The sequence below is a fragment of the Rickettsia japonica YH genome, from assembly GCF_000283595.1.
Classification (GTDB): domain Bacteria; phylum Pseudomonadota; class Alphaproteobacteria; order Rickettsiales; family Rickettsiaceae; genus Rickettsia; species Rickettsia rickettsii.
Window position 1 is genome coordinate 692,059 of sequence record NC_016050.1, and the last position, 57,671, is coordinate 749,729.

Genomic DNA, 57,671 nt, shown 5'->3' on the forward strand with positions numbered 1-57,671 from the left:
TATAGAAAAATTAACTAATCATGAATTAAATTTCCTGCAATCACATTTGCTTATTATATCAGGACTTTACGGAGTCTTAAAACCGCTAGATACTATTAAGCCGTATAGATTAGAAATGGCAACAAAATTAAATGAAATAAATTTAACAAACTTTTGGCAAGATGAAGTCACTAATTATATTAATAAAATTCTTGCTAAACAGGAAAATAAATATTTACTCAATCTAGCATCACAAGAATATTCATCTGTAATAAACCCAAATAAACTTAAATATCAATTAGTTAACGTTCATTTTAAAGAAAATAGGAACGGTAAATTATCAACAATCGGTATAAATGCTAAAAAAGCTCGCGGGGCGATGGTCAAGGTTATTGCTAACAACCTAATTGACTCACCTGAGCTACTTAAGAATTTCTCATATTTAGGTTATGCATTTAGTACTAAACACTCATCCGATAACGAATTGGTGTTTATTAAGAGTTAAAATAGCAGGGGTGAAATACCAATAGAAATGCTTCAAGTTATTAACTTAAATTAAAAAATTAGTATTTTATTTACAAAATAGTGGGTTTACTTTATAATACATGCCTATTTATTAATAAGTATTTATTATGATAAAAAATCCTAAATCTTCAGCAGTCTCAAAATTTAATCCTATAGCATTGTCACACAATAAAATAATAGAGTCTAAATCAAAAAAGTCTTTAATTGTAGCGGGGGAATGAATAGAACCATTAAAAAATGTAAAAAGTTCTATAGATGCCAGTGCAGAAATAGCAACAACTCTTTTAAACTCTTTAGATAGCAAAACAACAAAAAAATTGGGTATTCCACAAGTAACAAGCCTAAAACTTAATACACTAAAAACTTTATTTGATAATTATGAATATAAAAATATTCAAGAACATAAAGTGCTGAAAGAAGCCTTAAGCAAATATCATGTTGCATTAAAAGCGAATAAAGAAATTAGCATTTTTATAAGCCCCAAAACTTATAGTACTCCTATTGTAAATAAAGAACCCGAAACTATTAATTTTATAAATATTTTTCTTCAACTGCAAGGGATGATCACTGCTATACATTGCAGTATAATGAATAACCATGTGGAAGTAGCAGAAAAATTATTTATAGATATATTGTCAAAAGCAAATATAGATTTAAATTTAATATATTCCCAATACGAATTTCAAATTCATAAAGCTTATACCAATACTTTATTTGAGTTAGTCAATCAGTTTATATCATGGAGTATGGAGATAAAATTATTAAAGATTTAACGCCTCATATAAGGCATTATTACAATATTACATATACGCTCTCTACCATGTTAATTAATAATAATCACTTAGATGAAGCTAAAAAATTGCTTACTACAGCACTTAGCAATATCACTATAGATGATCAAGTAAATGCCAAAAATATAGGTTGGTATCAGTATAACTTAGGGGTTATTTATTATAAAACTGGTCAGTTAGAACTTGCTATAAAATATTATAATAGTGCAATAGATAGGTTACCTGAAGAGGAATAAATCATATATAATTTATGGACTATCTATGGTTATCACTCTGATTCAAAAAATATAGAAAATTTACTAAATAAGATGCCTGAAGGTAGACTTAAAGCTTTACTAAAATTAGGTCGAGACTTAAATAATATCACCAATGAAAAATTAGAGACAATGAATTCTAAAAATTTATTACCTTACCACGTTCAAAGTTTTGCGCTTTATAAATATACTGCTAAATATAATGCTCTTTCAGATGAGAGAAAAATTGCACAAAAAATACGTTTAGCAAAGGATTTAAATACAATAATTTAAAAAACTGATGTCAATAATACTGATGAGTTACTTGTACTTTTGGTTGCCATTTATACAAAACAATTGGATATAGCACATAATATATTAAATAACATTCCTAACAACGATATTGCTATTTATAAAAGTTTAAATTTATCTACTTTAGCAGCTTTTCCTGATCCAAATTCTATAATTTATAATGCAAATACACTAAAAAAAGAAGAAATAACAGAAGTCCTTAATGCTGCCAGCATCTCGCTAATGGCAGAAGATGCAAAAGAATTTGTTTCTAAAAATGCTCAAAACGTTTTACAAAATGTAGAGAAAGTTTTAGAAGACGCCCCTCAAAATGAAGAAACTTTAGAAATGGGAATAAATGCTGCTTTACTTAATAATGACATAAATAAAGCTAAGGAATATGCAAACCAATTAAGTAAGGAAAAACCAAGAAGAAATTTTTAAAAATGATTTTGGAGAGGTTAATGACGCAGAGGATTTAGATCAATTATTTAAGCAATATGATGCAAAAAAATTCATCAGTATTATTAGCTTAAAAAAACAACAGCTTCATATATTAAGTCATAAAATTACTCATTATATCACTTCATGGAATATTCTAGAGAAAGGGTATATTAAAAATACTGAAGCTACTTATATAGGTAAATATAAAGGTCAAGATTGTTATAGTATTATTGATGAAAAAATAAAGAAAGCTGTTGATTCTTTACTGCCACGGTTTGAGAAAGCTATGGAGAAAGGAATAATACATCATCAATATGGAATAAATGGAGTTAAATTTTTGAAGGAGAATGCTGTTGAAATAAAAATTAACACCGGTAAACGTATATTAACGGATAAAATTTATGAAAACACAAGACACGAGTTATTAATAAATTTTGATTATGAGACCAACCCTAAAGAAGCTGAAGTATTTATTAACGGTCACCATTTGGAGATTTGCCCTACCGAAGGTTTATAAATTTTATCCTATCTAATTGATATTCTCTAACCTTCTTTGAACATTGAAAAGCCTCTACTTTATGCTGCGTTCGCCGTTTGATACCTTTGTAGAAATACCGAAAAATGGAGAATGGTGAGTGATAGTGGGCTCGAACCACCGACCTTTACGATGTCAACGTAATGCTCTAACCAACTGAGCTAATCACCCTTATAATTTTTTTAATCTTTATGTAGTTTTGGCTTTATCGAATTATGGACCTTATAATATTTACAATTAAGATAAGTGTCAATTGATTAGTTCAAGTTATATGTTAATATATTGATAAAAAATAGTTATATTGCATACATTTATTAAAAAAACAGAAAAAATTCCTAAAACAGCTATTTCAATAGCTAAAACTTAAGATTAAAGGAAGGTTTAATAAAAAATTTTGATGAATTTAACAAAGAGTTATAAACCCCGAAGTAAAAAAAGCTTATGAAGAATGAAAAATGGAATTTGAGATAGCAAGCACTTTAATAAAGGCTCGTCTTGCATCTAATATGACTCAGGCGGATGTGGCTAAAAAAATGTCTACTTCTCAAGCTCAAATAGCAAGAATGGAAAGTGGACATCATATTCCTAATTTCTTAAGCCTTCAAAAATACGCTAAAGCTGTAAATCAAAAAATTAATTTGTTGATTACCCCATCATAGGGTGTACTACTAAATCTATATGTAGTTTTTAACCCTTGTTTTTTTAAAAAATTTATTAATGTACTAGATTTCAAGCTTTATTTCCATTATTTATAATATTTTATTATTTAGTCTATAATTTTATGGTGGATTTAAAAACTAAAGCCTTTGATATTTCTCAAAATTTCACTATTTCTCTTGACGGTCCTGCTGCTTCAGGTAAAGGGACTATAGGTTTAATACTGGCCAAGCAATTTTCTCTTAAATATTTTCAGTCAAGTATTGTTTATAGGCAGCTTGCGTTTGACTGTATTAGTCAAAAAATAGATGTCACTGATATAGATGCGGTAATTGCTTTATCTAAAGAATTAAAACTCAACAATAATTTTGACTTAGAGAATGAGAATATAGGAAATATAGCATCGCAAATTGCCGTAATAAGTGAAATTAGAAATAATCTAAACAAATACCTGATTAATCTAGTAAAAACAACACCTAGAATGATTATGGAGGGTAGGGATATAGGCACCGTTGTTGCACCTGACGCCGATTTAAAGATTTTTATAACCGCAAATCCTCAAATTAGGGCTGAAAGACGATATAAGCAGTTGCAAGCAAAAGGAAAAACATGTATACTCGATGAGATTTTACGGCAAATAATTTTGCGGGATAAAAGAGATAAAGAGCGAAAAGCTGCACCGTTATTACCGGCTTCAGATGCTTTAATTATCGATACTTCAAAGCTTTCGGCTATGGAAGTCGTAGAAGAAGTAACAAATTATATAAAGAATAAAATAACTTGAAAAAGTGCTAGGTTATTTTATTCGATTTTATGGCATTATTGCATGGCTAGTATGTCATTCCCGCGTAGGCGGGAATTCAGTAACTAAAAGGTAAAAACACACTGAATTTTAATATTAAAAGTTCAAATAGTTTCACTTTGTCTGGATTCCCTCCTACGCGGGAATGACATAGCACGCTTTTTTTAGCCATGCAAGAGCATCCAATTTTATTAACCTTTCAAAAAAATTTTATTAGCCTAGGCACTTTAGCTAATATTACGAGAAGAATATGTCAATAAAACTAAAACAACGATTTGTTCCACAACTTGCAGCAATGAATCATGAATTTGCAGAAGATTTCTCTAAAATGCTTGAAACCGTTGATACAAGTCATATAAAAGAAAAAACGGTAGTTAAAGGTCAAGTAATCGAAATAAAAAACGATATAATTATTGTTGACGTTGGATTAAAAAATGAAGGTAGAATACCTAAGTCTGAATTTTTAGCTTTACCTGAAGTTGGGGACGTAGTTGAAGTTTTCATCGAGAAAATTGAAGGACGTAACGGCAGAACAATATTGAGCCGTGAAAAAGCAGTTAAAGAAGAATTATGGGGACAACTAGAAATCATGTGTTCCAAGGGCGAATTTGTCGACGGTACGATTTTCGGTCGTGTAAAAGGAGGCTTTACCGTGGATTTATCCGGTGTAGTGGCATTCTTACCAGGAAGCCAAGTTGACGTTAGACCTATTAAAGATCCTACTTCTATAATGAATATCAAGCAACCGTTTAAAATTTTAAGTATGGATAAAAAGCTTGGTAATATAGTAGTTTCAAGAAGAGCTATTTTAGAAGAATCACGTTCTGAAGCTAGAGATGAGATGCTATCTAAAATTAAAGAAGGCATGGTATTAGAAGGAACCGTAAAAAATATTACTGATTACGGTGCGTTTATCGATCTTGGAAGTGTTGACGGTTTATTACATTTAACCGATATTTCTTGGGGAAGAGTTAACCATCCTTCAGAAGTGTTAGAATTTAACCAAAAGGTTAAAGTAATGGTTATTAAGTTTGATGAAAAAACCAAAAGAATATCACTCGGTATAAAACAACTTGATTCTAACCCATGGGAAGCAATTAAAGAAGAATTCCCCGTCGGTAAACAAATGACCGGTAAAGTTACAAATTTTGCTGATTACGGCGTATTTATAGAATTAAAAGACGGGCTTGAGGGACTTGTTCATTCAAGCGAAATTAGTTGGTTAAAATCTAATCAAAATCCTAGAAAAACGCTAACTATAGGGCAAGAAGTAGAATTCGTAGTTTTAGAGGTTGATACTGAAAAGCATCGTGTTTCTTTAAGTATTAAACAATGCCAAGAAAATCCTTTGATAAAGTTCGCTGAAAATAATCCTGTCGGTACTATAATTAAAGCACCGATTAGAAATATTACGGATTTCGGTATTTTTGTTGCACTCGGTAATAATATGGACGGCATGATTCATGAAGGTGATATTAGCTGGGAAGATAAAGGAACGGATCTATTAAAATCATACAAAAAAGGTGACAAAATAGAATGCAAAGTTCTAGCCATTAATATTGAAAAAGAACAAGTTAGTTTAGGTATAAAACAATTGTCGCCGAATCCATATCAAGAAATCAGTGATGAATATAAAAAAGGCACAATAGTTAAAGCCCTTATAACAGAAGTTAAAGATGAGGGACTTGAAGTATTATTAAACAATAAAGTAACAGGTTTTATTAAAAGAACTGAACTATCGGATGAAAAAGACGAGCAGAAGCCTGAAATGTTTCAAATAGACAAAGAAATAGAAGCAAAAGTTGTTTCTCTCGAGAAATCAACCGGTAGAATTTTATTATCGGTAAAAGCTCATAAAATAGCAGAACGTCAAAAAGCTCTCAAAGAATATGGTTCTAGTGATAATACTACCAATATGGGAGATATACTTGCTAATGCTTTAGAAGATAAGAAGTAATAATCTATTAAGTCATTGTGAGGAGAAACTGTAAGTTTCAACGAAGCAATCTCAGGAGTTCTATGCTACTTCATGAGGTTGCCACGTCGGTTATTAAAATAACCTCCTCGTCATGACAAAAACTATTTAATTCATCAATTTCAGGAGAAAATATTAATGTCGTATGTACCGATAGTAATTGAACCAACATCACGCGGTGAACGTGCTTATGATATATATTCAAGATTGCTAAAAGAACGTATAATCTTTGTATGTAGTACTGTTGAAGATCATATGGCAAACTTAATTGTTGCACAATTATTGTTTCTTGAAGCAGAAAATCCTAAAAAAGATATATATATGTATATCAATTCCCCCGGAGGAGTTGTAACCGCAGGTCTTGCGATTTATGACACAATGCAATATATAAAACCTAAAGTGGCTACATTATGCATAGGTCAAGCTTGTTCTATGGGTTCACTTTTACTGTGCGGGGGCGAGAAGGGGATGCGTTATAGTTTACCTCACAGTCGTATTATGATCCATCAACCATCAGGAGGTTATAAAGGCCAAGCTACCGATATAGAAATCCACGCTCAAGAAACCCTAAAAATCAAAAGGTTACTTAACGAATTGTATAGTAAACATACTGAACAAGAGTTAAAACATATCGAAAAAAGTATGGAACGTGATAATTTCATGTCACCGGAAGAAGCAAAAAAATTTGGATTAGTAGATAATATAATGTCTTCTAGAGATGCTATGGCATTGTTAGCAAAATAAAGATTAAATTTTATAGATTTAGTTTTATTATTATAGTATAAGAGAATTAATTTGTTATAGTCAAGTCAGTGGGATTTGCACACCAGAAGCGAGGAGTTAAGCCTAACTAATAGGAGAACAACGAATGATGATGCAGGCGAATCCAAATCAATTGACTATATTGGGGTCATAGCTCAGTTGGTAGAGTGTTTGAATGGCATTCAAAAGGTCGGGGGTTCGACTCCCCCTGGCTCCACCATGTCTTATTGCTATTTCAATTTATAAATATTTCACACAGTAAACATATCATAAACTAAGGACTTTTTGCTTTTCAAAAAAAGTTAGATAATATTCAAATCTTATTATAATTCCTTTTTAGATTAGTTTTAACTTACTTAGTGAATTAATAAGAGGCTATAAAATGCATAAAGTAATTACACAATTATCAGAAATTAAATTAATTGGTATTACAACAAGTCGGAGAATATAAAGCTCAAAGCGGGGCATTTTAAAGGTAATACAAGTTATTTAATGATAAGAAATATATTAACATAAGCTTTACCCCACTTTCTACTTCTCATTTTTTGCTTTTTTTAAAATGGCTAGAAATGCCACATATAAAACTATGGTGGAATAAGGATATAGAATGGAGTTTAGAATTGATCGAACAAAAATACTCAAGCTATGTTAGAGGGTATAAGCTAGAAAATAATGAGCCTAAAAATATACACGCTTACATTATAGAAGCAGACTGTACTCCTATAGGATACATCCAAATTTACAATGCTTATGATTTTGAGCGTTCAGACCCATTAATAAACTTACCTTCAAAACTTGCAGCACTTGATTATTTCTTTAATGCTTAGGTTCTGTGGACATTTAATAGAATAATCATAATTATGACTCTTTTTTGCTGCAAATTATAAGTTTTTTTGAAAGAAATATGAATAACTATTCCTTCAAAAAGCTTATTACTTTTCGCTAAAAAATACTTCAAAATAAAAAATCAATTAGAAATCTTCACAGAACCTAGATATATTAATATAGATTAAGTGTAAAAAGAATTAGTGAGAAAATGCTAAAAGATCAGAATTTAGATATAGAAAGAAAGCAAGACCATATTGAAATTAATCTTACGAAAAACGTTGAATCTACACTTAAAAGCGGGTTTGAATCTATTCAATTTATTCACAATGCATTACCGGAAATTAACTATGATAGCGTCAATACAACTACTACTTTCCTCGGAAAATCTTTACAAGCACCTATCATAATTTCTAGTATGACCGGAGGCACGACTAGAGCTAGAGATATTAACTATAGACTTGCACAGGTCGCTCAAAAAGCCGGTATTGCTATGGGGCTTGGCTCTATGCGGGTTTTGTTAACGGAACCGGATACAATCAAGACATTTGCAGTAAGGCATATAGCTCCCGATATCCCTTTACTAGCCAATATCGGTGCAGTACAGCTTAATTACGGAGTAACACCTAAAGAATGTCAGTATTTAGTGGATGCTATTAAAGCCGATGCCTTAATTTTACACTTAAACGTTTTACAGGAACTGACTCAGCCGGAAGGTAATAGAAACTGGGAAAAGCTGTTACCTAAGATAAGAGAAGTGGTTAATTACCTCTCTATTCCGGTAATTGTTAAGGAAGTAGGATACGGTTTATCTAAAAAAGTTGCTGAGAGTCTTATTGACGCAGGGGTTAAGGTTCTTGATATTGCAGGGAGCGGTGGGACATCTTGGAGTCAAGTAGAGGCTTATCGTGCTACAAATTCGTTACAAAACCGTATAGCTAGTAGCTTTATTAACTGGGGAATCCCGACTTTAGATTCTCTAAAAATGGTGCGGGAAGTTTCAAAAGATATTCCGATTATTACCAGTGGCGGGTTAAAATCCGGCATTGACGGTGCAAAAGCAATTCGTATAGGAGCTAATATTTTTGGACTTGCCGGTCAATTTTTAAAAGCGGCAGATACTTCTGAAAGCTTGCTTTTCGAAGAGATACAATTGATAATCGAGCAGCTTAAAATTACCATGCTATGCACCGGATCACGCACTTTAAAAGATTTAGCACAAGCAGAGATTAGGTTTTAGTAAAATTTATATTCATAATATATTGGCACCAAATTCAAAAATAACTCTTTCGGCCTTATAATCACTAATTTGAACAAGTTTAACTTCTTCAAGATAATTACCTTTGGTAAATTCGTTAATGACTTTCCGCCAAAATATTAATGCCGGTTTATTTTCAGGAATAACCGCAACTTCCCATAATCTTTTATGCATTTGCCAAATTTGCTTAGCTACTTGCCTACCAACTCCTTTATTTTGAAATCTTGCTATAATAAAAAATTCCCCCATATTCCAATCGATTTTATAATGCGTTCCAACCTTATTAAGCAATATAAAACCTGCTATTTCGTCATTTACTTTAATTCAATAGGCTTGCCTATCCGTTTCTATAAAATATTTTTTGTAATCATCAGCTTCATATAAACCATCTCGTGGCAATGTCCAATCATATTCATCTGATTCAAACCCACAATAACGCGATATATCATATATATAAAACCGTACCATATTTTGGATTAGAGGGTAATCAGCAACGGTTGCAGTGGTTAAACGTATATTCTGTACAGATTCATTCTTCATAACTCTTTTCTTAAATATAATTTAGCCATTTCTCCGGAATTATGATAACCTAGCACTTCATAAAATATATGCGTACTGTCTTTAGCACGTCGATAACCAGAAGTAAGATCAACGATTACGGGGCTATATTTGGGGCTATATTTTTTTTGCTATTTCTTCTAAATATTCCATAAGCTTTTTACCTATTATAAAAGTAAAAATAGAAATTAAAAGACTATCAATATGAGGTAATTAGTAGACGATAAGCTTTATAAAAAGCTTTTAGACTTTATAAATGTAATAACAAATGCATATGAAAATTTTAAATACTCGACAGTGGAAACCTTGATTACTATTTGGCTTTCCGGTTCGATAAACTATAAAAATTGGCTAACTGTCCAGACTAGAGCGTGGTAAGTTAGTATTACAGAAAAAAGATATTTTTGTTTAGGTAAAGTTGATGGTAATATTTTAACAGGCCGTTTTACGTTCCAAGATAATCATATAAGAATTTTTAGAGCAGGATACTGGCACAAAGGTAAGAGAATTTATGAGCAAGAGAATAAAATACACTGATGGGGAAATATGGGAAGTAAAAATAGTAAAAGATTTCTTGCCGCACCCTAGAGAACTTTTATTAAAAGATGATTCAGTAAAAGTAACCATTTCTTTAAGTAAAGAGAGCGTAGAATTTTTTAAATCAGAAGCAGCAACTGCACATGTTCCTTTACTAGATAAATATACTAAGTATTATAAGAAAATAAACGAGCATAACATACTCTTCTGCTTTTAAGAATTGCTCTTTGTTATCTGCATGAATTCACATACTCACTTATCAAGTATAAACTGTACACACTCACCATTTGATAACAAATTCAATACTTGAAATCATGCGAGTATACCATAAACTGAGCTGGCGGAGAGAGGGGGATTCGAACCCCCGACACGTTGCCGTGAACACGCTTTCCAGGCGTGCGCCTTAAACCGCTCGGCCATCTCTCCCAAATTTTTAGCATTGCCTGTATGGCTTCCTATGTCATTCTCACAAGGTATTGATGTTGTTGCATAGAGTAAAAAGCCTACTCGATATCATCCCAGCGGAAGCGAGGATCCAAAAAAATAAACCTATAAAAAACAAGTTTTTTATAGGTTTTACTGGATTCCCGCTTCCTCGCGGGAATGACATAAAACGATCTATGCCACAAAGCCTTTAGTCGCTTGCAATGACGACTCGGGTATCCATACGACAAAGCTAAGACTTATTCTGAGAAAAAATATTATTAGCTTCTTCTAGCTCATTTTTAGTATTAACACCAACAATTAAATCATGATCAGTAGATAATAAATATGAAACCTTTTCACCGTGATTTTTACATATTTTTACTATTTCAGTTAAATAAACTTCCTTATGACCGTTAGTATTAGTAGCAAATAAAGGTAAGTATTTATTTAAAATTTCGCTACTGAAAGCCATAATACCTGAATTACAAAGCTTTATGTTTTTCTCTTCTGCGCTTGCATTTTTATGTTCGATTATCTCTAAAAATTCACCATTTTTATCAGTAACTATTCTCCCATATTGAACTGGATTGGCTCTCTCAAAGCTTAAAGTCACTAATGCAGAATTAGTAAGGCTTAAATAAGCTATTAATTCATACATAAGTTTTGAAGTAATAAGAGGATGATCAGCGTATAAAACTAATATTGTTTTATTTTTATTAATTAAATCTATTGCTGCATAAGTAGCATGAGCTGTGCCTTTAGGTTCTTCTTGCAGTACAAAGCGACACATATTTGCATAGGACGTTAAATATTTTTTAAGTTCTTCTGAATAAACTATAATTACATCATTTGTAACATTAAGCGAATTCTTTAATACCGTTTCAAGCATTGGAACTCCACCGACTTTATGCATTACTTTCGGTAAATCGGACTCCATTCTAGTACCTTTACCGGCTGCTAAAATAATTATTTGATAATTTGCATCGTTATAAGTCATGGTTCTCCTTGTATTATTTCGTAAACATCATCAGATAACTCATAATTCCCAAAAACTCTTTGCACATCATCGCTTTCTTCTAAAACTTCCACAAGCTTTAGTAATTTTTCAGCTTTTTCCTTATCATCTATAATTATTGTATTTAATGGGATCCAGCCTATATACGAATCTTCAGGTATGCCATATTTGCCAGTTAAAAATTCTAGAACTTTAGAGAAATTTTCAATATCAGTATAGATTGTATGGGTGGTATCATCGGATATAATATCATACCCCCCGGCTTCTATAACTGCCTCTAAAACCTCTTCATTAGATGCTATATTTATTGGATACTGAATAACTCCGCAATGGTTGAATAAATAATTGACACTACCGGTTTCGCCTAAACTCCCACCATATTTAGTAAAACTAGAGCGTACTTCTGCAGCAGTGCGGTTTTTATTATCGGTTAAAGCTTCAACTATTATAGCAATGCCATTCGATGCATAACCTTCATATCTAATTTCCGTATAATTTTCGGTATTAGAAGAATCATTAGCACTATTAATAGCTTTATCTATTCTTTCTTTAGGGAGATTTTGACTACGTGCAGCGGTTAAAGCATTTCTAAGACGTGGATTATTTTCAGGGTTATTAGAAGAACCGGTTTTAGCTGCAGTAACTATTTCACGAATTAATTTAGTGAAAACTTTTGCTCTTTTTTTATCTTGAGCCCCTTTACGATGCTGAATATTTTTGAACTTTGAATGACCGGCCATATTTATTTCTTTTCTTTCAAAAGTAGTATTATATACTCTGAAGTAAAATGAAAAGTAATATACGAAGATCAACTTGAAAAAGAGCAAGGAGTCTGCAAACCGAGGAGCGGAGCATATAATAAACATTCAGCATCCGAGGACTTACAAAGACGACGTAGCTAATTTTTCAAGTTCATCGAGTATATTTGTTTTCTCCAAAAACGATTAATTAACCTTGTTTTGCTTTAAATCTTTTATTCTTTTTATTTATTACAAAAATTTTGCCTCTTCTTTTAACGACCTGACAATCTTTATCACGTTTTTTTAATGATTTTAATGAGCTAACAACTTTCATAAAATATACTTTTACATTTAATTTGGGTTGATAATAAACATTTTTATTTAATCAGTCAATTAGGTTCTGTACTCTTGTAATAGAATAATCATAATTATGGCTATTTTTAGCTGCAAATTATAAGATTTTTTTGAAATATGAATAACTATTTCTGCAAAAACCTTATTAATTTTTGCTAAAAAATATCTCAAAATTATAATCATTAATCAAAAGTGTACAGTACCTAACAATTTAAAGCATTTTTAAAAAAATACCATGCTTCGTGGTTTTTAAATATAAATTTAACCAATAATTACAAAGGGATCAAATTATGAATAAATATTCATTATATAACTTGACTCAAGAAACTATAAATGAAATCAAGCAAAATGGAAGAGAATGGAGTTTAAACAAACCATATTATGATGAATTTCTTGTTGAATTACCGAAATTAGTTCAAAAATTTGATCTATCTGAAATAATTACAAAAGTAGATTATCCAGGTAAACATGTATCCATATTTAATGCAATAGGGGAGCTAGCATCATATGCTCAACTTGCTAAATGGGCTGAGAATGCTATTAAAGATGAGCAGCAAGGTGAAAATGAAAAAGCTGATAATCAATGGAAAGCTATAAAAGCAGTATTAGAGCATGCTAAAACATTAGGTATAGATTATTGTAGTTTAATAAGAGGCTGGGAAAATAATACAGGGGCAGCACAAGGCGATCAGATACTGAAACTTCTTTTAAACAAAGTGAAACAAAATATTGACTTAAGTATAGATGAGCTGAAGATAGCTAAAATCATAATAGACGAAGCAGATCAAGGAGAATACGGCTTATACACTATTCCAAATAATTATAAAAATAATGAAAATGCAAAACATGCAGCTAACAAACATAAAAAATGGTATGAAAGCATAATTAAAGATGAGGATTTTTCAATGTTACAAGCTTTAAGCTATAGTTTGGATACAAGCTCTATATTGCAAGAAAAAGATCTAATGGATCTATCTGAGGATGATTCTACTATATCTCCCGAAATGTCAAAGGAACAAAATAATCTTAACGATCAACAACTTGCAGCTTTGGTTCATCAAGCAACTGCTCACGCTAACAGAGAGGAAATACCACATATACAACCTTCTACTAGTTCTAATAGGGGAGAGAGCGGTACAGAAGATACTATTTTAGGTATGCAAGCTAAGGATTTAGTAACATTAATTAATGCCGGAGTGCAAGCTTTAGATGGGACTACTAATCCTCAAGATGCTCAAGGTAGCACTGCTGAAGACGTTGTAACACAAGTAAGTAATCTTTTGCAAGCGACAGGAGGCGATATTAATAATTTGTTGGATATGGTACCCGATATATTAGGTAATCCTCAAAACACTAATGATGCTGCTTGGGATTTAGATTAAATCCTTACCTCTTAAATGCTATAACTTCCCTTGCTTCATAAAATAAGTTATGGTAGGCTAGTTTATCTTATTGTAACTCAAGTTATTTTAGCGTTGCCGGTATGGTTTGGGAATTATGCCAAAATTGTTATTGCGAGCGACTACAAGGAGCGTGGCAATCCAGCAAAACAATAAAAAAATTCTGTAAATCAGAATTTTTTACTGGACTGCTTCATCAATTACTCAGTAATTTTCCTCTCAATGAAGTTAAAACCATACTACTCCTATTATTATCCTTTATCCTCTTCTCTAAGCCGGCTATTGCCGATCCTGAAATAGCTGAATCCTTTAAATGTTCAAAACTTTTTCCTTACTTTGAAAAAAAATTTAATATCCCATCTAATACGTTACATTCAATAGCTTTAAAAGAATCGGGAAAAAAACATACAACCCGTAAAATTAGATTAGTATGGCCTTGGACGGTAAATGTTGAAGGAAAAGGCTATTATTTTAACACAAAAAGAGCAGCCGTAAGTTTTGTTAGAATAGAGCTTATAAAAGGGCGAGAGAGTATTGATGTCGGATGCATGCAGATTAACTTAAGGCATCATTTAGGGGCTTTTAATTCCCTTGAACAGGCATTTGATCCAAATAATAACATTCGTTACGGTGCAGAATTTTTGCGTTCAAAATATGATCAGCTAGGGAGCTGGCACAAGGCGATAGCTCATTATCATTCGGCTACACATTCTTTAGGGTTTAAATATAAACAAGATGTAGTTAAAATAGCAAGTAATATGGCTCTTTATAAAGCATCCTTACATAGTTATCTAAATAATAATGAAGGGGCTTTAGAAGATACAATTCCAGTAAATAATAACAAAGTTCAAAAAAAATCACTTTTTAGTGGCAATAAAAGATACAGAAGTAGTATTATGATACCGGTTCCTGCTAAAATTAATTAATTCTATGAATATTAAATTAATTACATGTTTTTTAATATTAGTAAGTGCGGTAAAAGTAAATGCCGATTTTAACAATATTCAAGATAATTTTGAATATCAGGAAGAACAATTAGTAATAGAATTACCTTGGAGCGATTGTACCGAAATTCATAAATTATTAGAGGAAAAATTATCTTTTTCAGAACAACAAATAAAAAAAGAAAATAAAATTTATGAGAAATGTAAACAATTTTATTTAAAACATAATAACCCTACTAATTTTTCTATGCAATTTCTTGAGAAAAAATCTAAGACTAATGGAGTAGAAACTTTAATATCAGGTTTTTTAAAATTTTGTGAAGATAATTTTCAAACTAGTAAAAGTAAATCTAATTCCCTAAATTATTATATTAAAAAACAACAAGACCAATGGTTTAATTATATAAGAAATGAGAATTACAAAATATATTATAGAAAAAAATACGAAGATAATATCTTTAGAAATAATTAATTAAGGCAACTATATATCTTGTATAACCTAAATTGTTTCGATATAATAATTTTATATAAAATTGTGTTAGTATAGTTAAGTGTTAGATTTTAAAAGTGTTGTTGATTTATTCGAACAATTACCTACTAGAACAAAAGTGCATAATTATTTTACTGACATACGTTGGGCTAACGGAGCTTATTGTCCGTATTGCGGCAACCAAAAGATTTTTCATTATGCGGATGGAACGAATCACAAATGTTCGGCATGTAAAATAGTAAGATTTCTTTAAAGAAATGGTTTACAGCAGTTTTGCAAGTTACTACGCAAAAAAAAAGTTTATCATCGTTACAGCTTTCAAGAGATATTAATGTTACCCAAACAACTGCATGGTTTTATGCTTCATAGGATTAGAGAAGTGACTAAACTAGAAAGTTTTAGTATTCCTTAAAAAGCACTGTAGAAATAGATAAGACGTATATTGGTGGTAAAGAAAAGAACCAACATCAAAATAAAAAAACTAAAGGTACACAAGGTTGCAGCACAAAGACAAAAACCGTTGTAATCGGCATGATAGAGAGAAACGGTAACGCTAAGGCTCAAGTTATAACAAAGATTAATTCAAAGACCATAGAAAAAATTGCAATAAATAATATTCTAATAGGGTCAACTATTTTATCTGATGAATGGGAAGCTTACAAGGTATTAGAAAAGTTATATAATCATGAATATATAAATCACGACTTAGGTAAATATATAAGAGAGCCTGTGTCCACAAACATGATAGAAAGCTTTTGGGCGGTGTTTAAGCGTGGTATAATCGAGACTCTTATCTATTAGCAAAAAACACATAGAGAGATATTTAAACGAGTTTGTATTTAGGTGCAACCATAAAAACTATAATGTAAGCAATATGTTTAATGCTATACTTTTAAATACAGGTAATTATTTATCTTATAAAGCCTTGGTAGGTCGGTATGAAACTCAAAGTAGTTAAAAACGGAGAATTATCTTTTAACGAGGTTTTAGCAGTGATAGGTCAAGCTCCGTTAAAAATTAATTCTCCAGAGATTGAAGAAGACAAAATCCTTAAACCATTTATAAAATGGGCAGGGGAACAAGAAGCCTTAGCAAAGAGTTGTGCTTACGCTTACCTGCTAGTTACAATAATCATTATGAGCCTTTTATAGGAGGAGGAGCACTTTTTTTGCACTCGTTCCAGACAAAGCTATTATATCAGATATAAACTTAGATTTCATACAAGGCAGTTAAGGATGAAGCTCGAGCATTAATTGAGCTTGTTAGCTAAGCATAAAGCTAATCACTCTCAAGATTATTACTATGCTGTTAGAAAGAACGCAAATAGCGATAACCCTATTGAGATAGCAACACGTTTCATATACCTTAACAAGGCTTGTTATAATGGTCTTTATAGAGTAAGTAGCAAAGGAGAGTGCAATGTCCCGATGGGAGCTTATATAAATCCTAATATTCTTGATAAGGATAACATACTTGCGTGTAGTAAAGCTTTACAAAATGCTGAAATAATATATCAGGATTTCAGCAATATTTCACCTAAGCCTAAAGATTTCGTTTATATAGACCCGCCATATCAACCTATTAATAATACTTCATTTACAAAATATACAAAGCTTGGCTTTACAGAGGCAGATCAGGTTAAGTTTTATGAAAAATGCAGAGCATTAAATAAGAAAGGTGTATATTTTATTTCAAATTCAGATAGCGATTTTATAAAGAACTTATACAAGTTTTTTAGTATAGATATAGTAAATGCACCAAGAAGCATAAATTGTAAATCCGACAGTAGGCAAGGTGCTAATGAAGTTTTAATAAGAAATTATTAGTACAATGGTAAAACAAATTGCAATTTTACAAGCTAATAAAACTGGAAACGAACTTGAGATTTTTATACATGATCGACTAAAAAGAGAAGGATATTGTTTTGTACCTAATAAAAGATTTAGTGCAGCTAGGATCCTTAAGCAGCCTATTTATACTAGACAGTTTGAAGTTGGCAAAAATATTTATGATACTAAATGGAAATGCAATTTTATATTATATCATCCAGAACGTCACTCTAATTGCCTAGTTATAGAATCTAAGTGGCAACAATCAGGAGAATCGGTTGATGAAAAATATACTTATCTTGTGCTAAAAAAAACAAGGAATTTATGATACTATAATAATAATTGATGGTGATGGATATAAAAAAGAAACCTTGAAATGGCTCAAGGATCAAGTTGGCAGTAATTTAATAGAAGTGTTTAGTATGTCTGAATTTACATCTTGGATAAATCACAAGAAAATATAGGTTATACAAGTATATAATTCCCTTAATTTATTTCAGTACTTGATGCATATATTATTTAATTTATATTAACTGTAATAATATACAGGGTTATTTATGTTAAAGAAATTTATATTAGTATTGTTGTGTGTTATAAATCTCTAGGAGAATCTAATAAGACCGAGAACAATGTTTCAGCGATAGAAAGAAAAAAAGTTTCTAGTAATGATAAACAACTAAAACCTGTCTACTTAGAGCATTTTGATCTAACTTCGGATTTAAATCCTACAGAAAAAAGCTTGTTGAGTTTAGAACCTTTATCACCTAATAATAACAATACGCAACCTATAATTGTAGATATTTAGGAGAATTTTGAAGGGCTAGATAGAGTTAAAGGGGATGATATTCGCACTGCAAGACAGAGAGAACTTGTTCAAAATAGTTTGCTAGGAGATTTTTTAGGGGGTTTTATTTCTCGACCACCACCAACAATTTTAGGAGAGAAAATTCAAGATAGGAGAGGATTATATATTCAACAGACTAAAGCTAAAAAATCACCGAAATAATGCAGTAGAGGGGATAAGTAACAGCTTATTTATCAAGCATGCAGCTAATGATATAATAAGTCGATTAGGAATGATTGATAAGGATTTTTCGGATATTCTAGAAATATCGGCTAAATGCGGTTATCTTACGAGCTTACTAAAAAATGCTTATCGAAGTGCCGATATTACCGTAACAGATATGTCGCCTTTATTACTTGATTCTTTTGAGCATAATCATAAATTATTAATCGATGATGAAGATTTAGAATTACCAAAAGACTCTTTTGATTTAATTATTTATTCATTAGGGTTACACTGGATAAATGATGTACAACGCTTTTTATCTAATATAAGAATATTTTTAAAGTCTGACGGTATTTTTATCGGTCATTTTGTCGGAGGAAATAGCTTAAAGAATTTACGTAAATCCTTAATAGATGCCGAAATAGCAAGTGATTTTAAACACTCTCCTCATATTGCTCCTTTTATTCATTTTGATCATGTTCCGATTTTATTTTCGCAAGCAAGATTTGCCGAAGTAATTGTTGACTATGAAAATATAGAGCTAAAATTTGATAATCCTTTAGCTTTAATGAGAGAAATAAAAAATATAGGTGAGGCAAATTCACTAAATGCTAGTCATAATTATGCTATTTCTAAAAAGATGTTTTCTTTACTACAAAATTATACAAACGGCTTTGAAGATAATATTAATTTAATTAGTTTTATTGCTTCACCAAATAAGAATAGTATAAGATTAAAGTTGTTATAAAGGTGATAATGGTGTATTTTTAGCAGTATTACATCATTGCGAGAAAATTATGTAAGTAATGGACAAAGCAATCTCAGGATATTTGACAAGATTGCCACGCAGCCTATGGCTGCTTGCAATGACGATCCAACAATTTATTAAGGTCAAACAAATATGCAAGAATTTGATTTAGTGGTAATAGGTAGCGGTCCAGCCGGTTATACAGGCAGTATTAGGGCTGCTCAGCTTGGTATGAAAGTAGCGTGTATTGAGAAAAGCGATACTCTTGGCGGCACTTGTTTAAATATAGGATGCATACCATCGAAAGCTTTACTTAATTCTTCCGAAAAATATGAAGCAGCTCTAAAACATTTTGAGAATATAGGTATTACTGCAGATGTAAAACTAGACTTACAAAAAATGCTAGCTAATAAAGATAAAGTAGTTCTTGATCTTACAAAAGGTATAGAAAGTCTATTTGCCAAAAACAAAGTTACTAGGATAAAAGGTGAAGCTAAAATTAGCTCTAGTAATATCGTTGAAGTAAATAAAGAGCAAATTAAAGCCAAAAATATCCTAATTACTACAGGTTCCAGCGTCATAGAAATACCGAATATCAAAATAGACGAAGAATTTATTGTTTCATCTACCGGTGCTTTGAAACTTTCTAAAGTACCTGAGAACTTAATAGTAGTCGGCGGAGGGTATATAGGCTTAGAACTTGGTTCAGTTTGGCGTCGTTTGGGAGCTAAAGTAACGATTATTGAGTATACACCGAGCATTGTACCTATGCTTGATAAAGAAATTGCTACACAATTTATGAAACTACAGCAAAAACAAGGTATAGAGTTTAAACTGAATACTAAAGTGCTATCTGCTGAAGTAAAGTCAGGAAAAGTAAATCTGACAATAGAGGAGGGCGGTAAGAGTTCAGTAGTAACAAGCGATGTTGTGTTGATGGCGGTAGGCAGAAAAGCCTATACGCAAAATCTAGGACTTGAGTCTGTCGGTATTATTACGGATAAGCAAGGTAGCATTGAGATTAATGACCGGTTCCAAACAGCAATTTCAAATATTTACGCAGTCGGTGATGTGGTAAAAGGAGCTATGCTTGCTCATAAAGCCGAGGAAGAGGCTGTAGCTGCCGTGGAAATTATGGCAGGGCAGGCAGGACATGTTAACTATCACTTAATTCCAAGCGTAATATATACTTATCCTGAAGTAGCAAGCGTCGGTGAAACGGAAGAACAGCTAAAAGAAAAAGGCATTAATTATAAAGTCGGTAAGTTTCCGTTTTTAGCAAATAGTAGAGCAAGAGCAATCGGTAGTACGGAAGGGATGGTTAAGATCCTTGCCGATAGTAAAACCGATAGGGTTTTAGGAGCGCATATTATAGGAGCTGATGCAGGTACATTAATTGCCTCGCTTACGGCTTATATGGAATTCGGAGCAGCTGCAGAAGATATAGCAAGAACCTGCCACGCTCACCCAACTTTAAGCGAGGCTATAAAAGAGGCAGCACTTAGTGTAGATAAGAGGACTATTAATATGTGATATATTTCGACGTCATTGTGAGGAAAAACTGTAAGTTTTGACGAAGCAATATCAGGCGTCCTGCTTTATGAGATTGCCACACTCCTTGCAGTCGCGGCGTTGTTGCATGGCTTGAAAAACCAGTTCGGTGTCATACCGTGGCTTGACCACGGTATCCAGTAAAACCACTCAAAATACTAATAATATTAGTATTTTTAACTAGATCCCACGAACAAGTCGTGGGATGACAGAGATGAAGCAAGACCACAAGGCCTTCAGTCGCTCGCAATGACGAATTTAAGGATATTTATGACCAAACAAGAGCTGCGTCTTTATTTCAAAGAATTTTTAATAAAAAACCAAGATAAGATTAATTCCGATTTAGTCAAAAACTCTCTAATCAATAAAATTAGCCGGTTATTACAGGAGTTAAAAGTAAAGACAGTAGGACTTTATTTTCCTCTAAAATATGAAATTAACTTACTTGAAATAACAAACTTACATCCTGAAATAAGATTCTTCCTACCGAAAATCATAAAAAATGAGATAAAATATTGTTCTTATCATTATAACGATCAATTGGCTTTAGGGGCTTTTAAAACCTACGAACCTATAAATAATGATTTTTTTATTCCTGAGGTAGTTATTATCCCAGGGCTTGCGTTTAGTAAGGAGGGTTATAGACTTGGATACGGCAAAGGACATTTTGACCGATATCTTAATAATAACCGAAATATATTAACCACCGGAGTTTGTTTAAAAGAACAATTAATAGATAATTTTCTGATTGAATCTCATGATCGTAAGCTTAAATTTATGATGTCGGTATAATAACCTTAATTTTTTTAACTTTGGGTAAAATGGTTGATATAATAAAAAAAATTGTCGTATTGATCGGTGTACCTTTTGCTTTTTTTGCACAAGCAGTTGGAGATTGGCTAGAAACAGGACAAATATCCGGCGATACTTAGACTGGAGATATTTGCTTTCAATTAGCATTAGTAGGAGTAGGGACACTTATCATAGCCCAGGCATTTAGTAACTTGCCTGATGATGTATACAACGAATATGTCAAAGTAGTACAAGATAGTGAGATACAAGTTACATTAGTTGGCTAATTTTTCTATTCATAATAGGCTACAAATTATTCGATTTATAGCTTTTTTCTTATAAGTTATTACACAAACTTATTATTTCATCTTTATATTTTTGTTTGTGTAAATATTTGCTTTTTAAATTTAGATTTTTAAAATCCTTGTGATTCAATGGCGGGTATTTACTAAGCTTTATTAAATCTTCATGTAAAATAAAATGCTTACGAGGAATATTTATAGTTTGTGCATTCTCTTCACGATAAGCTGCAAACATTTGAATTTTGTGATTAAAACTCTTATCATCACTTATATATTTTATTTTTTTCCAAGCATCTTTCGGCTCAACCTTATAATTTCTAACATCTAATAAAGTACTAAGAGTAGTTTGATATTTATTAGTTAAATTATTTCTAATAATTATATTATTTAACTCTTTATATATCTTATACAAATACTCCACGTCTAACATTGCATAATTTAACATATCACTAGTAATAGGGCGTTTTAGCCAGTTAGATTTTTGGTGGGTTTTATCGATAGTAATACCGATTAGCTTATAGCAAAGGTCATCATAGCTTAGCTGTTTACCAAATCCGCAAATATTTGCTGCAATTTGTATATCAAAAACATTAGCAGGTAGTGTTTTAAATAAATTATAGAAAATCTCTAAATCTTCACGAGGAGCATGAAATATTTTAGTAATATTATTATCTGCAAGCAGCTTATTAAAAATATTCAGATCTAAATTGCTTAATGCATCAATTATTCCGCAATATTCTTCTGCTTTAACTTGAATTATACTAAGCTGAGCATAATAAGTATAGCGACGCTCAAATTCCGTATCTATGCTTAAGCATGCCTTATTTGCTAACCGGTTACAAAATTCTTCTAATGTTTTTTGATTATCGATAATTTGCATAGAAGCTATTTATAAAGCTCCGATAATTTTAAGAAAAGATTAGTATGAGATAACGACAGAACCACTTCAAGACCGATTAAAATAATAATAATCCACTCAAGTTTGGTGGAATGTTTATAATTAAGATCGTTTGAAAGAATGTTTAAAAGCTCATGAATCATATTAAGACGATGATTCATTATATTTTGCCGTATTTCTATGTCTTGAAACTCTGCTGTCATGAGATATAGAGGCTCATAACTCGGACGACGCCAAAAGAATTCTGGAGTATCGAATATATCGCTATGCAAACTGATTGAATAACGCTCGTTAAATAATATACCTATTTGCTGTAATATCTCCTTTTTAGAAAGCGATACGCTACCGGTTCTAGCTAGTTCCTGTTGTATAGGGGTTGTCTGAACAATCAAGTTACTAACAGATTGCTCAAGAACGCTAAGTTTAACCGATTGTGCAAGCGCATGGGAAATAGAAAGTTTAACAAAAACTGATTTATCTGCCAAGATTATTTTATTTTTTTCTTCATCAATAAATGTTTTCTTGACCTCCGTATTATATTCAAAATAAATATAATCGGATACCGGCTCTTTAAGCTTATTTACTGGTACTAAATCAGTATCGCTTAAAACTATTTTTTCTTGAATTTCATCGCCGCCCCAAATAGTTACACAACCAAACGGAAAGAAAAATATCTCTATAAAATCAGAATCTTTATTTATCTCTTTCCGAATATATAAAACATCGTCAAAATGTTGAGGTTCAAGACCAATCTTTTTTAAATTAGTAACTAGATCACTCATCTTATATTCGGAAGAAGTACAGTAAGATGAACATCTCATGATTATTAAGTTTAATTTATATAAATTTAGAGTATAGTAGTTAGGAACCTATAAAGTCAATAATATTATAATTATGTATGAAATATTAAGTAATAGAGAAGTTATCAAAATAATAGGTTTTGATTCCGTAAAGTTCCTACAAAATCTCATTACTAACGATATTTGTAAGAGTATAGTCAATTCAGTTGAATTCGGATACAAGGAGCGAGGAGCGAAGCCTATAATAATAGGCGAGACGACGAGTAACGCAGTAGGCGAGTCCAAATCAATTGACTATAATTATTGCTATACTTATTTGCTTAATAATCAAGGAAGATATTTATTTGATTTTTTCGTGTATGTTCATAACCCTGAGGAAATTTATCTTGATATTGATAAAAGTAATAAAGCTGCTTTGATAGAGTATTTAAACTTCTATAAATTTCGCTCAAAAATACAAGTAATAGATTGTAGTGACGAATATAAAGTTATCTACTCACTTCAAAAATTAGATATAGACTCGCTAATTACGGTTCGTGATCCTCGTTATGCTAAGCTTGGTTTCCGCTCAATAAATAAGCTCGATGTCATACCGCTGTGCGGTATCCAGACAACAATTAAAAAAGACTGGACCCCGTGGTCAAGCCATGGGGTGACAGAGGGGGAACCGCCCCCCTCAACAACATCTCCCCGCGAAAGCGGAAATCCAATATACCTAGAAGATAAATATAATTTTGCAATAATAGATGGTGTAGAAGATTTAATCACAGATAAATCTATTCCAAATATGTATGGTGCTGAGGAGTTAAATGCAATTAGTTTTGATAAAGGTTGTTATATCGGGCAGGAAGTGATTTCAAGGGCTAAATATCAAGGAGTTATAAGAAGAAAGATATATAAAATTACAGCAGATGAAGATTTATCTTCATTAGTTAAAAATGCAGAAATACTCGCAGATAACAATAAAATCGGCGTAATATGCTCAAGTTATCACAATAAAGCAATCGCCTTAATCAGAGAAGAAAAATATCTTGCCGATAAAGGAGCTGATGTTACCGTTAAAGGGATTAAAATAAACTTATCTCTCGCACCTTGGTATTAAATAATAGTTAATTTTTTAATAATTACTTGATATTTATTAAGTTTTTATGTATCATAGTAATAATAAATAGATACAAACCATATTTCATGGTATTTTTTATAAAAAATAATATAAATTGGAGACTTTTATTTATACACCTTTTCAATTATTAACTTCAGGAAACATACAATTAATACCGGCTATATTAAACAGAACTAATGTTAACAACAAACTTAATATTTTTGAAGCTCTTTGTATTTTAATACCTCAACAATAAGATCAGAATGTTAAAAATGTTTTAGAAAATACTGCTGTACAGATATTAAACAAAATGATCCTCATCCCTGACACTAATTGGGATAAGAAAGATACAAACGGTAATACTATACTTGAATGGGGTATTTGTAGTAATAGCTCCAATGTTATTGATGTATTTCATCATAACCCTGCACTTATGGCAAAATTTGTTTCAACTGAGAAAGCACAAATTCATAATTTTTTCCGTGTTGCTATGGAGTCGCATATTTCTCACGATTTCCGTAAGACACAAATTGAAAAATTTACACAATTAGGTTTAGATATTAATGATCTTGGTCAAGATAATCATATTGCTTTATATTCTACAATAAATATCAGCTTATTACTAATAATCCGAGTAATCAAAATATAAGTTTATTTCAAACTCAAATGAATAAATATTATAAAATAATTGAGAATCTAGTTAAATTTGGTGTTAATCCTTCGCTTAAGGCAAATAATATATTAAATTTATTAGCTACCGGTACTTTACAAATACAAAATACAATATCTAAAATGTCTGATAACGGTAATAAATATTTAGCTCAAGCAGGTTTTAAAACTTTAATAATGAATGCAAAGGAATTAGTAGAAAAAACATTAGAAAATTGTAACCTTAGAAATTCTACCGGCGGTAATAATATGATTGCTACGCTTGGTAATATAATATGGTCTATTAAACAAGATATTTCAAAAGAATCCAGTCAAGAAAAAACATTGTTAATCAACAATTTTAAAGAACTGAAATCTTTAGCTGAGCCTATAATAGAAAAAATAGTAAAAAAGCAAGGATTTAATCCTAACATTATGGATCAATTGAATTCTAATACAATAGCATGGTTCGGTACATTTGGAGCTGCATTCTTAGAAAAATGCATAAAAAATACGCATACAAAACCTGATGTAAATTTCTATGATAAGAGTGGTAAAACACCGCTTGATTGGTATAGCGATTATAATGCTACTAAAATCGTAGAAACTTTAATAAAAAATGACGGTAATGTAAATCTTCAGTGTACTCAAGATGCAGCTACTCCTGGCCATAGATTATTTTTAAATAATTCAAAAGTATAATGCTAGCAACCCAAAACTGCCAACTCTAAAAGCATTATTAAATAAAGAAAACAAGCCGCCGTTTGATCCAAGTATCAAGATGGTAGGTAATAAAAACTGTAGCAGATGTATTAGAAGAGAAAAAAACAGCTATAGTTGATGACAATGATTGTCATAATGCACGATGAGTACACAACTTGGTATAATAACGATTATACTGTAGCATAATTAGGTCAGGCAGTAGAAGTTTAATCTTTATGAATAAAAAATGAGTCTTGTATTTCATTCCTAGCTAAAAGCGGCCTTATTGCATGGCTCGTTTATATTCATGCCCGCAGAAGCAGGAATTTCAGCATAAAGCGAACTTTAAAAAAATCTTTTAAAAAGTTTTGAAGTACTGGATTCCCGCCTACGCGGGAATAACATCGAGTCTTATGACACCAATGTGTATTCGTAGGAATGACATACTTTTTTAACTCCACAAAAATATTGTTTGTTTCTTTTTTTATCTTTATTATTATTTGCATAGAAAATCCCTATAACTTAACTCTATGCCAAATATAGATCTCCTTATTTTTACTAGCTTTTTAGCGATTAATTTGCTAGTTGGACTTCTAAATATCAAAAATATTTGCGAATATGCGATAGAAACAAGGAATTTTTCTACAGGTACAATAGTCGCAACTCTTATTGCTACTTGGATCGGTACTAGTACTTTTGTAATCGATAATTCAAGAATATATACGGACGGATTATTGTACTTATTACCTAGTATATTCGGTAGCGTTGTTAGTTGGTTATTAATTAGTGACTTTATAGCTCCTCGTTTTGAGAATTTTTTGGGTAGTTTATCGGCAGCGGAAATAATAGGGGAGGCGTACGGTAACAAAGTTCGTATTCTTACGTCGATAGTTAGTATATTAATGTCTATAGGTATGATTGCCATGCAATTCCACGTAGCAAGTTTAATATTACAGCTATTCTTTAACATTTCAAATTTTTACATAGATTTATGTATTGCCACTGTAAAATAATAAGCTCTTCTGCTTTTGGCGGTGTAAAATCGGTTACTTTTACCGAAGCCGTACAGTTTTTTACTTATAGTACAATTATTCCGGTAATAGGAATTGTCGTATGGAATGTTTTTAGTGATCCGCATATAGTTATAGACTCAAATGTACACACTCGTCTTACTGATTTACAAGGATTGTTTCACTATCCTAGTCCTAAATTTTGGATTTCTTTAAATATTTTTATATATTTTGTGATTCCGTCATTTGGTCCTTCAATTTTTCAAAGAATATTGATGGCAAAAGACACAAGTCAAATATCACAAACATTTTTTATTTCGGCAGTTATTTGTCTTTTTTTATCCGTTTTATTCATTTGGATTGCAATATTATTATTGTCTCAAGATCCGGTAGTTAACACCCAATGAATTGTTTTTACGGATCATTAAAAGTTATATAGGATTTAAGGGGTTAATAGTCGGCGTTATTGTGGCAATGATAATCGCAAGTACGAACTCTTATATTAACGTGCAGTGGTAACTTTTACTAATGACATCATTAAAAAAGCTTCATTAAATTATAATTATATAACCGCAATTACTATAGAATTAATAGGTTTTATTATATCACTCTACACTAAAGATTTAATAAATCTATTTTTATTATTGACTAGCATCTATTTACCGCTAAGCACTTTGCCGTTAATTTTGTTAATATACGGTTTTAAATCAAGTGCCAAAAGTTTTTTTATCGGTATGATTACTGCAATATTGACTATTATATTGTGGCAAATATTTTCTTTAAGAACAGTTCTAGGTATTTATCCGATACTACCCGCAACTATTGTAAATTTACTCTTTTTCCTTGAAAGCCATTATATTTTAAAGCAACCCGTAGGGTTTAGTTCTTTAAAAGAGCCGCTAGCCGTTAAAATAATAAGGCAAGAGAGAGAAAGAAAAGGTTTGACTTTATTTCGTGATCTTAAGAATTTTAACATCTTTAAATATTGGGAAAGTACCCTACCAAATCAAGAAATTACTTATAGTTATGTCGGTATATTTATTTTAATATCGATGTTCTCATCTTTATATACCACATCAGGTAGCAGAATAATGAACCATTTGGAGATATATAATATTATTTACCATACCACACTTATAACTGCTGCAATATTAATTACTTATCCCTTATGGTCTTTAAAGTTTCAAAAGAATTATATTATATCTTTATCTTGGTTTGTGGCTACTTTCGTTATATTAATATTTTTCGGTAGTTTACTTGTTATATCAAGTAGTTTTGATCAACTGCAATTAATGTGTTCGATAATTAACTTATTTATAATTGCAACGATATTCAGGTGGCAAGCTACTTTACTTATGACCGTTACAGGCGTGTTTGCTAGTATAGAGTTTTATAAATATTTTATGGATGAGAAGTTATTAATTAGCATAAATAGTTTTCAATTCAAAGTAGTATATTCCTAACCTTATTTAGTAGCCTTTTAATAGTATGCTTAAAACCAAGGCAGGAGCAAGAAAAATTAGTTAACCTAAAAAATACTCCTTTAGGTAATAGAGTTAATTATAGAGAGCAGGAATTAGAGAAGTTACTTGATTTGAAACATTAGTTCTTACGTAATATAAACCATGAAATCAATACACCGCTAACCGGTATTATTAGCCTTGGTGAAACCTTATGGGCTGATTATGATACATTTAATGAAGATCAGCGTCGCAATGCAGTAGAGATTATAGCTAAAAGCTCTATTAAATTAAATAGCTTGATAAATAATATTCTAGATTTTTCAAAATTGTCCAGTCTTAATGATGAACTAAATAAAAAAGATATAAACTTAAGTGAATTGCTACATGAAAGGATAAAAATATGTAAGAAATTATATCTAAACGGCAAAATCTTAAATTTTGTATCTGATATTGAAAAGAATATAATAATTATATTCTTTTCAATTTTAACTGTGATCCTCATTATATTAACACACATTCGATAATCTAATAATAAATGCTATCAGCTGTTGTAGTGAGGGAATAATAAAAATTGATCTACACATGCAAGAAAATAATATCTTGTTTTAGTATAAAAGACGATGGAATAGGAGTACTGAAAGAGGAATTGCAGAGTATATTCGGTGTATTTGTCGTAAGCTCTAAAACACGTATGGCAGGAGGTAGAGGAGTAGGACTTGCATTATGTAAGAAAGTAATAGAACTGCACGCCGGAAAAATTTGGGCAGAAAACGATAAACAGGGAAAGACTACTTTTATTTTTACGATGCCTTTGTAATTGAAAATGTCATTCCGTTAATCACAGGAATCCAGTACTGTTTGCTGTCATACCGTGGCCCTGCCACGGTATCCAAAAAACAACTTATAACACACATTTTTTAACATTTTTACCGGATACCGTGGCAGGGCCACGGTATGACATTATTATGAAAAAAATTATTTTTAATAAACAACGAGATTTTATATCAATTATAGCACCGGCGTCAAGCTGTCCAGATGCACAAGATAAATTAAAGGAAGCTATTAAAATACTAGCGTTGCATGGTTTTAAAACTTTAGTAGATGATAAGATTTTTTCAGGTGATGAATTGCCTTTTTTCGCTGCTTCTAAAGAGGAAAGGTTGAGAATGTTTAAAGAAGCTATGGAAAATGAACAGGTTAAAATAATTTGGGCTTTTCGCGGCGGATATGGATGCAGTGAATTTGTAGAAGATTGTTTTAATATAGAACAAAAAGGGGATAAAGTCCTGATAGGCTATAGCGATATTACCGTTTTGCATTTATTACTAAATAACCATTATAATATCCCAACTATTCACGGTTCAGTGTTAACTTCGTTACTACCGCCTACTAATCAGGATATTATGCCTATAATAAATGTTCTTAAAGGAGAAAAGAGTGAAATACAACTTATACCTATAAAGAAAATTAGTGAGGAAAATATAACAGGTACAATAACAGGCGGAAATTTAACGGTTTTAACTAAATTGATTAGTACTGGTTTGCAAATTCATTCTCATTCCTATGCTTCTTTATGTCATTCCCGCAGAAGCGGAAATCCAGAAAAAATAATACTGGATCCCCGTTTTCACGGGGATGACAATAAAATTCTATTGCTTGAAGACGTTAATGAAAAAGCCTATGCCGTGCATCGTAATCTAGTTCAATTAAAAAATACCGGTATATTTGAATGCATAAAGGCAATAATCTTTGGTGATTTTACTAAAGGGGATGAGTTTGTAGAACAAGCTATAAAAAGTTTTTGTTTAAATCATATTCAAAATATTGGAACTTATAAAGCAGCAGGAATAGGGCATGGAGAAGTAAATCATCCGGTTATTATGAATCATGAAGTAATTATAAACAGTAATGTTTTAAGTTTTACTAGCCCTTTTGAAATAGCAGAAAACAAATGACAAATTCTATCAGAATAGGTACAAGAAAAAGTCCACTTGCTTTAATACACACTAATTTAGTTATTCAGCAAATCACACAATTTTTTCCTGATATCAATTGTGAAATAGTGCCGATTATTACTAGCGGGGATTTAATCCAAAATAAACCATTATACGATATAGGCGGTAAAGCTTTATTTTTAAAGGAAATAGAGCAAGCCTTGCTTGATAAAAAAATTGACTTAGCTGTTCATTCTTTAAAAGATGTACCGGGTAGAATACCTGAACCGCTAGTAATAGCTGCTGTTTTAGAGCGTGAAGACCCCAGAGATGTTTTTGTTTGTCTAAAATATAAATCTATAGAAGAGCTGCCGCAAAATGCCGTAATAGGTAGCTCGGCAGTACGAAGAAAAGCATTTATCCAAAAAATAAGACCAGATTTAAAGGTAACGGTTTTTAGAGGGAATGTTGATTCAAGAATAAAAAAGCTAATGACCGGCGAAGTTGACGCAACAATTTTAGCATATACAGGTCTTAAAAGGTTAGAGGTGTTTAATCCGGAGTATTGCCATTTGATAGAGTATTCACAGATGTTACCGTGTATAGGGCAGGGAATCATTGCAGTTGAGATTAGAAAAGACGATAATGCTATGCTTGAGATATGCAACCAAATTAATCATCTTCCCACTTTTGAACTCATAAAACCTGAAAGAGCATTTTTAGAGTATCTAGATGCTAATTGCCGCACCCCGATTGCTGCTTATTCACAATATCTAGATGCAGATCCTAGACATCTTTCCAAACTCGCTTATAGGGAGGCATTTGCAGGAAACACAGAAGCACTTGCCACCGCAACGCACAAAAGCAATAGCACAGATGCGAGTACCGGATTGACTTACAAATTACCCCTAGAAGTAGAGTTTGGGAAGATGTCCAATATACAAACCAATTTTATGCTCGGTAACCTTGACGGCAGTAAAATAACTTTCCATACCGAAACTACCAATATCAAAACTTCAACAGAAGCAGGCATAAAAGCCGCTAAAATGATGTTGGAAGCTATCTGTAAATAAATTTTAATCGATAATTTAATTCTTTTTTGCTGCAAATTATAAGATTTTTTTGAAATATGAATAACATCCTATCAAAAATCTTATCAATTTTTGCTAAAAAAGCTCTTTACTTGCTAATTACAATTTATTTACAGATAACCTCTTAAATCAACTAGATAAATAGATATTTAGGGAATATACTCCTAAAATATCTAAATTTGCAAGATATTATCATAACAATACAAAGATTTTTAGACTTAGAATTACCAAAAGGACAGTCCTGTTTTTTGTGGGGAGCACGTAAAACTGGTAAGTCAACATATCTGAAACAACGTTTTCCGGATATATATATATTTATTTATTACAAGCTGATATCTATAAAGTTTACTTTCAAAATCCTGAACGTTTAAGAGAAGAGCTTAAGTCAAAAGACGGCAATCTCAACTATTATTATTGATGAGGTGCAAAAAATTCCCTTACTGTTAGATGAGGTTCATTATTTAATAGAATCTAATAAATCTTTACAATTTATCCTTTGCGGCTCCAGTGCTAGGTGCTTAAAATCAACAGGTAGCAATTTACTTGGCGGAAGAGCTTGGAGATATATGTTTTTGCCGCTCTATGCTATTCTGAGATAAAAAAGAGCTTGATTGGCATAAAATTTTTAATCATGAACTAATACCTGATCATTATATTGCATAAAAAAAGATTCATAAATATCTTGCGTCCTATTTATATGACTATATTTTACCTGAAGTACAGTTTGAAGCAAATTTAAGAAAACGCAAAGCATTTGCAAGGTTTCTAGAGATTATAGGCATTTCAAACGGTGAGATGATAAATTATAGTAATATAGCAAGAGATTGCGGTGTTGATGCAAAAACCGTTAGAACATATCTTGAAATATTAAAAGATATATGTATTTAGGATATCATCTTTATCCGTATAGATCACTTAGCAAAAGGCAAATTATTACGGAAATGCCTAAATTTTACCTTTTCGATACCGCACTTAGCAATTACCTAAGGAAATATGAATATCAGGAAATGACAGGGTTTGATGCTGGTAAATCTTTTGAGCATTTAGAATTTAGTAAAGATAGTGATTTTAAATTACATGTTATATCTTTTGAAAAAACAAAACGTATAATTAATTTAGAAAATAAAAAAATTACCATTTGGCCTATTCAAGAATTTTTAGATACTCTTTGGAATAATGAAATATGGCGATAAAATAATTAATAAATTTTTTCTTAAATTTTAATTTAAAACTAAACAGCATGGTTTATTACCCATATAAATATATGGACATTTAGTATAGAGCTAAGTATTATTAAATTAATCGATTAAATGCTAAAAATGCATTCTTCTTTTGAATGGGATGAAGAAAAAAATAAAATTAATATTGGTAGCATAACGTAAGCTTTTATGAAGCTCAAAAAGCTTTTCTAGATATCAAAAGGATAATCCTTCAAGATGTAGACCATAGTGTTACAGAAAAAAGATATTTTTGTTTAGGTAAAGTTGATGGTAATATTTAACAGTCCGTTTTATGTTCCGAGATAATCATATAAGAATTTTTGGAGCAGGATACTGGCGTAAAGACAAGAGAATTTATGAGCAAGAGAATAAAATACACTGATGGGGAAGTAGGGGCAGTAAAAATAGTAAAAGATTTCTTAGCACATCCTAGAGAACTTTTTAGAAGCAGCAACTGCACATGTCCCTTATCAAAAAATGATTAGGATTTTACTAGATAAATATACTAAGCACTATAAAGCAAATAAAAGGGTATAATACTATAAACTGAGCTGGCGGATAGGGTGGGATTCGAACCCACGGTACGGTTGCCCGTACGCCAGTTTTCAAGACTAGTGCCTTAAACCACTCGGCCACCTATCCAAGAAGATTCATACCAAATAATCTTACATATTTCAAGGGAAATCTTGCAATATATGAATTTAAATTACAAATCCGAATTGTTCTTTCACTTCATTAACCGTTTCAGAAGCTCTAATTCTTGCTTTTTCTGCTCCTTTGTGCAGTATTTTTAATAAATATTCTTTATCATTCATTAATTCTAAATATTTATCACGTATCGGTTGTAGATTTGTAATAATAATTTCTGCCAAATCTTCTTTAAATTTTGCGAAACCTTGGTTCTGATAATTACCGATTATTTTTTCCAAGCTTTCTTCGGATAAACTGCTATAAATATCTAATAAATTACTAATTTCCGGTCTTGTTTCTTGATCATAGCTAACAAAACTTAAATGATCGGTTTTGGCTTTTTTTATTTTTTGATGAATAAGATCGTTATCGTCTTTTAAATTGATACGGGAAAAATCCGAAATATCAGATTTACTCATTTTCTTTAATCCATCCCGTAAGCTCATGATTCTTGTGCCTGTTTCACTAATTAAAACCTCAGGAACTTTTAGAATTTCTTTGTTAAATTTTCTATTTATTACCCCTGCAATATCTCTTGTTAGCTCTAAATGCTGCTTCTGATCCTCACCTACAGGCACTATATCGGCTTTATATATTAAGATATCCGCTGCCATAAGTACCGGATAGGAAAATAACCCAAGACAAGCCTTTTCTTGATCGCTACCTGCTTTATCTTTAAATTGCGTCATGCGCTTTAACCATCCAAGCGGTGTAACGCAATTTAGTAGCCAAGCAAGTTCAGTATGCTCTTTCACCATACTTTGGGCAAAAATCGTTACTTTGTCGGGGTTAAGCCCTGCTGCTAAATAAACAGCAAGCACCTCCATAATTGAATTGTTAAGTTCTGATGGCTTAATATCAACCGTGATAGCATGCAAATCTGCTAAGAAGAAAAAACAATTATATTCTTCCTGCATTTTAACCCAGTTTTTAATTGCACCAAGATAGTTACCGAGATGTAAAGAACCGGTTGCTTGCACACCGGAAAGAACAGTTTTTTTCATTTAATACCTTTTTATTTTACTCATTGTAAAATTATGTTATAAATACCATTTTAATTAATATAATTATCTTAATAATTATGCTGTGGCGTTTAAGAATTTTATCATTTTACGGATTATTATCGTTATTTACATTTATTTTTTTTCTTATGTGTTACATACCAGTAACATTTTTCAATGTCAACTATCAAATAAGATACAGAATTGCCATTATCTTTTCTTATGCTTTTGTGTGGCTTGCAAAAATTTGTTGCGGTTTAAAATATGAAGTAGAGGGGCTTGAGAAATTACCGAAGACTACTTCAATAGTCGTGTCTAATCACCAATCCTTTTGGGATCAAATGTTTATGCAACTGATTATTCCTAAACATTCTTGGGTATTAAAGCGTGAATTATTTAATATACCTCTGCTTGGTTGGGGACTTCGGATGGTTAAACCTATTGCGGTTGACCGTGGTACTAATAGCTCGGTTGCTCAGATTTTAAGAGAAGGTCAGGAAAAAATAAAAGAAGGATTATGGTTAATAATATTTCCGGAATCAACTAAAGTTCCGCCTGATAGAACGGTAAAATTTAAACCAAGTGCCGTAAAGCTTGCTTCAATTACTAAAGTTCCAATTGTGATGATAGCTCATAATGCCGGTTTATTTTGGCCTAGAGGTTTTTGGTTTAAGCAACCTGGCACTATAAAGATAAAGATTATAGGTGTAATAGAAAAAGAAGAAATAGAGCAAACAGACGTACGTATACTTAATGACAAGGTTGAGCAATTGATTAACAGTGAAAAGCAAAAATTATTAAATTAATATTAGGTTTTAAAAATAATTAGTATTATCATAAAATTACAACTTAGTTCTTATGGAGGTATTTATGGTAAGGACAGCACCGTTAAAATTAATTGCGGTTATCGATAGTAAGCAAATGATGCTTTACGACGCTCAAGGAGTTAAAATTACTACTAATACACCTTTAAAATTATCTTTGGATTTAGAAGAGCATCACCACCATAGAGAAAAAAGACAAAGCCTTTACCAAAATAAATCTACACCGGCTTCGCTATTTGAGCCGCATACTTCGCTAAAAGATATAGCACATAAAGAAGCAGCAAGGAGCGTTATTAAACATTTAGAGAAAGTAACTACTGCTGATCAAGCTAAATATAAGGAATTGATTATTGTAGCAGAACCGCAAATGCTTGGATGTGTTAGACAAGAACTTAAAAACGCTCTAAAAAAGATGATTACTAAAGAAATTGCTAAGGATTTAGTGCAACATAGCGTATATGCAGTGGAACGAGCAGTATTTTCTTAGATAATCTTTATATGTCATTCCCGCGAAAGCGGGAATCCAGTAAAACCTATAAAAAACTTGTTTTTTTAGGTTTATTTTGTCAATAATCTGTAATTTTTATACTAGGATTAAGGTGATTCTTTCTAGACTCCAACTTTCGCGGGCATGACATAGAAGTCGTACAACAAGGTTTTTAGTTGTTTGCAATGATGATACAAATTAGGTGCCTAACTTATTAAATATTTCTTTTGTATTATTTGAGATAGTTAAACCAATTTGCTTATCTATATCCTCAAAAGTTTTTATAGTCTTTTCATTAGGAATCTTAATATGTGGTTTGAAAGGCAAACCGCCGCTATTTATACATTGAGTTAGGAAAATATCCTCATGGCTTCTGACATAGTCATCCCCATTTGCTTAAATATTTCTGCTGCTTCAATTTTTATATCTGCTGAAACACGTAATCTAATATCTACTGTATTCATAATATAGCTCCATTCAGTTATTATTATCCGCTATAGTCAAAAATGATTTGAATTCACTTACATAGTCTCTCGTCGCTCTCCTATTATCTATAGGCTGCGCTTCTCACTCCTTGTAATTTACATCCAACTGATTTGACTACATTTTAGTATATATGGTGGCATGCGTCAATACACTCATATTTTAATTAAGAATAGTTGCACTAATAAGAAAAAGTGGTAAAATATCATATCGAACAAATTAAATATTATGAATAATTATGCCGCAAATTTATTTTAACGGTCCGGAAGGACGAATTGAAGGAAGATATGCAAAAGCTACCTCGCCTAACGCCCCTATTGCATTAGTTCTTCATCCTCATCCTTTATATGAGGGTAATATGAATAATAAAGTAGTTTATAATGCCTATAAGATTTTAGCAGATAACGGTTATACCGTCTTACGTATTAATTTTAGAGGAGTAGGGGGGTCACAAGGTAAATTTGATAACGGAGTCGGTGAAGTGGTTGATGCGGGGGCAGCTCTCGACTGGTTACAGCAGAATAACCCAAATGCTCAGTCTAATCTGATATTAGGATTTTCTTTCGGAGCATGGATAGCTATGCAACTTGTAATGCGACGTCCGGAAATAAATCATTTTATTGCTATTTCGCCGCCGGTTAATACAATTCATAAATATGACTTCTCATTCCTCTCACCTTGTCCTATTCCAGGGTTTATATTACAAGGAGATAATGATAGTATAGTATCGGCAGATGATGTAAAAGACCTAGCAAATAGATTATCTAAGCAACAATCCCATATTAAAGTTGATTATAAAATTATCAATGGAGCTGACCATTTCTTTCGTTATAAAACTGAAGAATTTGCTAAAGCACTAAATGCTTATTTAATAACAATTCAATCTAATTATCATCACCATAATAATAATGTAAATGAAGAAATTAGTAAGCACCCAAAGAAATTATTTTTATATTAGTTTTTGTTGTGTGGTTCGGCTTATCCATCATTGCGAGCAGGCGTTGTTGCGTAGGTACCTAAGTCGTCATTGCGAGGAAATTGCGTAGCAATTGACGAAGCAATCCAGTAAAAAATTCTGTAAATCAGAATTTTTTTTATTATTTTTCCGGATTGCCACGCAGTCTACGGCTGATCGCAATTGACGATTTGCTATCCACGTGGGAATGACATAAAAGAATCCATATCACAACGTCTACAATTCTAAATAAGCTTCTATTGCCAAAATTAATATTTCATCTTTTTTAGCATCTAACTTTTGAGTTAATTCTTCGTAAATTTGCCTATCTGGTAGAGAAGTAAATTTTTTAAATAGCTGCACTAATTTTAAAGAGGGGATAATACGAAAAGCATCTTTTAATATTTTGATCTTTTTATTAACATTAAGCTTATTATTTAAATGAAAGTAAAATTCTAGTAATTCTTCGTTATAAAAATTTAAATCTACAGCCGTTGCCAAATAATCTATAGCATTAGCCGTATTATTACTTTCTACTTCTTGCTTCGCTGCTAATAAATAATACTCAGCAATTTCCGGCATAGACTCATGTTTATGAAATTTTGCGAGCTTATTCGTTATAAAAATAAATTTCGTCCATAGAGAAAGTCTAGCATAACAACGCATTAAAGTAATTAAATTTTCAATATCAAGTTCATTGAAATTATAAGCCTTTGTTGCGTAATTTTCTGCTTTCTCATAAAAAGATTTATAATAATAAAGTTTTGCTAGATTTTTGCTACCGTAAAAAACAAATTCTTTAGATGTAATAAGTTTTTGAAAATAGGAAATTTTTCTATCTACATCCTCTTCAGTTACGGCTAAGATTAAATTATGGAATTCTTGTGAATCTTTTAGATCTTCAGAAGATAAATTTTTGCGAGCAATAGAAGCAGATTTAGCTTTATTATTCATAATATATTCGGCAAAAGCTAAAATTAAAGCATATCTATCATGATTAATTTTTCGTTTACTAAAAATATTATGTATTTTAGATGGTAAATCGATAATTAATATTAGAAATCTAATGATAATAAAACAAGAAATTAGTAATAAAAGCCCTAAAATAAGACTAAAGAACAAGGTAGTCTCTATATTATAATCATATAAACTAATAAAAACTTTTGAATCAAAGCTCTCTATAAAAGTAAACCCGAAATAAAGCAGTAAAAAAGTAGCACATATTAATAATAACCTAAACATCTTTATTTACAAACTCCTGCATAAATTTTTCTGAATAAAGACAATCGATTAGATAGTTTAAGTTCTCTAAAATTAGAGGTTTATCTTGTTCTTTTATCATCATAGCAGAAGGTTTTTTTTCAATTTTGATAAACTTCTCCAGCCACTTATGGTTGGTAGGAAAAATTACTTCCGTACTACTTGATTTAGAAAAAAGATAATTATTATATGCTTCTAAGTTATTTAAAATATTCCTTATATCTTGAGGCAGCAGGCGGGATTTTACTATTCTTAGTTCTTTACTATAATCCTTATCTTGCATGAAATTATATACTAATAGATTTACATTTAATAAGTAATTAATATAGTCAAGTGATACCCATACGCCTACCTCGTCGCTCGTCGCTCTCCTATTAGTTATAGGCTTCGCTCCTTGTTCCTTGTATCCAAATGAGGCTGAATTGACTACAGTTTCTAATTTTGGTTCTACTAAATTAGTCGGTGCTTCAGGAAACTTTAAAGAACTTACGTAATTTAAAAGCGACTTGGTAGATAATAGAGGAGCTGCTTCCTTTTCTTCCAGGGTAGTATTTTCTTTATTTTCTACTGCTTGAGCAGGAATTTGGCTTAAATCCTTATTTTCACTTTTAAACAGTTTTAAAATATCGGATCTATTATGATAAAGAGTAAAAGAAGATAAGACAAATATTACTATTGCTATAAAAAAGATATTTTTGCTTTTAAATAAACTATCGAATTTGTGCATTTTCAGATAATAACTTGATTATATCGTTAAGGTTTTGATCATCACAATAAACCACATTTTTTATAAAAGGTCTAACTATATTTGCGACTTTCAAACTTATGGCTACAACTAAACTATCTTGTAAGTACTCTAGTAAATTATTTTGCAGTAATAATTTTACTAAAGTCCTAGCACTATTTTGAGAATAAAGTAATATAAAATCAATATTATTTTTAAATTCTTTTATAATAGATACGGGCAGCTCATTCAAATATTCTACATTATAAATGATATGTCTAACTATTTTGCTAGGTAAATCTTTAGTAATTTCATTTGAAGATAAATATATAGTCTGCTCATATAAATCAGGAGGAAAATGCTTAATCAAATCTTCCACGTTTTTAGCAGTATACATTACTTTCTTGCCTAATAATCGTTTTGACTGACTACCTACTACCCAAATATCTTGTTTTAAGTTATGACCGGTTAAGATACTTGCCGCATATTTACTAGTTATTATTATATTTGAGTAATTATCTAAAATATCTATATTAAAATCTAGAGTTTTATATTTAATTAAAGGACAATGAATATCACGTAAATCTAAATTATATTTACTTATTTCCTTTATAGTTTCATTATTTTCTTCAATATGTCTAGTTAATAAAACCGATTTCATACAATATTTGTACTCCAATATAAAAAGCAACTGCCCAAATAATAATAGCAGCTATTTTATTAATTATAGTTAAAATCGTACTACTTTTATTTAGCTTTCTAATATTATAACCTGCAACTGCTAAAGAAAAAAACCATATCCAAGATATAAGTATGCAAGTTAAGGTAAATATAATTTTTGCAATACCGCTATACTTTAAAGCACTGATACCTATTACTATAATCGTATCCATAATTGCATGCGGATTTAATATTGACACCGATATAGCAAATAAAATTTGTTTTTGAGCTGAAAAAGCCCCGGAATTCATTGTAAGATCAATAGGCGGCTGATTCCAAGTATTATAGCCCATATAAATTAAGAAAATAAATCCAACAATAAATATAGATAATTTTAACCAAGAAATTTCAAGAATTAACAAAGATATCCCAAGAACTGCCATACATATAAGTATAGTATCACATATTGAGGCTGCAATTATGCTAGGTAAAGCCTTGCTAAACTTTGGCTGTTTTGCTCCTTGATTGAATATAAAAATATTCTGTACTCCGAGCGGCACTATTAAACCGAGAGCTAAAACGATGCCATGTAAAAAAGCACTTAATATATCATTATTCATTTAAATAGCCATTTTATATACTAGATTGTTACTGCTTCTATTTTATTAATTATTTTTAATATTATAGCATTTTTATTTAATTTTCTCATATTATAACCAATTATTGCCAATAATTATTGCCAATTATAAAAACCATATACAAATAAACATGTAAATAATTTTAATGTCATTTCCTTGATATTTGTAAAAACCAATATTTAATATACTCATTATATATGGGTTTAATATAAATAATATTGATATCACAATATAGAAACTAAACTTTGTTTCCACATAGAAATAGGCTAAGATTCTATTGTTAAATTAAAATATGATTGATTCCAAGTATTATATTCCATACAGATTAGAAAAATAAATCCAATTATGAAAAAAGGTATTGCTATATACCAAATCATAAAAATAAAGAAGAAATCATGATTGAAAACGATTATATGTATAAGTATATTATAACATATCGAAGCATCAATTACACTAGGTAGAGCTTTTTTGAAGCTACGATATTGTGCACTTTGATTTAATATAAAAATACTTGGTATAATGGAAGAAATAGCAAAATACGGTATTAAAAATATTATACTTAATATATATCATTCATTATTGTAATTTAGTTTTGATTTTTAATAATATTAATAAAGACGGAATAGTTATAATAATAGTAAATAAAAAGAAATTTTGCCAACCGAAATTTACTACCATATAGCCTGAAATTATAGGAAAAATTGAGCGCGAAATCCCCATCATCGATGAAAGAAAAGAATATTGAGTAGCTCGAAATTTACCTTGACAGAGTGCAGAAATAAAAGCGATATAAGCAGTCATTGTCATACCGCCGGTAATACTTGCTATTCCTATCGTAATAAATAATAATAAAGAATTTTTACCGTTTATTTCAAGAAAAATAAATAAAATATGTCCTAAAGCATGAATAATACCAAATAAAAATATACTATTTAATATATTTTTATGTTTCATAATAACACCGCCGACAAGTCCACCGATTATAGCTCCTACAACTCCACAAAACTTTCCAACGCTTGCTATTTCAAAAGCATCATACTCAAGATGAAGCAAAAACGGATTAATCATAACATTAATTAAGTTATCCGGTAACCTATATAATACTAGGAAAATTAATATAAGAATAATGAAATAAACAGAACCTATAGGTTTTAACGCATTATATATAAAATTTATTATGTTTTTTTTATTTTGATTATTTTTTATATCATTCTTGATTATCTGTACATGTATGTTCTCATTTAAATAACAATACTTAATTCCTACCATCAATAAAATTAAATAAATAAATACTAAACCGGCAAAGATTTTATATATTTCATTAAATGTTAAATAAAGAGATAAATAAATAGCTCCAGAACCGGCTAAAAGCATACCGACCCGATAACCGAATATATATATTCCTGAAGTAAACCCAAGAGATTCTTTAGGTACTATTTCCGTTCTTAAAGCACTTAATATAGTATCTTGTGCAGCACTAAAAAAAGAAATAATTAAAGCCGTGAAAGCAAATAATAATAGATTAGTACTAGGATCTAGAAAGCTGAAAATATATATAAGAAATATCAATGCACTACTAGTTAAGCAAATCCAAGATAATCTATGACCGAATATGTTGTTTAAATATTTAATTTGCACTGCATCAAAAATCGGTGCTAACAAGAAATTAATAGAGTAGGGAAGCGTTATGAATGATAATAAACCGATGGTTTGCAGTGCTATATCTTCTTTAGCAAGCCAATAATTTAAAGTATTACCGGTAATCATTAGATTAAAACCGCTAATAAACCCAAACAACCAAATAATACATAAACGAGAGTTATTTAACATGAATTTATTTATATACTTCGAGTAAATGAAGAATTGATAGACGAAGATCAACTTCAAAAAGAGCAAGGAGTCTATAAGGCGAGGAGCGGAGCATATACTTTTTTGAAGTTGATCGAGTATATATGCCTTTAGCTCTAAGTTCCTATAGGCTTAATATACAAAAATGTGAGTATTCTGTTTATTTGCGGCATGTAATGTAATCATGTTATTTTAATTTCTCAATATCTTTCTTATCTAATTTTGTTATTTTCATAATAGCTTCTAAAGAAAGTCCTTCTTTTTTCATTTCTTTAGCCATAGTAATTTTCTCTTTTTTTCTACCTTCTTCCAATACCTTCTTGTTTCCAGCTATGAGCTAAGCTATTCATAAGGTTTCCTCCTAATGCAGGGTTTAAATGCGATTTAAGCATTTTTTCTATTTCTATTTTATCATTTTCCCTAATCTTATTCAAGGTGTAGAGGACAAAATTAGCTCTATATAATCTATACCGATATTAACTTTAATAAATTCTGGTAAAAGATCAGCTACTTCTTGCCATCTCTTTAATAAATCTCGTTCGTGGATATGTTTAAAAAAAACTGCAAGATTCCAGACCAAGCTTTTTCTTTTAATTTTTCATCAGAAATATTTTGAACATTAATTAACTGATAATCATTAATCCATGTATTTTTTACAAGTTCACTGTTTTCAAATAACTCCCATAGATTAGTAGGTGCATTATAGTTTTGTACACCATTGTAGAACACACAAGGGTACACAAAAGGAAATTTTTTATTTCCTGTCGCCTTCCTTATGATATTCAGCAATTTTTAACATATATTTAAACACACGAAAAGCCATATACGGATCAGGAGTGCTGTGGTTTTCCAAAAGTAAAAATAAATATCCATTTTCATTATTAAATTTAGCGGAAAATAAAATATCTACTATAGATTTCTTTAGGCTACGCCCTACAAAACTATCTTTTTTCCATTCTAAGAGCTTCAAAAGAAAGTAAAATTTTGATATGTGGCAGTAGGTAGGTTTCAAAGAACTCTTGAGTAACTATAGGGTTTTCAAATGCAACTCTTATAACCTTATCATGTTTTGGCTTGCTATTTTTCTTTTTAGACATAAATATTATGAGTATATAAATAACTAATAAATTTTTTATCGCTATTTGTAATAATTATTGCTCTTTTGTTATTAATGGTTAAAATCCATTTTAATACTATCTTTTTTTATTTTTCTAGCAGTAATAATTACTGCAACTTTTTTCGTAAGTAATTACAGAATTTATAAATCACAGGTTGTATTATAGATATTGGGAATTATAGTTATAAAAAGTTCTATAATACCATATGTGAAGATCAATTAAATTTTGATCTAGCACTTGAGCAATTAGAAGATAGCGAATCTTTAAACTCAAAAGATAAAGCAAGGTTAGAAAAAATTTGCTCTTTTCAAAGTAGAAGACGGAATGGTGCGTTTGGAGGTAGCACAGGGTTATGATTGCTTACTAAGTCTTTATCTAGACAAAAATGCTACTTTAGTTCAGCAATATAAAGCGATTAAAAACGATAGTTACGGTTTAGATACTTTATATACTAAAAAAGCTGCGATTAATTTAGCTACACTCATTATTTTAGGTCACGAAGGAAAAGTAAAAGAAATATTATAAATAAAAAATGATGATGATTTCCTAAAATATTATAGCGGTTATACAGCGGATGAGATTCCTTTTTTAAACAGTTTACTCTCTTAATATACCGGGAACTTACTGCTAGATGTTTATATAGGCTTAGCTTAATTCATGTATTAGGCAGGTCATCTTTTAATGAACAAACTATACAAACCGATTACAGGCTTGCCATAGAAGAAATACAAAATATAATTAAACTAACCGGTATAAAGCAAAATAACATACTCGATATAGCATTGACTATTTAATGATAAGTTTGCTATTCATGCCGGCACAGTAATATCCTCTAGTCTACTAAATAGTGACTTAGATAGTTTCTATAGATTTCATATTGTTATGAATTCTAATGACCCCATTAGTCAAGAATCAATGGAAAAATTAGCTTCCATGAAATATATCAGAGATTATTCTATAGATTTTACTACTTTTCCTGAAAATATATTAAATCAAGTTTTAGCCGATAAGAAAATAAAATTTACGGATAATTGGCCTAGTTCAATAATTTATAGGTTATATTTTGATCAAATCTTTCCTCATCTAGATTCTATATTATATCTTGATGCAGATATTGTAGTACTGCGTGATTTAAATTCTCTTAAAAAATAGATATGAGTGATTATATATTGCTGCGGGTAGCATAGATACAGGTATTACATATTGTAGTCATAAAGTGACAAAAGAATGTAAGAGAAATATAACTCATTCTTATAAAAATAGCGGGGTAGTATTTTTAAACTTAAAAAATATGCAAGAAAAGCAAGATAAAAATATGCTTTTAGAAACTTTACAAAATTCAAAATGTGATTTTTCTTTTCCTAACCAAGATTTATTAAATGTTGCATTTCAGCATTATATTTATCCCTTATCGATGAGATGGAACTGTTGTACATATTTTGAGACTCAAAGCCCTTATTTTTCTTATTTCATTTTACACTATGCAGGACCTAAGCCATGGACTACCGATAAGCAGGAATTATGGAAGACAAATCAGGACAAATGAGATAAGATCACAAAACATTACTGGTGATATAAAGAAATAACACCTTGGAGTAGTATAAATTAATTATTTTAATTGACTTTAGCACTTAAGAGATTTAAAAATTAACTTTAATATGTAAGGTTACAATAAAAATGTTACCGCCTAAAATTTTCTTTGAAAAAGTTAAAGAAATAATTTGGCCTATAGAAAGGAAAGAATTAAAGCTATTTATACCTATGGCTTTAATGATGTTATGTATCCTTTTTAATTTTGGGGCTTTAAGATCTATCAAAGATAGTTTAGTAGTACCCTCTATGGGGGCTGAAATTATTAGCTTCTTAAAATTATGGTTAGTATTACCCTCGTGCGTAATTTTTACCGTACTTTATATTAAACTTAGTAATAACTTAAATTTTGAATATATTTTCTACATTATAGTCGGCAGTTTTTTACTATTTTTCTTATTATTTGCCTATATTATTTATCCAAATCAAGATATTTATCATCCTAATGATGAAATGATAAATAAATTAATTGCTTCATACCCTAATTTTAAATGGTTTATTAAAATAGGTAGTCAATGGAGTTATGCACTGATGTATATTTCCGCGGAATTATGGAGTGCAGTAGTCATAAACTTAATGTTTTGGCAGTTTGCCAATCACATTTTTGATACTTCTAAAGCTAAAAGATTCTATCCCGTTCTTGGAATGGTTGGTAATATCGGTCTTATAATAGCAGGCAGCGTACTTGTCTTTTTCTCAAGCGGGCAGGACGTCATTGATTCAGAATTATTACCAGATTCTTTTAATTCATCTGCCGGAAATGCTATAATGCTTCAGCCAATCATGTCAATTATTGTTACTGCAGGAATAATTGCTATGCTTCTATTTAGAATAATAAATAGATTTATTTTAACAGATTCCATAAATGTTTTAGATGCAAAAAAAGTTACAGCTAAAATGAAAACAAAACTTTCGATAATTGAAAGTATCAAATTAGTAATTCACTCAAAATATATAGGTCGTATTGCCTTATTAATAATCTGTTATGGATTATTAATAAATATAGTTGAAGGACCTTGGAAAGCAAAAATAAAAGAATTACATCCAAACACTATAGACTATGTTAACTTTATGGGCAGGTTTAATATTTGGATGGGGATATCATGCGTTACTTTCATGATAATAGGCAGTAATATTCTTAGAAGACTCGGTTGGCTCATTTCTGCATTATTAACTCCTATTATGTTGTCTATTACCGGCTTGATGTTTTTTATCTTTATAATTTTTATTGAAGAAATAGGAGAATGTTTCGGTGATTTTAATCTTCTATATGCAGCGATTATTGTTGGAGCAATTCAGAACATACTGAGTAAATCGTCCAAATATTCATTATTCGATTCAACAAAAGAAATGGCGTATATTCCTTTATCTTTAGAACTTAGAACTAAGGGAAAAGCTGCCGTAGAGGTAATAGGTACTAAATTCGGTAAATCGCTTGGAGCATTTATACAGTCTTTGATATTTATTATTATTCCGACTGCTACCTTTGATTCTATTATAATATATTTATTAGTAACTTTTATAGTTATGATGAGTTTATGGATTTGGAACGTTATAAAATTGAATAAGGAATATATAGAGCTGTGTAAGTAAACGTCATTGCAAGCGGGCATTGTTGCGTAGATACCACCCAGTCATTGCGAGCAGTTGTAGACTGCGTGGCAATCTCATGCAATAATAACAAACTCCTGAGATTGCTTCGTCAAAATTTTCAATTTTTCCTTGCAATGACGAAAAAACTTATCCATACAACAACAGAAAACACACTATAATACCGATTTAAAGATGAAAAAAATTCTTAAAATAATATTATTTATAACTATCTTTATTATACTCGCATATAGTGGGCTGTGGTTTACTATTATGTTCTCTTTATCACACTCTATAAATCAAAAATATGCCGGTACCAACCTTAATATAGAAGAGGCTGATAATAATCCTAATCAGCAATATCTTATTAAGTTTTCTAAAGTTCAGCCATATGGTTTTCCTTTCAAATTAGGTATTTCAGTAATTAATTGGCAAGAAGAGAGTATTAATAGAGTAACTGAATTTACCACACCGATAAATATCGGTTATGATTTACTTAAGCAGAAATTATTTATACATTTTTCCGGAGAAGCATTCGGAAAATTTAAGCCGGTTCAAAGAGGCTTTGGAGTAAGATTTTATAATGAGAACTGTATATTATCAACAAAAATACCGTTAAATTTAAAATTATTTGAAATAGTACGATTTAAAAAAGATTTATTTGAAGTTATAAATTTAATAGAAAATATTAAATTTACTTCCGGTAAAACAGAAATTTTTGACTTAGTCGATAATCAAAAATTATATGAAGAAGATCATACTATACTTACTATGTTATTTGACAAAAGTAAGTATTATACAAGTAAACAGGATTTCCTTGATAACATACCGCAAAAATTAGCAATTTATTATGAAACCGAAATAGTACAAAGTAACCTTGAAGATAGAATAATACCTGCCGGCTTATTATTATATCGACCCGCTTGGAATAATAATTTCAAATTTTCCGGTAATTTCTTGATTAGTACTAGTAGTGTGCATTTTAAAGATATTGCTAAAGATTTAACAATTGAAGTTACTAATGCAAAAATCAATAGTAATAACTTTGAAAATAATATTAATTTATTATATAAAGGTAAGTTAAACAATTTCGGCAATAATAATATTGATCTTTTGGTAGATTCGCAATTTAAGCTAAAACCTGGTTTTATAATAGGTGCATTAGAATTTATAAAGAAATATTACGATAAGCAAACCTATTTATTTAAACTTTCTGATAATAAGCTATATAAAGATTTTAATAATGAACTAAGCTATATTTTAAATAATGATAAACAATATAATTTTAGTATTTTTGAAGATAGGGAATATAATTTTAATTTAAATATTAATTTAGTGACTGAATTAAACAAATTAACTAGAGCACAGATAAATGCTTTAAGTCTCTATTCAAACGCATCGGGATTTAATATAACAAATGAAACTATAGTAAATGCTCTTAAAGATTCTTACAGTAAAGGTACGATAGTAATTAATGATTACTCTAGAATAATAGATGTTTTAAGTGCATATATATACGGAGTAGGGGATTTTAAAGATTTTTCGGAAGAGAGTAAGGAAGTATACGGGAATGCTTTGAAATCATTTTTAAAAACTATTTCCGATCACCCGAATTCATCTAATTTAATTGATGCTAGCATTGAGTATGTGTTTGATTTATCCGATTTAAACAAAGCTAAAATAGGTAATATAGATGATATAAATAAACTTATACCTTTATATTATTTATCTTTATATCAAGCAGCAGTAAAAAAAGTGCAACCCGGTGAAAATGTAAAAGAAAAAATTATGGAGTTAATTCCTAATGTTAATAAAAAAATATTAGAGGAATGTATACTCGATGAACTTCGTTAATCATCATTACGAGCGACTGAAAGGCGCGTGGCAATCTCAGGATTTTGGCATGAGATTGCTGCATCAAAATTTTCAATTTTTTCTTGCAATGACAGAACAATAATTTAATCATTGGCTGTTTAAAAAGTGATGAAGAGTTAATAGAAAAGGTCGGTAAATATTTACTAGAAGCAGGAGGTAAAAGAATTCGTCCGCTTTTAACTTAATGACAGAACAATTTATAAAAATACCAGCCATGAATATTATAGTAAAAATACAGCAAGATTTAAAAGATGAAGTAACTAAGTTAAACAATTTAATCATTAGCTATTTAAAAAGTGATGAAGAGTTAATAGAAAAGGTCGGTAAATATTTACTAGAAGCAGGAGGTAAAAGAATTCGTCCGCTTTTAACTATAATAACTGCTAAAATGTTTGATTATAAAGGCGATAATCATATAAAGCTCGCAAGTGCCGTTGAATTCATTCACACCGCCACATTGCTTCATGATGATGTGGTAGACGACAGCACTTTAAGAAGATTCAAACCTACGGCTAACGTTATTTGGGGCAGTAAAACAAGTATTTTAGTGGGTGATTTCCTCTTTAGTCAGTCTTTTAAGTTAATGGTAGCTTCCGGCTCTATTAAAGCTATGAATGTTCTAGCTAAAGCTTCGGCAATTATTTCCGAAGGGGAGGTAGTACAGCTAGTGAAGTTAAATGAACGACGTATTATAACTATAGACGAATATCAGCAAATAGTTAAATCTAAAACCGCCGAACTATTTGGAGCTGCTTGTGCAGTTGGAGCTATTATAGCAGAGCAGGTAGACCATATTTCTAAAGATATGCAGGACTTTGGGAAATTACTCGGTACGATATTTCAGGTTATAGATGACTTGCTTGATTATTTGGGTAATGATAAACAGGTAGGCAAAAATATTGGCGATGATTTCTTAGAAGGAAAAGTTACGTTACCGCTGATTTTTTTATATAATAAGTTAGAGCAAGATAAGCAGCTTTGGCTCGAAAATATAATTAAATGTGATAAGCGTACTAACGATGACTTTGTAAAAATACATGACTTAATGGTAAAGCATGAAATTTACAATGAAACAGTTAATGATTTGAGTAACTTAGAAAATGAAGTAAGTAAGTTATTAAATAAAATTCCGGTTCAGAATATTTATAAAGACTATTTGTTTTCGATTATTAAATTTATTTTGGATCGCTCTTATTAAATTAAATTGCATTCGTAGCTCAGCTGGATAGAGCGTTGCCCTCCGAAGGCAAAGGTCGTTGGTTCAAATCCAATCGAATGCACCATCACTAATAGATAAATTATCATTTTTATTTTCCATAATATAGATTATAGAACAATTATTGAAAATTGACAAATGGCTGGGACGGGAGGATTCGAACCTCCGGATGACGATACCAAAAACCGTTGCCTTACCACTTGGCGACGTCCCAATGTAGAAAAATGTAGAAATTAGAAATGTATAGACTTTATACCAATAAATAGCGGAAACGTCAATATTGTAAAAATAAATTTATTTCATTATTAAGCCAATTCCTCGCTTGCGTGGATAATAAATCATAAATTTTAGCTCTAATTTTGTTATAATATTCCTTGATATAGTTTATTTCATCAATATTAAGTAGTTTCATATCAGTCAATTTACTAGCATAAGGCACTAGGCTTAAGGTCTCAAACTCAAGCCATCCATTATTTTCTTTTACATACATCAAATTCTCAATCCTAATACCATATTTGCCAGGAATATAAAAACCCGGTTCATTAGATAAGATCATACCTGCTTTAAGTATTATTTTATTACGAAGATTTATGCTTTGCGGTCCTTCGTGAACACTTAAGAAGCTCCCTACCCCATGCCCTGTACCGTGTGGATAATCTAGCATTTCTTGCCATAAATATTGCCGAGCGAGTATATCCAGATTAGCTCCTGCGATGATATTTTTTGGGAATTTGGCTTTAGCTAAAGCAATATGTCCTTTAAGTACTTGCGTATAACGCTTTTTCTGCTCATCTGTCGGTGTACCTATTACTATTGTTCTAGTTATATCGGTAGTAGCACCTTGATACTGACCGCCGGAATCTATCAGTAATATCCCCTGCCCTTCAATTTTTTTAGCAGTTTTTTGGTCAGCTCTATAATGAATAATAGCACTATTTTCCTGAAATCCGCAAATAGCAGGAAAACTATCCGAAACATATCCCTCTTGTTTAGCTCGTTGCTCTGTAAGCTTTAAACCGAGGGAATACTCGGTCAATTCGTTATTTCCTATGTCATTCCCGCGAAGGCGGGAATCCATATTATGTTTTTCTGGATCCCCGTTTTCACGGGGATGACATTGAGCAAAATCAGCAAAAAATTCACATAAAGCTACTGCATCTTTAATATGCAAATCGATTGCATGCTTAATTTCTACATCATTCTTACAAGCTTTAAGCATTAAGCATGGATCGGTAATTTGTTGTACTTTTTTATCAGCTACTAAGTCCATTATATGAACAGATGCTATAGTATCATCAATAAAAATATTAGACATCTTCCCACACTTTGCTTCTAGAGGTAATTTAGACATCGATCCGATACTCGCATCCTCACTTACGCTTTTGTACACTGCGGTGCTGCGTTTCGTATCTCCTTTAAGTTCCTCTCTATAAGCTGGTTTGGAAAGATGTTTATTCTCGCTATCTCTTAAAATATTTTCAAATTCTTCTTCCGGTAAAATCGTTATTTCAGGACGAGCATTAATAATTTCGGCATCAATTCTTGTAGGATTTATAAACAAATATAATTGTGTAGAAGTGAGTATAACTTTTGCAAACATTAAAGGCGTATAAGCAACGTCACTGGCCCGCAAATTTAGTAACCAACATATGGAGGAGCTATCGAGAATGACTAAGGCAGATTGCTCGGTGTCATTCCCACTTTCCTCTATGTCATTCCCGCAAAAGCGGGAATCCAAAAAAATTTCACGACATTTACTTATTTTATCAGTATGACTAACGCCCGCAAACTTAATATCATGCAAATAAACTTTAGAGTTTGGCTCTAGCGGCTGATTTGGCCAAATCTTATCAACTAAATTTCCATTAATCTTCTGAAAATTGAACTTTAAATTTGATATAGTGGGATAAGTAAATAATTCAGAATCATATCCTATTTTTGCATCTTTACCAAACTTAGATATATCTTTTAAGTCAAAAAGCTTAAAAAGCTCTAAATCCAGCTCTTTATTTGCTTGCTCTAAATAACGTCCATCGGTAAAGAATAATGCTGTATCTTTATATATAATAGCTATACCGTTTGAACCAGTAAAACCTGTTATATATTCAAGTCTCTTTGCGTAGCTTGGAACATATTCACTCATATATTTATCGTTAGACGGAATTATATAACCGTCTATATCATATTCTGTGAATAAATTTCTAAGCAGATTAATGCGGATTTTTGCCATGTTTATATCTCTTATGTCGTGCTCTTGCCCGCTTGGAGACTGAGCCGTCATTGCAATGAAATTACTTAAGTAATTGACGAAGCAATCCAGTTAAAAAATTCTGATTTACAGAATTTTTTTTATTATTTTTTCTGGATGGCCACGCTCCTTGCAGTCGCTCGCAATGACAGCTCAGAATCCAGCTAGGCAACGCTCATAGATGGGAATGACATTTATACCATCCATAATACAAAGGAATACCAAAGATAGTAAAAGAACTAGCTATAATCAAAGTTTTAACAGGTGTTTCATAGATAACCCATGCACAAAAGATAATCGATATTATAGCTATAAGTAAATAATAATAAGAAAAATTTTCTTTTGAGCTAAAAATCACCTTTAAAAAAGCTAAGCTACAAATTAAATAGACGAATAAGAATGTGATTGCCGAGAAATCTATTATTTGTGTAATCTGTTTGGCAAAATTATCATTTGCCGTAAAGACTAATAACGGCACAATGCCAAGGCAGCTTACAATAATTCCGTGAGTTGGAGCGTTATTGCTATTTTTCTTAGCAAAAAATTTCGGTAATAAACCGTCTTCTGCAAGCCCAAGAGCTATCTGTCCGCTAGTCAGCACCCAAGCATTGAGCGTACCTATACATATAATCGAGGCTATAACCGTAATTACGCTTGACCATTTACCTCCGAATAATAATGAAGCGGCATCGGCATAAGGAGCTTTAGCACTAATAAGTTCAGAAGCAGGGATTAATCCCATTATACCTATGCTATTAATAATATATAACACTGCTACGCAAAAAGTTCCAACTATTATGGCTCGTGGAATGGTTTTTGCCGGATCTTTTACTGCACCTGCCGTGGTAGTTGCACATTCTATGCCGATAAATCCCCAAAAAGTAAGAAGTGCAACTCTTCCCATAATGCTCGGAATGCTTAAATTCTCTACTTCCTCGGCAATAGTTATATTATCTATATTAAAATGTGATAAAGCACATAAACCTACTACAAGCAATGGAACAAATTTTAAGAGAGTTAAATAAAACTCTGCTTTTCCTGCTACTTCAGGACCTTTTAAATTTAAAACCATAATAGCACCTAATAATATGATTTGTAATATTAAGTCTAAAATCGCTTGTGATTTAAAAAAAGGCGTTAGATAACCTATTGCCGAAATGACTACTATACTTGTACTGACAAAGGATATAACCCAGTAAGTCCAACCGGTGAAAAAAGCTATTTTATCCCCGAAATTTGCCCGTACATAAACGTGCGGACCTCCTGTTTTAGGAAATTTTGCACAAAGGGTAGAAAATACAAGTGCTATACTCATAGCACCAAATAATGAAAGTACCCAGCCCCAAATGCTGTATATACCGAACGGTGCTAAACTTAACGGTAATATAAAAACGCTAGTACCGATTTGACTGCCGGTTACTAAGGCAAAAACCGCCCAGAAACCTAATTTTTGTGACATATTAATCTAATTTAAAGAAACAGCTTTAAAATAGCTGAAATAATGATTTTTAGCAATAGTTAAAACTACCTATAATTATTTTACTCTTGATTTCTAAACAAAAGATTAATAGCTTTTTTAAGCTATCAAAAATAATCTTAGGAGTTAACATGCCAAATCGCACCACTAAAGTTTATACAGTGAAATCAGGAGATGCTTTATCAAAAATTTCACAAAATTATGATACTCCTGTTCAGGATTTAGTTAAATATAATAATATACGCGATCCTAATCATATCGCAGTAGGCTGGGGGATTTTATTTTCCGGTGATTTGCATGATTTTTCTTAAAATAAAGCTATTGGTGTAATAGTCAACTGCAATTGACTTTTTATGGATGTGCTGTAATTGCTAGAATAGTGTGATATTATCTTTGTTTGGTCCATAATACCAAAAAATTCTATAAGCAGCAGGAGTATTATTTTCAGCATAAGCTTCAAATATTTCTTCTCCATTATGTCCTCTAACAGATTTTTATATTTATGGGTATTTAAACTAGGATGATGAGGGTTTGCCTGTAGATATGCCAGTGTTTTTTTACTGCTTTTAAACGTTTTCTTCCAAATCTTTACTAGCTTGAATAGTAAAAAGAATTTTCAAAGTCATCATCTAAATATTTACTGCAATCTTCTATTTTCAGCCCTTCTTTCCTTTTCTTCTGTATTAAGCGGAGAAAAGAAATCAATTCTTTCCTCTAGTGCTTTTCGTAAGCTTTCAATATTAGGTGAAGGATAAGAGAATATTTTATTATAAACCCAGTTAAACATATTTTAAAACCTTTATTGATTTTAAAGTGTTACACGCTAAAAGATTTGCCACAGCCGCAATTAGCTTTTTCGTTAGGATTGGTGAAAGTGAATTGGGATTTGAATTTAGTCTCTACATAGTCCATTTCAGAACCTAGAATATACATTAATGCCTTTGGGTCGATTAGTATCCGTACGCCCTTTTCTTCAACTACTTCATCGAATTGATTTTTACTATCGGCATATTCCACGTAATAAGTCTGACCGGCACAACCGCCTGACTTAACCCCTACCCTAATACCAAAGGTAGGCTTGGCGCGTTTTTCTATTAGCAATTTTACTTGCTTTGCAGCAGAATCGGTTAATGAAATAACATTTTTCATGTTTTAAGAGTCTTTTTTGCTTTCTTTTTTCTGTTTGTAATCGGCTATAGCTGCTTTTATTGCATCTTCAGCAAGTAGTGAGCAATGTAATTTTACCGGTGGAAGTGACAATTCTTTTGCTATTTCGGTATTTTTAATAGTCTCGGCATCTTCTACCGATCTTCCTTTAACCCACTCCGTTACTAAAGAACTTGAAGCAATAGCTGAACCGCAGCCAAATGTTTTAAATTTAGCATCTGTAATAATCCCGTCATCATCAACTGCGATTTGTAACTTCATAACGTCACCGCAAGCAGGAGCTCCAACTAGTCCTGTACCAACATTTTTATTTTCTTTATCAAGCGATCCAACATTACGAGGATTTGCATAATGATCTATCACTTTTTTGCTATAAGCCATTGTTATTCCCTCAAATTTGGTTTTGTATGTTATACTTGCGTGAATACCTGAGCCGTCATTGCGAGGAAAAACTGCAAGTTTTGACAAAGCAATCTCAGGATATTTGACAAGATTGCCACGCAGCCTACGGCTGCTCGCAATGACTATATTCTCAATGTACAGCCCATTTAATCTTTTTCAAATCAATTCCCTCTTGCATCATTTCCCAAAGAGGGCTTAATTCCCTTAGTTTATCGATTTTTGAGCATATTAAATTTACTGCGTAGTCAACTTCCTGCTCGGTAGTAAATCTACCTATGCCGAACCTAATTGCAGTATGGGCAAGCTCTTCACCGATTCCCATAGAACGTAAAACATATGACGGCTCTAAAGAGGCAGAAGTACAAGCAGAACCGGAGGAAACCGCTAAATCTTTAATGGCAAGGATCATGGATTCTCCTTCAACTCCGGCAAAGCTTAAATTTAAATTACCTTTATATCTTTGATTTTTATCGCCGTTTAAATAAACTTCTGAAATTCGCTTATGTATATTATTTAAAAATCTGTCGAATAAGTAATTTACGTGCTTAGTATCTTTTTCCATCTCACTATACGCTATTTTAGCAGCCATGCCAAGCCCTACGATTAAAGGAGTCGGTAGCGTACCTGAACGCATACCTCTCTCCTGCCCACCACCGTTTATGAGCGGTGTAACACGGACACGAGGTTTTTTCCTTACATATAATGCACCTATTCCTTTCGGACCGTAAATTTTATGCCCTGAGATACTGGCAAGATCAATATTAAATGCGTTAACATCAATTGGAATTTTACCAAAACCTTGAGCAATATCGGAATGAAAAAAAACGCCCTTTTCACGGCAAATTTTCCCGATTTCCTTTAAAGGCTGAACAACACCTATTTCATTATTAACCACCATAACTGAAACTAACATAGTCTGATCGGTAATGGCATTTTTTAGAGTTTCTAAATCGATTATTCCATTTGGCTTAATCGGTAAGTATGTGATTTTTATACCTTCTTGCTCTAAATGCCTGCAAGCATCAAGTACACATTTATGTTCACTGACTACGGTAATAATATGATTCTTTTTATTGCTGTAAAATTTTGCTATTCCCTTTATTGCAAGATTGTTAGACTCAGTTGCACCGGAAGTGAAAATAATTTCTTTAGTATCCGCTCCTATTAACTTTGCTACCATACTCCTTGCCTCTTCAACGGCGTTTTCTGCCTCCCAACCGAAAGAATGGCTGCGTGAATGAGGATTGCCGAATTTGGTAGTAAAATAAGGCAACATTTCCTCCATTACTCTTGGATCTATTGGAGTCGTCGCCTGATAATCCATATATATCGGTAAGGTTAAATTGTTTAATTGTTGGTTCATATGGTTAAATTAATTCATGTTTTGGTATAGTTTAAACAGTCACCGATGTCATTCCCGCGGAAGCGGGAATGACATAAACGGAGCCGTGCAACAACGTCGCTTTTAGCTAGGAATGACATCGTAAATCTCCTCAAAAGCCTCTATAAAAGCCTCTATATCACTTACCGTATTAGTATGGCTTAAAGATATCCTAATCGAAGATTTTGCTTCTTCTTCCCCTACACCCATATTGGTTAATACATGCGATTTAGATATTTTTCCCGATGAACAAGCAGAACCGGAACTTACGCAAATATTATGTAAATCAAACCCAATTAATTTCACTTGTGCATCCGTATTTGGTATAGTAATTAAGGTAGTATTAGGCAACCTAGCTACGTTATTACTAACAATATTTACATTAGGATATTTTTTTAATTTTTTCTCTAAATTTTCTTGTAACTTTTTGATTTTTATATAATTTTCTGAGATATTGTTTGTCCTCAATGCAGAAGCTAAACCAAATCCTGCAATTGCTAAAACATTTTCAGTGCCTGAGCGTACTGATTTTTCCTGCCCTCCTCCTATAATCATTGGAGTAACTTGAAAATTAGAGCTAGAAATTAAAGCAGCACCACCCTGCCCCCCTCCTATTTTATGCCCTGAAATTGTAGCAAAATCTAATCCTAATGCTTTGATATTTATTGGTATTCTGCCAAAACCTTGCACTAAATCGCTATGAAGTTTTGCCTCATATTTTTTAGTTATTTTACCTATCTCAGCTATATCTTGTAAAACTCCGCTTTCATTATTAGCCATTATTATGGAAACTAGTTTTTTACTAGTATTACTTTGAGCTAACAACTCTTCTAAATGTTCTAAATCAACTAGCCCTTGCGTATTAACACTTATAACTTTAATATTTGGAGCGTAGTTTATATGGTTATAGATCGATAAATGTTCAATAGCTGAAATAAAAATATCGCCGTCATAAAAATTTTTCATTATTAAATTATTACCTTCAGTCCCTGATGAAGTAAAAGTAATATCATATTCTCTAGATGATAAGGTTATACCAAGAGCCATCGCTATTTGTGCGCGTACCGTTTCTATGAGATTCTTAGCAAATCTACCTGAGCTATGTGCTGATGAAGGATTAAGCTCCTTGTCCATTAAACTTATTATGAATTCCTTAACTCTAGGGTCGATAAAAGTAGTAGCATTATGGTCTAAATATATCATACATTTAAATTTGAGTTTAAAGCATCTTTAATTGAGATATTTTCAAAATAATCTCTAATATGCTTACCAAGACCTTGCCATAATTTATGCGAATTACATTTTATTGTATCAGGCACGCAAGTTTTAACTGACTTCTTATAGCAGGTAGTCATTATAAAATTTTCGTTAACGGCGTCCATAATATCGGAAATTTT

63 protein-coding genes, 6 tRNA genes and 11 pseudogenes (2 of these 80 only partly in view) are annotated in these 57,671 nt (G+C 31.3%); 47 read left to right on the forward strand and 33 right to left on the reverse strand.

The features are described 5' to 3' along the window. On the forward strand, nt 1–484 hold the 3' portion of the coding sequence (locus tag RJP_RS03675; protein ID WP_014120835.1) for a YaaA family protein. Its footprint begins 263 nt before the window's first position; the window shows 484 of its 747 coding nt (coding positions 264–747); the start codon falls outside the window, past its left edge; its stop codon occupies nt 482–484. 111 nt (nt 485–595) lie between these two features. Here RJP_RS03675 and RJP_RS10475 read toward each other — a convergent pair whose 3' ends face one another. After that, nucleotides 596–808, reverse strand: a complete 213-nt coding sequence (locus RJP_RS10475; protein ID WP_014014382.1) for a hypothetical protein — start codon at nt 806–808, stop codon at nt 596–598. Nucleotides 809–821: 13 nt separating this feature from the next. Between RJP_RS10475 and RJP_RS10480 the strand changes: the two genes are divergently transcribed. The 5 genes from RJP_RS10480 to RJP_RS10500 all read left to right on the forward strand — a co-directional run bounded on the left by RJP_RS10480 (nt 822) and on the right by RJP_RS10500 (nt 2,780). After that, entirely contained in the window at nt 822–1,277 is a 456-nt protein-coding gene (locus RJP_RS10480; protein WP_014120836.1) for a hypothetical protein, read from the forward strand. Between the two features lie 47 nt (nt 1,278–1,324). Then, entirely contained in the window at nt 1,325–1,531 is a 207-nt protein-coding gene (locus tag RJP_RS10485; protein ID WP_225981211.1) for a tetratricopeptide repeat protein, read from the forward strand. 72 nt (nt 1,532–1,603) lie between these two features. Further along, nucleotides 1,604–1,822, forward strand: coding sequence for a hypothetical protein (locus RJP_RS10490; RefSeq protein ID WP_024704563.1), 219 nt, complete (start codon nt 1,604–1,606; stop codon nt 1,820–1,822). 39 nt (nt 1,823–1,861) lie between these two features. After that, nucleotides 1,862–2,263: a hypothetical protein gene (locus tag RJP_RS10495; protein ID WP_231839082.1), complete on the forward strand. Its 402-nt coding sequence runs from the start codon at nt 1,862–1,864 to the stop codon at nt 2,261–2,263. A gap of 337 nt (nt 2,264–2,600) precedes the next feature. Then, complete coding sequence (locus tag RJP_RS10500; protein ID WP_231839083.1) at nt 2,601–2,780, forward strand: hypothetical protein; 180 nt, start codon at nt 2,601–2,603, stop codon at nt 2,778–2,780. Nucleotides 2,781–2,892: 112 nt separating this feature from the next. Here RJP_RS10500 and RJP_RS03710 read toward each other — a convergent pair. After that, nucleotides 2,893–2,969: transfer RNA gene (locus RJP_RS03710), tRNA-Val, on the reverse strand. A gap of 127 nt (nt 2,970–3,096) precedes the next feature. On the opposite strand from RJP_RS03710, the gene RJP_RS11560 reads away from it, so the two are divergent. The 8 genes from RJP_RS11560 (at nt 3,097) to fni (ending at nt 9,059) form a co-directional block, all read left to right on the forward strand. Further along, entirely contained in the window at nt 3,097–3,165 is a 69-nt protein-coding gene (locus tag RJP_RS11560) for a hypothetical protein (RefSeq protein ID WP_390889709.1), read from the forward strand. A gap of 88 nt (nt 3,166–3,253) precedes the next feature. Continuing rightward, a complete protein-coding gene (locus RJP_RS03715; protein WP_014014383.1) occupies nt 3,254–3,457 on the forward strand; it encodes a helix-turn-helix transcriptional regulator in 204 nt (67 codons plus the stop codon). Nucleotides 3,458–3,579: 122 nt separating this feature from the next. Continuing rightward, nucleotides 3,580–4,239, forward strand: coding sequence for a (d)CMP kinase (gene cmk / locus RJP_RS03720; protein WP_014120838.1), 660 nt, complete (start codon nt 3,580–3,582; stop codon nt 4,237–4,239). 268 nt (nt 4,240–4,507) lie between these two features. Beyond that, nucleotides 4,508–6,214, forward strand: coding sequence for a 30S ribosomal protein S1 (locus tag RJP_RS03725; protein ID WP_014120839.1), 1,707 nt, complete (start codon nt 4,508–4,510; stop codon nt 6,212–6,214). A 156-nt stretch (nt 6,215–6,370) separates the two neighbouring features. Continuing rightward, on the forward strand, nt 6,371–6,976 hold the full coding sequence (gene clpP, locus RJP_RS03730; RefSeq protein ID WP_004998361.1) for an ATP-dependent Clp endopeptidase proteolytic subunit ClpP: 606 nt from the start codon (nt 6,371–6,373) through the stop codon (nt 6,974–6,976). A 162-nt stretch (nt 6,977–7,138) separates the two neighbouring features. Continuing rightward, nucleotides 7,139–7,214, forward strand: a tRNA-Ala gene (locus RJP_RS03735). Between the two features lie 349 nt (nt 7,215–7,563). After that, nucleotides 7,564–7,821 carry a GNAT family protein gene (locus RJP_RS03740; RefSeq protein ID WP_024704564.1) on the forward strand — a complete coding sequence of 86 codons (258 nt, stop codon included), beginning with the start codon at nt 7,564–7,566 and terminating at the stop codon, nt 7,819–7,821. Between the two features lie 209 nt (nt 7,822–8,030). After that, entirely contained in the window at nt 8,031–9,059 is a 1,029-nt protein-coding gene (fni, locus tag RJP_RS03745; RefSeq protein ID WP_014120840.1) for a type 2 isopentenyl-diphosphate Delta-isomerase, read from the forward strand. A 12-nt stretch (nt 9,060–9,071) separates the two neighbouring features. Here fni and RJP_RS03750 read toward each other — a convergent pair whose 3' ends face one another. The 3 genes and pseudogenes from RJP_RS03750 to RJP_RS07890 all read right to left on the reverse strand — a co-directional run. Next, nucleotides 9,072–9,401: a GNAT family N-acetyltransferase gene (locus RJP_RS03750; protein WP_225981315.1), complete on the reverse strand. Its 330-nt coding sequence runs from the start codon at nt 9,399–9,401 to the stop codon at nt 9,072–9,074. Next, entirely contained in the window at nt 9,402–9,617 is a 216-nt protein-coding gene (locus RJP_RS03755) for a hypothetical protein (RefSeq protein ID WP_014120841.1), read from the reverse strand. After that, a pseudogene (locus RJP_RS07890) lies at nt 9,614–9,803 on the reverse strand (GNAT family N-acetyltransferase); the annotation flags it as partial. The pseudogene RJP_RS07890 and the gene RJP_RS03755, both read right to left, overlap by 4 nt. Before the next feature lie 343 nt (nt 9,804–10,146). Between RJP_RS07890 and RJP_RS03760 the strand changes: the two are divergent. Beyond that, nucleotides 10,147–10,370: pseudogene (locus tag RJP_RS03760) on the forward strand (CopG family transcriptional regulator). Between the two features lie 140 nt (nt 10,371–10,510). On the opposite strand, the gene RJP_RS03765 reads toward RJP_RS03760, so the two are convergent. From RJP_RS03765 to ykgO, 4 genes are all read right to left on the reverse strand, one after another. After that, nucleotides 10,511–10,598 (reverse strand) — tRNA-Ser (locus RJP_RS03765). A gap of 250 nt (nt 10,599–10,848) precedes the next feature. Continuing rightward, complete coding sequence (locus RJP_RS03770) at nt 10,849–11,595, reverse strand: sugar phosphate nucleotidyltransferase (RefSeq protein WP_014120842.1); 747 nt, start codon at nt 11,593–11,595, stop codon at nt 10,849–10,851. Further along, a complete protein-coding gene (locus RJP_RS03775; protein WP_024704567.1) occupies nt 11,592–12,353 on the reverse strand; it encodes a YebC/PmpR family DNA-binding transcriptional regulator in 762 nt (253 codons plus the stop codon). The genes RJP_RS03770 and RJP_RS03775 overlap by 4 nt, the downstream gene beginning before the upstream one ends. Nucleotides 12,354–12,561: 208 nt before the next feature. Then, entirely contained in the window at nt 12,562–12,687 is a 126-nt protein-coding gene (gene ykgO / locus RJP_RS03780) for a type B 50S ribosomal protein L36 (protein WP_014120844.1), read from the reverse strand. A 925-nt stretch (nt 12,688–13,612) separates the two neighbouring features. On the opposite strand from ykgO, the gene RJP_RS11355 reads away from it, so the two are divergent. From RJP_RS11355 to RJP_RS11365, 13 genes and pseudogenes are all read left to right on the forward strand, one after another. Continuing rightward, nucleotides 13,613–14,089: a hypothetical protein gene (locus RJP_RS11355; protein ID WP_037215362.1), complete on the forward strand. Its 477-nt coding sequence runs from the start codon at nt 13,613–13,615 to the stop codon at nt 14,087–14,089. A 101-nt stretch (nt 14,090–14,190) separates the two neighbouring features. After that, nucleotides 14,191–15,033, forward strand: a complete 843-nt coding sequence (locus tag RJP_RS03795) for a lytic transglycosylase domain-containing protein (protein WP_014120845.1) — start codon at nt 14,191–14,193, stop codon at nt 15,031–15,033. Between the two features lie 4 nt (nt 15,034–15,037). After that, nucleotides 15,038–15,523: a DUF2532 domain-containing protein gene (locus RJP_RS03800; protein ID WP_014120846.1), complete on the forward strand. Its 486-nt coding sequence runs from the start codon at nt 15,038–15,040 to the stop codon at nt 15,521–15,523. A gap of 136 nt (nt 15,524–15,659) precedes the next feature. Next, nucleotides 15,660–15,794 carry a transposase gene (locus tag RJP_RS07905; protein ID WP_225981316.1) on the forward strand — a complete coding sequence of 45 codons (135 nt, stop codon included), beginning with the start codon at nt 15,660–15,662 and terminating at the stop codon, nt 15,792–15,794. Between the two features lie 164 nt (nt 15,795–15,958). Next, a pseudogene (locus tag RJP_RS03805) lies at nt 15,959–16,342 on the forward strand (IS1595 family transposase); the annotation flags it as partial. 137 nt (nt 16,343–16,479) lie between these two features. Beyond that, on the forward strand, nt 16,480–16,692 hold the full coding sequence (locus tag RJP_RS03810; RefSeq protein WP_024704568.1) for a hypothetical protein: 213 nt from the start codon (nt 16,480–16,482) through the stop codon (nt 16,690–16,692). A gap of 108 nt (nt 16,693–16,800) precedes the next feature. After that, the gene (locus tag RJP_RS07150; protein WP_081497912.1) at nt 16,801–17,367 is read left to right on the forward strand and encodes a DNA adenine methylase; all 567 of its coding nucleotides are present in this window, start codon (nt 16,801–16,803) and stop codon (nt 17,365–17,367) included. A 4-nt stretch (nt 17,368–17,371) separates the two neighbouring features. Continuing rightward, nucleotides 17,372–17,834, forward strand: a pseudogene (locus RJP_RS09820) (PD-(D/E)XK nuclease superfamily protein). Nucleotides 17,835–17,927: 93 nt separating this feature from the next. Further along, nucleotides 17,928–18,376 (forward strand): annotated as a pseudogene (locus RJP_RS10510) (hypothetical protein). Nucleotides 18,377–18,407: 31 nt separating this feature from the next. Beyond that, entirely contained in the window at nt 18,408–19,127 is a 720-nt protein-coding gene (locus tag RJP_RS03840) for a methyltransferase domain-containing protein (RefSeq protein WP_261368760.1), read from the forward strand. 153 nt (nt 19,128–19,280) lie between these two features. Beyond that, complete coding sequence (gene lpdA / locus RJP_RS03845) at nt 19,281–20,660, forward strand: dihydrolipoyl dehydrogenase (RefSeq protein ID WP_014120849.1); 1,380 nt, start codon at nt 19,281–19,283, stop codon at nt 20,658–20,660. A 288-nt stretch (nt 20,661–20,948) separates the two neighbouring features. Further along, nucleotides 20,949–21,470 carry a 5-formyltetrahydrofolate cyclo-ligase gene (locus tag RJP_RS03850; protein WP_024704570.1) on the forward strand — a complete coding sequence of 174 codons (522 nt, stop codon included), beginning with the start codon at nt 20,949–20,951 and terminating at the stop codon, nt 21,468–21,470. Nucleotides 21,471–21,529: 59 nt separating this feature from the next. Then, nucleotides 21,530–21,757, forward strand: a pseudogene (locus tag RJP_RS11365) (hypothetical protein). A 49-nt stretch (nt 21,758–21,806) separates the two neighbouring features. Here RJP_RS11365 and RJP_RS03860 read toward each other — a convergent pair. Beyond that, a complete protein-coding gene (locus RJP_RS03860; protein ID WP_014120851.1) occupies nt 21,807–22,652 on the reverse strand; it encodes a ribonuclease D in 846 nt (281 codons plus the stop codon). Nucleotides 22,653–22,657: 5 nt separating this feature from the next. After that, nucleotides 22,658–23,452, reverse strand: coding sequence for an RMD1 family protein (locus RJP_RS03865; protein WP_041405559.1), 795 nt, complete (start codon nt 23,450–23,452; stop codon nt 22,658–22,660). Nucleotides 23,453–23,564: 112 nt separating this feature from the next. Here RJP_RS03865 and ygfZ point away from each other — a divergent pair, with 112 nt between their 5' ends. From ygfZ to RJP_RS09440, 10 genes and pseudogenes are all read left to right on the forward strand, one after another. Then, nucleotides 23,565–24,572 (forward strand): CAF17-like 4Fe-4S cluster assembly/insertion protein YgfZ, encoded by a 1,008-nt coding sequence (ygfZ, locus tag RJP_RS03870; protein ID WP_014120853.1) that lies wholly within the window; start codon nt 23,565–23,567, stop codon nt 24,570–24,572. Between the two features lie 310 nt (nt 24,573–24,882). Further along, a complete protein-coding gene (locus RJP_RS03875; protein WP_014120854.1) occupies nt 24,883–25,221 on the forward strand; it encodes a hypothetical protein in 339 nt (112 codons plus the stop codon). 17 nt (nt 25,222–25,238) lie between these two features. Continuing rightward, nucleotides 25,239–25,922: an ankyrin repeat domain-containing protein gene (locus RJP_RS03880; protein WP_024704572.1), complete on the forward strand. Its 684-nt coding sequence runs from the start codon at nt 25,239–25,241 to the stop codon at nt 25,920–25,922. A 530-nt stretch (nt 25,923–26,452) separates the two neighbouring features. Beyond that, a pseudogene (locus RJP_RS11370) lies at nt 26,453–29,212 on the forward strand (ATP-binding protein). 148 nt (nt 29,213–29,360) lie between these two features. Next, nucleotides 29,361–30,350, forward strand: coding sequence for an LD-carboxypeptidase (locus tag RJP_RS03900; protein WP_014014410.1), 990 nt, complete (start codon nt 29,361–29,363; stop codon nt 30,348–30,350). Continuing rightward, nucleotides 30,347–31,402: a hydroxymethylbilane synthase gene (hemC, locus tag RJP_RS03905; RefSeq protein ID WP_014120856.1), complete on the forward strand. Its 1,056-nt coding sequence runs from the start codon at nt 30,347–30,349 to the stop codon at nt 31,400–31,402. The genes RJP_RS03900 and hemC overlap by 4 nt, the downstream gene beginning before the upstream one ends. Nucleotides 31,403–31,842: 440 nt before the next feature. Next, nucleotides 31,843–32,019, forward strand: a complete 177-nt coding sequence (locus tag RJP_RS10530; protein ID WP_014014412.1) for a hypothetical protein — start codon at nt 31,843–31,845, stop codon at nt 32,017–32,019. 181 nt (nt 32,020–32,200) lie between these two features. After that, nucleotides 32,201–32,417 (forward strand): annotated as a pseudogene (locus RJP_RS10535) (DUF4143 domain-containing protein). 10 nt (nt 32,418–32,427) lie between these two features. Further along, nucleotides 32,428–32,613: a hypothetical protein gene (locus RJP_RS11565; RefSeq protein ID WP_390889697.1), complete on the forward strand. Its 186-nt coding sequence runs from the start codon at nt 32,428–32,430 to the stop codon at nt 32,611–32,613. 383 nt (nt 32,614–32,996) lie between these two features. Beyond that, nucleotides 32,997–33,177: pseudogene (locus RJP_RS09440) on the forward strand (CopG family transcriptional regulator). A 15-nt stretch (nt 33,178–33,192) separates the two neighbouring features. Here RJP_RS09440 and RJP_RS03915 read toward each other — a convergent pair. Continuing rightward, a tRNA-Ser gene (locus tag RJP_RS03915) sits at nt 33,193–33,282 on the reverse strand. Nucleotides 33,283–33,341: 59 nt separating this feature from the next. Beyond that, entirely contained in the window at nt 33,342–34,334 is a 993-nt protein-coding gene (gene trpS, locus RJP_RS03920) for a tryptophan--tRNA ligase (protein WP_014120857.1), read from the reverse strand. Between the two features lie 77 nt (nt 34,335–34,411). Between trpS and RJP_RS03925 the strand changes: the two genes are divergently transcribed. Next, complete coding sequence (locus tag RJP_RS03925; RefSeq protein ID WP_014120858.1) at nt 34,412–35,137, forward strand: lysophospholipid acyltransferase family protein; 726 nt, start codon at nt 34,412–34,414, stop codon at nt 35,135–35,137. Between the two features lie 64 nt (nt 35,138–35,201). Next, nucleotides 35,202–35,642, forward strand: coding sequence for a host attachment protein (locus RJP_RS03930; RefSeq protein ID WP_024704574.1), 441 nt, complete (start codon nt 35,202–35,204; stop codon nt 35,640–35,642). Nucleotides 35,643–35,840: 198 nt separating this feature from the next. Here the strand turns inward: RJP_RS03930 and RJP_RS09835 are convergent, their stop codons facing one another. Continuing rightward, nucleotides 35,841–35,969, reverse strand: coding sequence for a hypothetical protein (locus RJP_RS09835; protein ID WP_024704575.1), 129 nt, complete (start codon nt 35,967–35,969; stop codon nt 35,841–35,843). Nucleotides 35,970–35,992: 23 nt separating this feature from the next. Beyond that, entirely contained in the window at nt 35,993–36,106 is a 114-nt protein-coding gene (locus tag RJP_RS09840; protein WP_014014419.1) for a type II toxin-antitoxin system RelB/DinJ family antitoxin, read from the reverse strand. Between the two features lie 257 nt (nt 36,107–36,363). Between RJP_RS09840 and RJP_RS03945 the strand changes: the two genes are divergently transcribed. Next, complete coding sequence (locus RJP_RS03945) at nt 36,364–37,083, forward strand: alpha/beta hydrolase (protein WP_014120860.1); 720 nt, start codon at nt 36,364–36,366, stop codon at nt 37,081–37,083. Nucleotides 37,084–37,317: 234 nt separating this feature from the next. On the opposite strand, the gene RJP_RS03950 is transcribed toward RJP_RS03945, so the two are convergent. From RJP_RS03950 to RJP_RS11390, 9 genes and pseudogenes are all read right to left on the reverse strand, one after another. Next, entirely contained in the window at nt 37,318–38,322 is a 1,005-nt protein-coding gene (locus RJP_RS03950; protein WP_014120861.1) for a tetratricopeptide repeat protein, read from the reverse strand. Continuing rightward, nucleotides 38,315–39,067: a palindromic element RPE2 domain-containing protein gene (locus RJP_RS03955; protein WP_014120862.1), complete on the reverse strand. Its 753-nt coding sequence runs from the start codon at nt 39,065–39,067 to the stop codon at nt 38,315–38,317. The genes RJP_RS03950 and RJP_RS03955 overlap by 8 nt, the downstream gene beginning before the upstream one ends. Then, nucleotides 39,051–39,725 carry a uroporphyrinogen-III synthase gene (locus RJP_RS03960; RefSeq protein ID WP_024704576.1) on the reverse strand — a complete coding sequence of 225 codons (675 nt, stop codon included), beginning with the start codon at nt 39,723–39,725 and terminating at the stop codon, nt 39,051–39,053. The genes RJP_RS03955 and RJP_RS03960 overlap by 17 nt, the downstream gene beginning before the upstream one ends. Then, nucleotides 39,703–40,344, reverse strand: a complete 642-nt coding sequence (locus RJP_RS03965) for a LysE/ArgO family amino acid transporter (protein ID WP_014014424.1) — start codon at nt 40,342–40,344, stop codon at nt 39,703–39,705. Before RJP_RS03965 ends, RJP_RS03960 begins: the two co-directional genes overlap by 23 nt. A gap of 594 nt (nt 40,345–40,938) precedes the next feature. Then, nucleotides 40,939–42,192, reverse strand: coding sequence for an AmpG family muropeptide MFS transporter (locus tag RJP_RS03975; RefSeq protein WP_014120864.1), 1,254 nt, complete (start codon nt 42,190–42,192; stop codon nt 40,939–40,941). A 205-nt stretch (nt 42,193–42,397) separates the two neighbouring features. Continuing rightward, nucleotides 42,398–42,644 (reverse strand): annotated as a pseudogene (locus tag RJP_RS11375) (transposase). Continuing rightward, nucleotides 42,641–42,790 (reverse strand): transposase, encoded by a 150-nt coding sequence (locus tag RJP_RS11380; RefSeq protein ID WP_014014427.1) that lies wholly within the window; start codon nt 42,788–42,790, stop codon nt 42,641–42,643. The pseudogene RJP_RS11375 and the gene RJP_RS11380 overlap by 4 nt, the downstream one beginning before the upstream one ends. Continuing rightward, entirely contained in the window at nt 42,736–42,951 is a 216-nt protein-coding gene (locus RJP_RS11385) for an Rpn family recombination-promoting nuclease/putative transposase (RefSeq protein WP_324602893.1), read from the reverse strand. The genes RJP_RS11380 and RJP_RS11385 overlap by 55 nt, the downstream gene beginning before the upstream one ends. 13 nt (nt 42,952–42,964) lie before the next feature. Further along, nucleotides 42,965–43,180, reverse strand: a complete 216-nt coding sequence (locus RJP_RS11390; RefSeq protein ID WP_024704578.1) for an Rpn family recombination-promoting nuclease/putative transposase — start codon at nt 43,178–43,180, stop codon at nt 42,965–42,967. A 253-nt stretch (nt 43,181–43,433) separates the two neighbouring features. Between RJP_RS11390 and RJP_RS11570 the strand changes: the two are divergent. The 5 genes and pseudogenes from RJP_RS11570 (at nt 43,434) to RJP_RS04030 (ending at nt 49,666) form a co-directional block, all read left to right on the forward strand. Beyond that, nucleotides 43,434–44,901 (forward strand): annotated as a pseudogene (locus RJP_RS11570) (glycosyltransferase family 8 protein). Between the two features lie 104 nt (nt 44,902–45,005). After that, nucleotides 45,006–46,511: a nucleotide exchange transporter Tlc3 gene (tlc3, locus tag RJP_RS04010; RefSeq protein ID WP_014120865.1), complete on the forward strand. Its 1,506-nt coding sequence runs from the start codon at nt 45,006–45,008 to the stop codon at nt 46,509–46,511. A 192-nt stretch (nt 46,512–46,703) separates the two neighbouring features. Next, the gene (locus RJP_RS04015; RefSeq protein WP_014120866.1) at nt 46,704–48,362 is read left to right on the forward strand and encodes a hypothetical protein; all 1,659 of its coding nucleotides are present in this window, start codon (nt 46,704–46,706) and stop codon (nt 48,360–48,362) included. A gap of 235 nt (nt 48,363–48,597) precedes the next feature. After that, nucleotides 48,598–49,581, forward strand: coding sequence for a polyprenyl synthetase family protein (locus RJP_RS04025; RefSeq protein WP_014120867.1), 984 nt, complete (start codon nt 48,598–48,600; stop codon nt 49,579–49,581). 8 nt (nt 49,582–49,589) lie between these two features. Continuing rightward, nucleotides 49,590–49,666, forward strand: a tRNA-Arg gene (locus RJP_RS04030). 72 nt (nt 49,667–49,738) lie between these two features. On the opposite strand, the gene RJP_RS04035 is transcribed toward RJP_RS04030, so the two are convergent. The 3 genes from RJP_RS04035 to RJP_RS04045 form a co-directional block, all read right to left on the reverse strand. Then, nucleotides 49,739–49,813, reverse strand: a tRNA-Gln gene (locus RJP_RS04035). Between the two features lie 60 nt (nt 49,814–49,873). Then, the gene (locus RJP_RS04040) at nt 49,874–51,829 is read right to left on the reverse strand and encodes an aminopeptidase P family protein (RefSeq protein WP_024704582.1); all 1,956 of its coding nucleotides are present in this window, start codon (nt 51,827–51,829) and stop codon (nt 49,874–49,876) included. Between the two features lie 193 nt (nt 51,830–52,022). Continuing rightward, nucleotides 52,023–53,306: an APC family permease gene (locus tag RJP_RS04045; protein WP_014120869.1), complete on the reverse strand. Its 1,284-nt coding sequence runs from the start codon at nt 53,304–53,306 to the stop codon at nt 52,023–52,025. Nucleotides 53,307–53,455: 149 nt separating this feature from the next. On the opposite strand from RJP_RS04045, the gene RJP_RS04050 reads away from it, so the two are divergent. Continuing rightward, nucleotides 53,456–53,635, forward strand: a complete 180-nt coding sequence (locus RJP_RS04050; RefSeq protein ID WP_014120870.1) for a LysM peptidoglycan-binding domain-containing protein — start codon at nt 53,456–53,458, stop codon at nt 53,633–53,635. 326 nt (nt 53,636–53,961) lie between these two features. On the opposite strand, the gene RJP_RS09595 is transcribed toward RJP_RS04050, so the two are convergent. The 6 genes from RJP_RS09595 to RJP_RS04075 all read right to left on the reverse strand — a co-directional run. Further along, complete coding sequence (locus tag RJP_RS09595; RefSeq protein ID WP_167535734.1) at nt 53,962–54,111, reverse strand: hypothetical protein; 150 nt, start codon at nt 54,109–54,111, stop codon at nt 53,962–53,964. A gap of 29 nt (nt 54,112–54,140) precedes the next feature. Further along, nucleotides 54,141–54,473 carry an iron-sulfur cluster assembly accessory protein gene (locus RJP_RS04055; RefSeq protein WP_004998325.1) on the reverse strand — a complete coding sequence of 111 codons (333 nt, stop codon included), beginning with the start codon at nt 54,471–54,473 and terminating at the stop codon, nt 54,141–54,143. A gap of 3 nt (nt 54,474–54,476) precedes the next feature. After that, the gene (gene iscU / locus RJP_RS04060) at nt 54,477–54,872 is read right to left on the reverse strand and encodes a Fe-S cluster assembly scaffold IscU (RefSeq protein ID WP_014014436.1); all 396 of its coding nucleotides are present in this window, start codon (nt 54,870–54,872) and stop codon (nt 54,477–54,479) included. 151 nt (nt 54,873–55,023) lie between these two features. Further along, nucleotides 55,024–56,256, reverse strand: a complete 1,233-nt coding sequence (locus RJP_RS04065; protein ID WP_014014437.1) for an IscS subfamily cysteine desulfurase — start codon at nt 56,254–56,256, stop codon at nt 55,024–55,026. Between the two features lie 102 nt (nt 56,257–56,358). Beyond that, nucleotides 56,359–57,477 (reverse strand): cysteine desulfurase family protein, encoded by a 1,119-nt coding sequence (locus RJP_RS04070; RefSeq protein WP_014120871.1) that lies wholly within the window; start codon nt 57,475–57,477, stop codon nt 56,359–56,361. After that, nucleotides 57,474–57,671: the 3' portion of a Fe-S cluster assembly transcription factor gene (locus RJP_RS04075; RefSeq protein WP_014120872.1), read on the reverse strand. 222 nt of this gene lie beyond the right edge of the window; 198 of the gene's 420 nt are visible here — the last part of the coding sequence; the start codon falls outside the window, past its right edge — the gene reads right to left on this strand; it ends in the stop codon at nt 57,474–57,476. Before RJP_RS04075 ends, RJP_RS04070 begins: the two co-directional genes overlap by 4 nt.

Excerpts from the sequence above, each read along its gene's own strand:
- RJP_RS10485 (WP_225981211.1), top strand. The coding sequence starts at position 1,325 with ATGTTAATTAATAATAATCACTTAGATGAAGCTAAAAAATTGCTTACT.
- RJP_RS10490 (WP_024704563.1), top strand. The coding sequence starts at position 1,604 with ATGCCTGAAGGTAGACTTAAAGCTTTACTAAAATTAGGTCGAGACTTA.
- RJP_RS03715 (WP_014014383.1), top strand. The coding sequence starts at position 3,254 with ATGGAATTTGAGATAGCAAGCACTTTAATAAAGGCTCGTCTTGCATCT.
- cmk (WP_014120838.1), top strand. The coding sequence starts at position 3,580 with ATGGTGGATTTAAAAACTAAAGCCTTTGATATTTCTCAAAATTTCACT.
- RJP_RS03725 (WP_014120839.1), top strand. The coding sequence starts at position 4,508 with ATGTCAATAAAACTAAAACAACGATTTGTTCCACAACTTGCAGCAATG.
- clpP (WP_004998361.1), top strand. The coding sequence starts at position 6,371 with ATGTCGTATGTACCGATAGTAATTGAACCAACATCACGCGGTGAACGT.
- RJP_RS03740 (WP_024704564.1), top strand. The coding sequence starts at position 7,564 with ATGCCACATATAAAACTATGGTGGAATAAGGATATAGAATGGAGTTTA.
- fni (WP_014120840.1), top strand. The coding sequence starts at position 8,031 with ATGCTAAAAGATCAGAATTTAGATATAGAAAGAAAGCAAGACCATATT.
- RJP_RS03755 (WP_014120841.1), bottom strand. The coding sequence starts at position 9,617 with ATGAAGAATGAATCTGTACAGAATATACGTTTAACCACTGCAACCGTT.
- RJP_RS03770 (WP_014120842.1), bottom strand. The coding sequence starts at position 11,595 with ATGACTTATAACGATGCAAATTATCAAATAATTATTTTAGCAGCCGGT.
- RJP_RS03775 (WP_024704567.1), bottom strand. The coding sequence starts at position 12,353 with ATGGCCGGTCATTCAAAGTTCAAAAATATTCAGCATCGTAAAGGGGCT.
- ykgO (WP_014120844.1), bottom strand. The coding sequence starts at position 12,687 with ATGAAAGTTGTTAGCTCATTAAAATCATTAAAAAAACGTGATAAAGAT.
- RJP_RS11355 (WP_037215362.1), top strand. The coding sequence starts at position 13,613 with ATGTTACAAGCTTTAAGCTATAGTTTGGATACAAGCTCTATATTGCAA.
- RJP_RS03795 (WP_014120845.1), top strand. The coding sequence starts at position 14,191 with ATGGTTTGGGAATTATGCCAAAATTGTTATTGCGAGCGACTACAAGGA.
- RJP_RS03800 (WP_014120846.1), top strand. The coding sequence starts at position 15,038 with ATGAATATTAAATTAATTACATGTTTTTTAATATTAGTAAGTGCGGTA.
- RJP_RS03810 (WP_024704568.1), top strand. The coding sequence starts at position 16,480 with ATGAAACTCAAAGTAGTTAAAAACGGAGAATTATCTTTTAACGAGGTT.
- lpdA (WP_014120849.1), top strand. The coding sequence starts at position 19,281 with ATGCAAGAATTTGATTTAGTGGTAATAGGTAGCGGTCCAGCCGGTTAT.
- RJP_RS03850 (WP_024704570.1), top strand. The coding sequence starts at position 20,949 with ATGACCAAACAAGAGCTGCGTCTTTATTTCAAAGAATTTTTAATAAAA.
- RJP_RS03860 (WP_014120851.1), bottom strand. The coding sequence starts at position 22,652 with ATGCAAATTATCGATAATCAAAAAACATTAGAAGAATTTTGTAACCGG.
- RJP_RS03865 (WP_041405559.1), bottom strand. The coding sequence starts at position 23,452 with ATGAGTGATCTAGTTACTAATTTAAAAAAGATTGGTCTTGAACCTCAA.
- ygfZ (WP_014120853.1), top strand. The coding sequence starts at position 23,565 with ATGTATGAAATATTAAGTAATAGAGAAGTTATCAAAATAATAGGTTTT.
- RJP_RS03875 (WP_014120854.1), top strand. The coding sequence starts at position 24,883 with ATGATCCTCATCCCTGACACTAATTGGGATAAGAAAGATACAAACGGT.
- RJP_RS03880 (WP_024704572.1), top strand. The coding sequence starts at position 25,239 with ATGAATAAATATTATAAAATAATTGAGAATCTAGTTAAATTTGGTGTT.
- RJP_RS03900 (WP_014014410.1), top strand. The coding sequence starts at position 29,361 with ATGAAAAAAATTATTTTTAATAAACAACGAGATTTTATATCAATTATA.
- hemC (WP_014120856.1), top strand. The coding sequence starts at position 30,347 with ATGACAAATTCTATCAGAATAGGTACAAGAAAAAGTCCACTTGCTTTA.
- RJP_RS11565 (WP_390889697.1), top strand. The coding sequence starts at position 32,428 with ATGACAGGGTTTGATGCTGGTAAATCTTTTGAGCATTTAGAATTTAGT.
- trpS (WP_014120857.1), bottom strand. The coding sequence starts at position 34,334 with ATGAAAAAAACTGTTCTTTCCGGTGTGCAAGCAACCGGTTCTTTACAT.
- RJP_RS03925 (WP_014120858.1), top strand. The coding sequence starts at position 34,412 with ATGCTGTGGCGTTTAAGAATTTTATCATTTTACGGATTATTATCGTTA.
- RJP_RS03930 (WP_024704574.1), top strand. The coding sequence starts at position 35,202 with ATGGTAAGGACAGCACCGTTAAAATTAATTGCGGTTATCGATAGTAAG.
- RJP_RS09840 (WP_014014419.1), bottom strand. The coding sequence starts at position 36,106 with ATGAATACAGTAGATATTAGATTACGTGTTTCAGCAGATATAAAAATT.
- RJP_RS03945 (WP_014120860.1), top strand. The coding sequence starts at position 36,364 with ATGCCGCAAATTTATTTTAACGGTCCGGAAGGACGAATTGAAGGAAGA.
- RJP_RS03950 (WP_014120861.1), bottom strand. The coding sequence starts at position 38,322 with ATGTTTAGGTTATTATTAATATGTGCTACTTTTTTACTGCTTTATTTC.
- RJP_RS03955 (WP_014120862.1), bottom strand. The coding sequence starts at position 39,067 with ATGCACAAATTCGATAGTTTATTTAAAAGCAAAAATATCTTTTTTATA.
- RJP_RS03960 (WP_024704576.1), bottom strand. The coding sequence starts at position 39,725 with ATGAAATCGGTTTTATTAACTAGACATATTGAAGAAAATAATGAAACT.
- RJP_RS03965 (WP_014014424.1), bottom strand. The coding sequence starts at position 40,344 with ATGAATAATGATATATTAAGTGCTTTTTTACATGGCATCGTTTTAGCT.
- RJP_RS03975 (WP_014120864.1), bottom strand. The coding sequence starts at position 42,192 with ATGTTAAATAACTCTCGTTTATGTATTATTTGGTTGTTTGGGTTTATT.
- tlc3 (WP_014120865.1), top strand. The coding sequence starts at position 45,006 with ATGTTACCGCCTAAAATTTTCTTTGAAAAAGTTAAAGAAATAATTTGG.
- RJP_RS04015 (WP_014120866.1), top strand. The coding sequence starts at position 46,704 with ATGAAAAAAATTCTTAAAATAATATTATTTATAACTATCTTTATTATA.
- RJP_RS04025 (WP_014120867.1), top strand. The coding sequence starts at position 48,598 with ATGAATATTATAGTAAAAATACAGCAAGATTTAAAAGATGAAGTAACT.
- RJP_RS04040 (WP_024704582.1), bottom strand. The coding sequence starts at position 51,829 with ATGGCAAAAATCCGCATTAATCTGCTTAGAAATTTATTCACAGAATAT.
- RJP_RS04045 (WP_014120869.1), bottom strand. The coding sequence starts at position 53,306 with ATGTCACAAAAATTAGGTTTCTGGGCGGTTTTTGCCTTAGTAACCGGC.
- RJP_RS04050 (WP_014120870.1), top strand. The coding sequence starts at position 53,456 with ATGCCAAATCGCACCACTAAAGTTTATACAGTGAAATCAGGAGATGCT.
- RJP_RS09595 (WP_167535734.1), bottom strand. The coding sequence starts at position 54,111 with ATGTTTAACTGGGTTTATAATAAAATATTCTCTTATCCTTCACCTAAT.
- RJP_RS04055 (WP_004998325.1), bottom strand. The coding sequence starts at position 54,473 with ATGAAAAATGTTATTTCATTAACCGATTCTGCTGCAAAGCAAGTAAAA.
- iscU (WP_014014436.1), bottom strand. The coding sequence starts at position 54,872 with ATGGCTTATAGCAAAAAAGTGATAGATCATTATGCAAATCCTCGTAAT.
- RJP_RS04065 (WP_014014437.1), bottom strand. The coding sequence starts at position 56,256 with ATGAACCAACAATTAAACAATTTAACCTTACCGATATATATGGATTAT.
- RJP_RS04070 (WP_014120871.1), bottom strand. The coding sequence starts at position 57,477 with ATGATATATTTAGACCATAATGCTACTACTTTTATCGACCCTAGAGTT.